The sequence below is a fragment of the Candidatus Rokuibacteriota bacterium genome (assembly GCA_016188005.1).
Classification (GTDB): domain Bacteria; phylum Methylomirabilota; class Methylomirabilia; order Rokubacteriales; family CSP1-6; genus UBA12499.
Genome location: JACPIQ010000042.1, coordinates 1 through 43,128 on the forward strand (window position 1 = coordinate 1; position 43,128 = coordinate 43,128).

Sequence of the window (43,128 nt, forward strand, 5' to 3'; positions counted from 1 at the left end):
GAGAACGAGCGGAGCGTCGTCAATGCCCAGATCGTGGCGACGCAGGCCGGCGTGCGCACGAGCTTCGCGACGAACTCGGAGGGGCTCGTCTTCGCGTACCAGCCGCTCTTCTGGGCCGCGTACGGGCGCGTGCCGATCGTGGTCCACGTCGCCCACCGGGCCATGGAGCCGCCGACGGTGATCGTCACGGACGACCATGACACCATCATCTTCCGGGACGCGCACTGGCTGCAGTTCTACTGCGAGAACGCGCAGGACGTGTTCGACACCACGCTGCAGGCGTACCGCGTCGCGGAGGACCACGAGGTGCTCTTGCCCGCGTTTGTCACCTACGCCGGCTGGGAGGTGTCCCACGCGAGCTTCCCGCTCACGGTGCCGACCCAGGCCCAGGTGGATGCCTTCCTGCCGCGCTACACGCTGCCGCCGGGCCTCGACGTGCTCGAGACCAATCTGCGCGAGCTCTACGGCCGCCGGCGGACGACCTCGGCCGGGTGGTCGGCCGAATACATGGAGCTTCGCGCCAACGTCGACCGGGCCCTCAACGTGACGGCCAGGGAGAAGATCCGCGCCGCGCACCGGGAGTTCGTCCAGGTGTTCGGGCGCGGGTATGGCGGCCTGGCCGAGGGCTACCAGACCGAGGATGCCGAGGTGGTGCTGGCGGTCATGGGCAACGTGGCCACGGTGGCGCGGGACACGATCGACGCGCTGCGCGCCGACGGCCGGCGGGTCGGGATGCTCAAGCTCCGCACGCTCCGCCCGTTCCCCCTGGAAGAGGTACGCGCGGCGTGCGTCGGCGCCAAGGTGGTGCTGGCGCTGGATCGCAACCCCGTCTACCTCATGTACCACGAGCTCCGGTCGGCGCTGTACGGGCAGCCCGGGGCCCCGCTCGTCCTGGGCCGGGTGATCGCGCTTGGGGGCAGGAACTTCACGAGTCACGACATGCGCGAGCTGGCCCTGGAGGGGCTCGAGGCGGCCCGGACGGGACGTGGCGAGGAGCTGGCCTGGCGCTTCCGTGTCGCCAAGGGCGAGAAGGAGTGAGGGCATGTCCATGAAAATGGTGCTCGAGACCGCTGACCAACGCGCGTACCGCAACATCGACGCCGGGCAGTGCCCCGGGTGCCCGTCGAACCTCGCCGCCAAGCTCGTGATGCAGATCGTGTTCCAGGTCGCTGACCGGGAGGGCACGGAGCCCATCATGTTCGGCCAGGGCTGCGGCATCGGTCGCGACATCCTCCAGCGGAGCGGCATCGGCACCCACGACAGCGCCTGCGTGGGGCTCCGGCTGGCCATGGAGATGCGGGGGATCGACCGGCCCGTGGTCGTCATCGATGGCGACGGGCAGCTCGACATGGGATTCGATGACTTCACGGGCGCCTTCCAGCTGGGCTATCCCTACCTGCACATCATCTGCGACAACCAGGCCTATGCCTCCAGCGGCAGCCACGCGACGGGCATGACCGACCTGCTCGCCCGGGTCAGCACCCGGCCGAGCGGGCGTGTGAGCAAGCCCGACGGCCGCAGCGTGGTGCGCAAGCAGCCCGCGATGATGATCAAATTCAGCGGGGCCCGCTACACCGCCACCGCGTCGACGTCGCACCTGCCCGATTTCATCAAGAAGATCGAGCGCGGGCTGCGCGAGATGCCCGCCTTCATCCAGCTCTTCACTCCGTGCAACGTGAACTGGGGGTACGACGACGACCAGTCGGCCCACATCACGCGACTCGGCGTCACCTCCGGCATCTGGCCGCTCTGGGAATGGGGCGACGACGGCTTTCGCCGCACGATTCCCTTTGCCCGCGACGGCTTCGGAGACAACCTGGGTGAATACCTGCGTGGCCAGCGCCGCTACGGGCACCTCAAGGACGGCGGCACGGGCGAGGTCGAGCAGTACGTCCTCGAGCTCAACGACCTGGTGGACAGGCTCGAGCGAGGCTTCGGCGGCCCGAAGTAGTCTGGCCGTGGGCCCGCCCCGAACGGCCCGTGCGCTCTACCTCATGAGTGGCGGCTGGTGTTCCGTTGAGCGGAGTGTCCTGAACGCAGGCGTCGGCATCGCGGGAGAGCGCGTTCTCACCCCGATTCCCATGGCCGTGGTGGACACCCGTGACGGGTGGCTCCTGTTCGACACGGGGATGAACTGCGAAGGCCTCCATGATCCCGAGGGCACGTGGGGCGAGCGGGCGAAGACGATCCAGCCCAGGCTGGTGCCCGAGGACGACGTCCGTCATCGGCTCGGCGAGGTGGGCGTGAACCCCGAGGAGATCCGTGTGGTCGTGAACTCGCACCTCCACTGGGATCACTGCGGGGGCAACCGCCTGTTCCGCCACTGCCCGATCGTGGCGCAGCGCGCCGAGATGGCCTTCGCGCGCGAACCGTCGGGGTGCGTCGGCGGCGGGTACATGGCGAACCATTTCGACCTGCCGCTCACGTACGACTTGATCGAGGGGAACCAGGAGATCGCGCCCGGCGTGCGCACCATGACGACTCGCGGCCACACGCCCGGGCACCAGTCACTGCTGGTCGACCTCGAGAGCGGCCGCCGCGTGGCCTTGTGTGCCGACGCCGCCTACACGTACGCCACCCTCGAGCACCGCCTGCTGTCGGACAACGTCTGGAACGGCGACGAGACTGCCAGCAGTCTCGAGCGCCTCCGGCGCCTCGATGCCGAGGGCGTGATGCTCGTCCCGGGACACGAGCCCGCGCTGTGGGCGCGGCTGGGTGCACCCCCGGTGCGGCTGACCTGATGAGCCGCGACGTGCCCGACGAAGAGGTCGGGCGGCCAGGAGCTGACACATGAAGGTTACGACCATCGCAGCCGGCATCGTCGAGATTCCCCTCCGCAACACGTTCACCACGGCCCATGGCTCGCTGGCCGTCCAACGGAGCGTGATCGCGCGCGTGGACACCGACGAGGGCCTGGTGGGATGGGGGAACGTCGACCCCGCCCCGGGCTATTCGGAGATGACCGTCGACCAGGTGCTCACCAGCGTGGACGATGCCCTCGCGCCGGCGATCGTCGGCCTCGACCCGCTGAACGTGACTGCGGCGCTCGAGCGGCTCGAGGGCCAGCGGCCCCACGACAAGGAGGCCCACGCGCTCCTGGAGATGGCGCTCCTGGACATCAAGGGGAAGGCGCTCGGGGTGCCGGTCTGGTCGCTGCTGGGCGGGCAGGTGCGGGAGCGCGTGGCGCTGAACGCGTGGATCGGGGCCGTGCCGGCGGCTCAGGCGGCCAGCGAAGCGGCCGGATGGTGCGCCCAGGGGTTCCGGTCGGCGAAGATCAAGGTCGGGGGACGGTTCGAGGACGACGTGGCCCGTGTGGCGGCCGTGCGAGAGGCGGTGGGCGGGCGAATGAGCCTGCGGGTGGATGCCAACGAGGGGCTGGACGTGGACGGGGCCATCCGGCTGGCGCAGGGACTGGCCCCGTATGACCTGGTGCTGTTCGAGCAGCCCGTGCCCCGGCGAGATCTGCCGGGTCTCGCCCGGGTGCGGCGTGCGAGCCCGATCCCCATCATGGCGGACGAGAGCGTGCGGGACGGGCGCAGCGTGATCGAGATCATCCGACACGAGGCGGCAGACCTCATCAAGGTCAAGGTGATGAAGCAGGGGGGCCTCCTGCGCACGCTCCAGCTGGTGGCGGTCGCGGAGGCCGCCGGACTCCGGGTCGTCCTGGGACACGGCTTCGGCCTGTGGGTGAGTACGCTGGCCGAGGTGCACGTCGCCGCCGCGGCCCCGGCCATCATCGAGGGGTGCGAGGCCGTCGGGCCCCTCAAGATGGCGGGCGAGGTCGTCGTGAATCCACCGGAGATCGTCGGCGGGAGCGTGCGGGTCCCCGATCTCCCAGGCCTGGGCGTCGACATGGACGAAGACCGGCTCGCCGGCTACGGGTGGCGGACTCAGGCGGGGCATGGATCTCGGGCTTGAGGGCCAGTGCTGCCTGATCACCGGCGGCAGCCGCGGGATCGGGCGTGCCGCGGCGCTGGCACTCTGTCGCGAGGGAGCGCGCGTCGCGGTGGCAGCCCGGGAGCCGGCAGTCCTGGATGAGACGGCGGCTGCGATCGAGGCTGAGACCGGGCGGCGGCCCGTGACCGTCACGGCCGACTGTACGCGCCCGGCCGACGTGACGGCGATGGTGAGCGCGGTGACCGGGCGGCTGGGCCGGATCGACATCCTGGTCAACTCCGTCGGGGCGGCCAAGGGCGGTGACTTTCTCCGGCTCACGGAGGAGGACTGGGAGGACAGCCTTGCGCTCAAGCTCATGGGCCAGATCCGCTGCTGCCGTGAAGTCCTGGCGGGGATGCGTGCCCAGGGCGGGGGGACGATCGTCAACGTCATCGGGCACCGGGGCAAGCAGCCGGACGGGCACGCCCTGCCGGCGGGCGTGGCCAACGCGGGGCTGATGAACTTCACGCTCGGGCTCGCCCAGGAAGAGGCCCGCCACGGCATCCGCGTCGTCGGCATCAACCCGGCCCCGGTCGAGACGCGTCGGCTGCAGTCGGTGTTCGAGACGGAGGCGCGGCTGCAGGGCGTTTCGACAGAGGAGGTCCGCCGCCGCTGGCTCGCTCACGTCCCGCTCGGGCGGGCGGCAAGTCCCGCGGAGATCGCCGCCGTGATCGCGTTCCTCGCCTCGCCGCGGGCGAGCTTCGTCACCGGGGCGATTCTCCACGTGGACGGTGGGGCGACGCGATGTCTATGAGCGGTTTCCAGGATCTGTAGCGCCGGCCCCGGCGGCATGCGCCGGGGCCGGCGCGGAACGATTTCGACGAAAGGAGCCCGCGAATGGACAAGTACTACGTGATCGACGCAGACGGACACGTGGTCGAGCCGCTCTCGCTCTACCGCGAGTACACCGACCCCAAGTGGCGGGATCTCGTCCCCAAGGGGCGGCCATACAAGATGCTGAATGTCGGCAAGCCGCTGGGGGTGCCGGAGGCGACCGACGAGGTGCCGCGGCCGAGCGAGAACTCCAGGATGCTGCCGGGCGGTGACCGGGATCCCCACGTCCGGGTCAAGGACATGGACACGGACCTGATCGACGTTGCGGTCTGCTTCCCGTCGCTCGCCACCAGCCTGTGCGCCCTGGAAAACATCGAGCTCGAGGCGGCGATGCTCACGGCCTACAACCGCTGGATGGCTGACCACTGTGCCCCGTATCCCAAGCGGCTCAAGGGCGTGATGATGGTGGCGATGCGGGACATGGATCTCGCCGTGAAGGAGATCCGCCGGTGCGCCAAGGAGCCGTGGGTTGTGGGGATCTGCGTCTCGGGCCACATGGACGACAAGAACCTCGACCACCCGTTCTTCTCCCCCCTCTGGACGGAGGCCCAGGAGCAGGACCTGCCCATCTGCGTCCACGCGGGGACCGCGCGGCCCCCGTACCCGCTGGGGACCCTCGAGCTGGGCAACAACTTCTTTCTGCTCCACAGCATGCAGCACCCCATGGAGCAGCAGCGGGCCGTGGGCGCGCTCATCGGAGGCGGCGTGCTGGACCGGTTCTCAAGAGTCCGCTTTGCGTTCCTCGAGTCCGGGTGCGGATGGGTGCCGTGGTTCATGGAGCGGCTGGACGAGCGCTTCGAGAAGCTTCGCCAGCACGTACCGTTGTGCATGAAGTCGCCGCGGGAGCACATGACCGGACCGCAGTGCTTCTTCGCCTGCGACCCTGACGAATCGAGTGTCGAGCACTTTCTCGCAGTGATGGGAGAGGATCGTCTGATCTACGCGTCTGACTATCCGCACTGGGACGCGAAGTTCCCCGGCACGGTCGAGATGATCGCCGCTCGCACGACGCTGTCGGATCGACAGAAGGCGAAGGTCCTGGGCGGGAATGCCATGCGGCTCTTCGCGCGGCTCAGCGCCTAGAAGCCAAGGCACGCCGGTCGGGGATACCCCGACGGTCGGCGTCCGGGGCGCCCATGAGCGAGACACCGCTGAACGAGTTCGGACGAGTCGTGTGCGAGGTGGATCTCGAACCTCAGCAGCTCGAGTACGTGCGGCGCATGATGACGCGGTACGAGCTCCCCGACATCGCCAAGGCGATCAGGGTCCTCGTGAACCACGCGCAGGCGGCTCCTCAGCTGGAGGAGCAGATCTTCAAGAAGGTGCGCTGCCGACACTGCATCTGATCTCGAACAGGTGAGAGAGGGGCCCTTGTGGCCCGAACAAGAGGAGGATGCCCATGGCTAAGCGGCTGGGTGGTCTTCGCTTCTCGGTGATGGTGGGCGTCGTGTTGCTCGGGGTCGCTGCCTCGGGCGTGGCCGTCGGCGCGGACCCCAAGTACGACGCCGCCAAGAAGGAAGGCAAGGTCGTGTGGTACGTGTCGATGTTCGACGTCGACACGGCCGAGCAGGTGCGCAAGGCGTTCGAAGCAAAGTATCCCGGGGTGCACGTGGACGTCGTCCGGGCGACGGCTGGCGTGATCTACCAGCGTGTTCTCCAGGAAAGCCAGGCCGGCGTGTATCCGAACGACGTCTTCAGCAGCACGGAGGAAGGGCACTACGTGGGGCTGAAGGGGAAGGGGCTCCTCGAGCAGTACGTACCGGTCGATGCAAACAAGGTCATCAAGCGGTTCCAGGGACTCGATCCCGAGAATTACTACCAGGTCGCGTCGGTGGGACTGATCCTCATCACGCACAACTCGGAGAAGGTGCCGCCGGGCACGGCGCCGAAGACGTGGAAGGAGTTCCTGGACCCGAAGTGGAAGGGCAAGATCAGCATCGGGCATCCTGCGTTCAGCGGCTACGTGGCGACGTGGGTACTCGCCGTGACGAAGCTCTACGGATGGCAGTACTTCGAGGCCCTGGCCAAGCAGAATCCGCAAATCGGGCGCTCCATCATCGATACCGTCACGATGCTCAACGCGGGAGAGCGGATGGTCGCGGCCGGGCCTGACTTCATCACGCTGAAGAGCAAGAACAAGGGAAACCCCGTGGACCTCGTCTACCCGGAGGACGGCTCCGTGTTGATGACGGCTCCATCGGCCATCATGAAACGGGGGCCGCACCCCAACGCGGCGAAGCTGTTCATGGACTTCGTGATGTCGGTCGAGTACTCGCAGGTGCTGGCCAAGAACGGCGGCGCGCCGCTCCGGCCGGAGGTCACCCCCCCGAAGGGGCTCCGCCCGCTCACGGATGTCAAGCTGCTGAGGCCGACCCTGGAGGAGATCAAGACAGGCATCCCGGCGATCATCGAGAAGTTCCGGTCGACGTTCGGGGTCTAGCGGGCCGGCCGTGGCGACGCTGGCGATCGGCGCACGGGCTCACCTGGCCGGACAGCGGTTGCGTGTCCTGACCGGCGGCAGGACGCTCGTCTGGGGCGGCGTCGCGTTGGTGCTGGTGGTGCTTGTCGTGTACCCCATGATCTGGCTGGTGCTCAAGTCGCTCTCGCGGCCCGGCGGCGAGGGCCTGACGCTCGGGAACTACGTCGTCGCGTTCGGCACGTGGCGCTACCTCGAGGCCATCTGGAACTCGCTGCAGGTGGCCTTCGCGGTGGCGGTGCTCGGCCTCCTGATGGGCGTGCCGAGCGCCTGGGCGGTGGCGCGCACCGACATGCCGCTGAAGCGGCTCGTGCAGACGTGCGTGCTGGGCTCCTTCATCACCCCGGCCTTCCTGGGAGCGATCGCCTGGATCCTCCTGGCCGGACCGAATGCGGGCTGGCTCAACCAGGTCTTCACGACCCTGACGGGCGCGGCCGCGGGGCCGTTCAACGTCTATTCCCTGACGGGGCTGATCGTCGTCATCGCGCTGTACACGTATCCCTACGCATTCCTCTTCACCACCACGGCGCTGGAGCTGATGTCCTCCGAGATGGAAGACGCCGCCGCGATCCTGGGCGCAAGCGTCTTCCGGACCATGGCGGCGGTGACGGTGCCGCTGGCCCTGCCGGCCCTCGCGGCCGCGTTCATCATGGCGTTCCTGGAATCGGTCGCCATCTTCGGCTCGCCGCTCCTCATCGCGGTGCCGGCGCGGATCCAGGTGATCACGACGCAGCTCTTCCAGTTCTTCCAGTTCCCCTCGAAGGTCGAGCTGGCGGCTGCCTACGCCTTGCCCCTGTTGCTCATGACGGCGGGGCTGCTCTGGGTCCAGCGGCGGCTCCTGGTGCGGAAGCACTTCGCCACCTTCGGCGGAAAGGGCGGCGCCCGGCGCATCGTGCGCCTCGGCCGCTGGCGCTACGTGTTCCTCGGGTACTGCCTCCTGGTCGCCACGCTGTCGCTGTTCCTCCCGTACCTCGTGCTGCTGAGCGCGTCCCTGTCGAAGGCCTGGGCGCGCGGATGGACGTGGGCGAATTTCACGCTGGAGCACTTCCGCTGGGTCCTGTTGACGCACGACACGACGCGGGGCGCGATCGTCAACAGCCTGATATTCAGCGCCGCGGCGGCCACCGCAGCGGTGGCGCTCGCGTTCCTGGTCGCGTACATGTCGAACCGGCGGCTCGGCCGCGGTGCCCACCTCCTCGGATATGTCGCGATGGCCCCGTACGTGATCCCCGGAATCGTGCTCGCGATCGGCTTCCTCGCTGCGTACGCGCGACCGCCGCTATTTCTCTACGGCACGGCCTGGATCATGATTCTCGCGTTCACCACGCGCTTCCTGCCGATCGCGTACGCCAACAGCGACGCGGCGTTGAAGAGCGTGCACTCGGAGCTGGAGGACGCCGCGCGCATCGCCGGCGCGGGCCCGTTCCTCACCTTGCGGGAGGTCACCGTGCCGCTCATCAAACGCGGCATCCTGGGGGGGTGGCTGCTGGTGCTGATCGCAGCCCTGCGGGAGCTGTCGTCCGCCATCTTCCTCTTCTCCGCCAACACGAAGGTGATGTCCATCGTGCTCATCGACTTGAGTGAGGAGGGCGACTTCGAGCGCCTGGCGACGCTCGGGGTCGTCATGCTGGTTGTGACGACCGGGCTCGTGCTGATCGGATACCGGATCGTGGGTCGCCAGTTCCTGGCGACACGGGAGTAAGACATGGCGCGCGTCGTGCTGGAAGGGCTGACGAAGCGATTCGGAGAGGTGGGGGCGGTGCGGGATGTGGACCTGACGATCGAGGACGGACAGTTCGTGTCCCTGCTCGGGCCATCAGGGTGCGGAAAGACCACCACGCTCCGGTTGCTCGCCGGGTTCCAGGAGCCGGACGCGGGCCGCATCGTGGTCGACGGCAAGGTGCTGTCCGAGCCCGGCAGGGTCGTGCCGCCGGAGCGCCGCAGCATGGCCATGATCTTTCAGAGCTATGCGATCTGGCCCCACAAGACGGTCTTCGAGAACGTGGCGTTCGGGCTGCGGCTGCGCAAGGTTCCGCGGCGCGAGATCGAGGACCGCGTGAGTCGTATCCTGGGTGTTGTCCGGCTCCAGGGATTGTCGGGCCGGTACCCCAACGAGCTCTCCGGCGGCCAGCAGCAGCGTGTCGCCCTTGCCCGTTCGCTGGTGGTCGAGCCGCAGATCTTGCTCCTGGACGAGCCGCTGTCCAATCTCGACGCGAACCTGCGGGAGGAGATGCGGTTCGAGATCCGACGGCTGCACGACGAGTTCCGGATCACCACCGTCTACGTGACTCACGACCAGGCCGAGGCGATGGTCACCTCGGACCGGATCGCCGTGATGCACGAAGGTCGCATGGAGCAGATCGGGCCTCCGGAGGACATCTACGAGCGGCCGCAGACGCAGTTCGTTGCCGGCTTCATCGGCCGGACGAACTGCCTCCAGGGACGGCTGACCCTTCCCGATCGAGTCGAGTGCAGTGGCGTGGTGCTGTCCGTGCGGTGCGAGGGGCGGCGGCTCGAGCCCGGAGCCCCCGTCGTGGTCTCCGTCCGACCACAGGCGATCGCCATCGGGGAGAAAGGGGGCGGAGAGGCGTGCGCCGGGCTCAACGTCTTCGAGGGGCGAATCGTGCGCCAGGTCTATCTGGGGGAGGCCCGGGACTATCTCGTGGGCCTCGCTGGCACCGACCTCACGCTCCGGGTTGCGACGGGCCCGCGACAGGCTTTCCAGCCCGGCGAGATGGTCCGGCTGACGATCGCGCCGGAGGCCTGCCGGGTCATCCCCGTGTGACCGCTTCGCCTGCGTTCGTGGGTCCGCGGCGCTACGAATCGTGCACGGTGGCGAGAGCCGAGGGCAGGGCGGCGAGCACCTCCCCGAGGCACTGGCGCACACGGGCGATGTTCTCTTCCGCCTTCTCGGGGATTCTCCCTCGTGACACCTGGGCGATGAACTCGTCGCGGCTGGTCGTCATCAGCAACGACGCGTTGATCTCCAACTGCATGGCGTGGACGCGACGGGTCCGGGGGTGACCGTACGTGGCGACGAGGTTGCCCCCGGTATAGCCGCTGACGTTCTCGTGCACCTCGAAGCCGTGGCGGGTGAACACCGCCGCCACGGTCGCCGCGAGCTGGGGAGCGCACGTGGCGTCGTGGCGCGTCCCGATGATCACCTGATGGTCCTTCATCCGGCGCGGGCTCCCGGTATGGCCATCGAGGAGCATCGCATACCCGTAGGCCCGCCGCAGCTGGGCGAGCCAGTGCTCCACAGCCGAGTAGTAGGGATCGTAGAGCGTCCGCAAGCGCTCTTCGAGGTCGCTGAGCCCGAGGGGGCGGGTGAAGATGGCCGCATCGCGCATGGTGTGGGTGCGCACCACCCCACGGCGGGAGCGCACCTCGCCGTCGTGGTGCTCGAAGTCGTCGCGGCGGCGATTGACGTCGACGAACATGCGGGAAAACGGCGTCACGAGGACCGTGGCCCCGTGCTCATGCAGGTCGCTGTAGAGATCGCCCACGAAGGTATCGGCAAACCCGTAGGCGAGGGTCTCGAACCAGGGCTCGCGGTAATCGGCGCGGGTGATGTGCGGCAACGGCTGCGTGCCGTAGTGGGGCACGCTCACCAGGACCGGGCTGCGCTTCCCCGGTGCGGGGTGTCTGACGATCGGGAAGGCTTGCTCCATCGCTCGGTGGTGGCGCCATTGTACCGCCTGCGGAGGCGCGCGGCGAGCCCGCCCGAGCGCCCCGGGCCGTGCAGGCGAGCGCGTCATCGTCTGGCGACGGCGTCACCGCTCGAATTCAGCCGCTGCGTGCGCGGCCCGGCAGGGTCGGCCTGTCGTATACTCGAGCCGGCTGCGAGCCGCTCGAGCGGCTCGCCGGCCCGGCGTCTTCGCCCCGGAGAGCATGCGCGGGAGATCGCGGGAGCGCGGAGGAGGTCAGGATGAAGGTCGAGACGCAGCTTCCGCTGGGCAAGGTGGACCCGGGCCTGCGCAGCGCCCCGAAGCTGGACCTGGCGGCGGTGCCGGACGGGGCGCGCGAGATCGAGCAGCTCGGCTTCGACGGCATGGTCACGGGCGAGATCAAGACTGACCCCTTCATCCCGCTGGCGCTGGCGGCGGGCACGACGGAGCGGATCAGCCTGACCACGGCGGTTGCCATCGCCTTCCCCCGGAGCCCGACGGTCACCGCGATGATGGCGTGGGACCTCCAGACCCTGTCCAGGGGCCGGTTCATCCTCGGGCTGGGGACGCAGGTGAAGGGCCACATCCAGCGCCGCTACGGCCTGTCCTGGGCCCCGCCCGTGCCCCGGCTCCGCGAGTACATCCAGGCGCTCCGGGCGGTCTGGGAGTGCTGGCAGCACGGCAAGCCGCTCGACGTCCGTGGGGAGCACTACAACCTCTCCGTCATGGTCCCGCTCTTCAACCCGGGCCCCATCGCGCACCCGCATATCCCGGTCCATATCGCCGCCATCAACAAGCACATGTGCCAGCTGGCCGGGGAGGCGTGCGACGGGATCCGGCCGCACCCGATCACGACGCGGAGGTTCATCACGGAGGTCATGCTGCCCAACGTGAAGATCGGGGCCGCGAGGACGGGCCGCCGGCTCGAGGGGTTCGAGGTTGCCCTGAGCCCGCTCGTGGCCGTGGGGGAGGACGACGCGGAGCTGGCCGCGCGGCTGCAGGACGTCCGCGCGCGCATCGCCTTCTACGCTTCCACGCGGACGTACCGGCCCGTGTTCGAGACGCATGGCTGGGGCGGGCTGGTGGACCGGCTGCACGGGCTGTCGACACAGCAGCGCTGGGAGGAGATGCCCGGGCACATCTCCGACGAGGTGGTCGAGACCATCGCCGTCGTGGGGACGTACCGGGACCTGGGACGGAAGATCCTGGAGCGCTACGGCGACTTCGCGACGCGGATCGAGTTCAGTCTCCCGGTGCGCAAGCCCGGAGACGCCGAGCGGCTGCGGGGGGTGATCCGGGAGCTTCAGGGCAGCGGCGCCTGATCGCCGCCGCCACGCCCCCGGCCGCTCAGCCGGTCTTCCGGTACTGCTCCTGCAGGACGCGCTTGAGGGTCTTGCCCGCCACGTTCCGCGGGAAATCGTCCACGATCATCACGTCGCTCACCCGCTGGAACTTCGCGCCCACGCGGGCGTTGATCCAGTCAGCGAGGGCGCCCGCCGACACCGCGCCCGCGGAGCGGAGCACCACCGCGGCCACCGGCGTCTCTCCCCACCTGGAATCAGGCACGCCGAACACCGCCGTCTCCCGCACCGCCGGGTGCTGGACCGCCACCTCCTCGATGTCGCGTGGGTAGACGTTCACGCCGCCCGAGATGATCATGTCCTTCTTGCGGTCCACGAGGTAGAGGTAGCCGTCCTCGTCCACATAGCCGAGATCGCCGGAGTGCAGCCAGCCGCCGACGATGGCCTGGGCGGTGAGATCGGGGCGCTTGTAGTAGCCGGCCATCATCATCGGACCACGGCCGCAGATCTCGCCCACCTGACCGGCGGGCACTTCCCGGCCGGCGTCGTCCAGGATGCGCATCTCGTAGAAGGCCAGCGGGACGCCCACGGAGGCCATCTTGCGTACGGCGTCGGTCCTGTCGAGGACGGTGACGAAGCCCTCGGTGAGGCCGTACAGCTCGTAGAAGCGGCCGGGCAGCGCCTCGTTCAGCCGCTGCTTGTGCTCCACGTGCAGCGGCGCGCCCACGGTGAGCAGCATCTCGAGGGACTCCAGGCGCTGCGGGGCGAAGCCGGGGCTGTGGAGCACCGCGACGATCTGCGAGGGCACCATGACGATGTGCGTGACGCGGCTCCGCTCGATCTCGGCGATGACCGCGTCGGCGTCGAAGGCCCGGTGCAGGACGTAGGTGGCGCCCAGCATGAGCCACGGCATCATGTCGATGAAGGCGCCGTTGAAGACGAGCGAGCCCGCGTGCAGCACCACGCTCTCCGGCGTCATGCGGCACGCCGCGCCGAGGAGCGTGCAGTAGCCCGCCCGCACGTCGTGGGTGTGGACGATACCCTTGGGCTCGCCCGTGGTGCCGCTCGAGTAGATGATGTTGTACGGGTCGCTGCCAGTGATCCCGGCCTCCGGCGGCTCGCTCTCGAGGGCGCCCGCCACCAGCGCCGCGTACGAGCGGAATCCCGGGTGCGCACCGTCCACCAGGACGTAGCGATCGTCGCGGATGGCTGGGAGCCCCGCGCGCAGCCGTTCGAGCGTGCCGGCGAAGGCCGCGGTGGTGACGACCATGACCGCGTCGGAGTTCCGGAGCAGCGAGGCGAGCCCGCTCTCCTGGAGCATGGGGCTCAGCGGGACGACGACGGTGCCCGTCTTGGTCGCCGCCAGGTAGATCTCGAGCTGCTCGATGCAGTTGGGCAGCACCGTGGCGAGCTTGTCCCCCTTCCGCAGCCCCGCGGCGACGAGGCCGTTGGCCAGGCGGTTCACGCGGGCGTTGAGCTCGCGGAAGGTCAGGCGGTCGTCGCCGCACACCAGCGCGAGGTGGTCGGGGCGGCAACGGGCGTGCTTCGGCAGCAGGGTCCCGAGGTTCATGGCCCGAGCCCGGGGCGGCACCTGATCACGCACTGCGCTTCCAGGTCGCGGATCGTGTCGGGCGAGTAGCCGAGCTCCCGCAGGACCTCCTCGGTGTGCTCGCCCAGAAGGGGCGCCGGGCGGACGGCGGCGGGGGCGGCACCGTGGAGGCGCACCGGCTGGCTCACCATGACCGTCCGTCCCGCGGCGGGATGCGTCGTGACGGCCAGCATGTCGTTGGCCTGGGCCTGGGGATAGTCGAGCGCCTCGTCGGGCTCGAGGATCGGGGCGGAGGGGACGTCGGCCTCGGCCAGCGCGGCGAGCCACGCCTCGCGATCTCGCGTCCCGAAGGCGCCGTCCAGCACGCGGGCGAGCTCGGCGCTCTCGCGCGCGCGCCCCAGTGGGGTGGCGTAGCGGCCATCGTCGGCCAGATCGGGGCGGCCGATGGCCCCGCACAGGCGGCGCCACTGCTCGTCCTGGACCACTACGAGGATGAGAAACCGGCCATCCCGGCACCGGTACGGGGCATACATCGCCTGCGCCGAGTAATCGCTCCCCGCCTCGGCGGGCTCATCGCGCTCGACCCGCACGAGATCGGGCAGCTGCATCGCGAGCGCCGCGTGCAGCAGCGATGTCGTCACGAGCTGCCCCTGGCCCGTCCGCTCGCGCGCCAGGAGCGCCAGCGCGATCCCGTAGGCCAGCTCCATCGGCGCCGAGCAATCCGCCACCCAGACGCCCGAGCCCAGCGGGGTCCCGTCGGGCCGGCGGCGGCGGGCGAGGATGCCCGACAGCCCCTGGAAGAGCATGTCATAGCCGGGGCGCAGGGCGAATGGTCCCTCGGCGCCGTAGGCCGTGATCCAGGCGTAGACGAGCCGCCCGTTGAGGTCCCGCAGCGTCGGGTAGTCGTACCCGAGCCGCTCGGCGACGCCCGGCCTGAAGTTGTGGATGAGGACATCCACCCGGGGGACGAGGGCCCGGACGACCTCGCGCCCGCGGGGATGCCGGATGTCGAGCGCGATGCCGCGCTTGTTGCGGTTCAGCGCCAGGAAGGCCCGGCTCTCGCCGCCCGCGACGGGCGGCCGCGTGAGCGTCCGTCGGCCCTCATCCCCGGCGAGCGGCTCGACCTTGATCACGTCGGCGCCGTGATCGGCCAGGTACATGGCTGCGCCCGGCGCCGCCCACATCTGGGACAGATCGAGAACCCGGATTCCCGCCAGCGTCTGCATGTCCGGAGGGCTGTCTCCCCAGGGAACGCTCGTGTCGAGCGACGCCGAGTCTAGCACATCGTAGTAGAATCCGCTCCAGCCCCCCGGCCCAGGACGACAAGCGCCGGCGCGCCGGCACGGTCGGCGCAGGCTGACCCATGAACCCGCTCGCGGAGGAGGACACCGATGCTCGCCGTCGTCGCGACGATCAAGATCAAGCCCGGGATGGACAAGGAGTTCGAGGCCGTGGCCAGGGAGCTCGTGGCCAAGGTCAACGCCAACGAGCCGGGGTGCGCGCTCTACGCGCTTCACCACGGCGAGGCGGCCGGCACCTACGTCTTCCTCGAGCGCTACGTGGACCAGGCCGCCGTCGAGGCCCATCGGGCCGCCGACCACTTCAAGACCCTCGGCCGCAAGCTGCGGGAGTACATGGACGGACGGCCCGAGCTGCTCCGTCTGCGCGAGGTCGAGTAGCCTCCCCGCGCCGCAGTACACCACTCACCAGGAGGATCGCCGTGATTGCCGACCGCTACACGAAGGCCGTGTTGACCGTCATCGCGCTGGCGCTGGCCGTGATCGCCGTGCGCCCGTGGCTCCCGGAGGCCGGGCTCGGCGCCGCGCTGCGCCCCGAGCCGGCGCAGGCCCAGACCGCCGCGGCCAAGTACGAGGTCACCGTGCCCCGGGCCTGGGGCAAGTACATCGCCTACAGCAACAACAACCTCCTCCTGGAGGGGCCGGAGGGGATGCGGATCGTAGACGTCGAGGGCAAGCCCCCCGAGTACCCGAAGGTGAAGGTCTTCATCCGCTGGCAGTGACCGGCATCGCGCTCCCGGGAAGGGTTCACAGCGGAGTGTCGCGGCGCCGGAGGCCCCTGTCGACTACCCGGGAGGTAAGAGGCGCCCCGCCGACCCCGAGGATTCGTGCGTTCGGCGCCGAGGTGGTGCACCAGGGAGGCGCTCGTGATCAGCCAGCGGTTACCCCTTGCCCGAGGAGGCGCCAATGCTCTACATGGTCGGCAGCTTCGACTTCAACTCCGAGCACTTCACCCTGGATGAGGCCGAGCGGCATTACCGGGACTACCACGTGCCGCTGGCCCGGCAGCTGCCGGGACTGCGCCGGTACGTGATCGGCCGCCTGGTCCAGACGCGAACCGTGCCGGCCGAGCGTTACCGCGCCGCCATCCTGGGCTTCGACGGCCTGGAAGGCCTCCGTGCCGCCTACGCCTCACCCGTCGGCCAGGAGCTCAGGGCCGACGAAGACCGCCTCATCGCCAGGCCGCGGGCCCTGCTCCTCGGGGGGGAAGAAGTGCTATAGCGTACTAGTGCAATTGGCCTATTGTGAGGGCTCCCCATGCTCCTCTATCGTCGAAAACTAGTTGTCCCATCAGCGTGTTCGACGAGGGGATGGAATGAGCGCATCCAAGCCAACGGCATCACCGGACCCCGCCGCGGTGAGCCCGCCGGCCCCCAGCCGGCCGATTCTGCTCTCGGGCAACGAGGCGATCGCGCGGGGTGCCCGGGAGGCGGGCGTGCGGGTGGCGGCCGGCTACCCGGGGACGCCCAGCACCGAGATCCTGGAGAGTCTCGTGCGCATGGATCCGGGGCGGCAGGTGTACATGGAATGGTCCACCAACGAGAAGGTGGGCCTGGACGTGGCGCTGGGAGCGGCCATGGGGGGAGCCAGGGCGCTCTGCGCCATGAAGCACGTGGGCCTCAACGTCGCGGCCGACACCTTCATGACGGCGGCCTACACGGGCGTCCGCGCCGGGCTCGTCGTGGTCAGCGCCGACGATCCCGGCATCCACTCCTCGCAGAACGAGCAGGACAACCGCCTCTTCGCCCGCTTCGCCGGGGTGCCGATGCTCGAGCCCGCGGACAGCCAGGAGGCGCGCGACTTCACGGTGGAGGCCTTTGCGCTCTCCGAGCGCTTCGATGTGCCCGTGCTGATCCGCACCACCACGCGGGTCTCCCATGCCCGCGGTGTCGTGGCGCCCGGGCAGATCCAGGTCGCTCCCGTGCTGGGCTTCGAGCGCGCTCCCGCCAAGTTCGTGATGCTCCCGGCGCATGCCCGCCCGCGCCATCGGGACCTGCTCCAGCGGCTCGAGGCGATGGAGCACGAGGTGGAGCGGAGCCCGTTGAACCGCGTCGAGTGGCGCGGGCGCGCCGTGGGCGTGGTGACGAGCGGCATCGCCTACCACTACGTGCGCGAGGTCTTCCCCGAGGCCAGCGTCCTCAAGCTCGGCTGGAGCCACCCGCTGCCGCGGGGGCTGGTGCGCGAGCTGGCGGCGGGCGTCGGCCGCCTCCTCGTGGTCGAGGAGCTGGAGCCCTTCCTCGAGGAGCAGGTGCGCGCCCTGGGCCTGGCCGTCGAGGGCAAGACCCACTTCTCGCGCGTGGGTGAGCTGGCGCCCGAGTCCGTCCGGCGTGGCTTCGAGCTCGCGGGGTGCCTGCCGCCCACCGAGGCAGCCTCGCGATCCCTGGGGCCGACCCTGACGCGCCCCCCGGTGATGTGCCCCGGGTGCCCTCACGTGGCGCCGTTCCTGGCCCTCCGCGCGCTGGGAGCGGTGGTGGCCGGTGACATCGGCTGCTACACCCTGGCGGCCACCGAGCCGCTCACGGCCATGGACTCCACGGTGGCCATGGGCTCGAGCATCGGCATGGCCATCGGGCTGGCGCGCTCGGGAGGCGCTCCCGGGCCCGTCGTGGCCGCCATCGGCGACTCCACGTTCCTGCACGCCGGGATTCCCGCGCTGGCCGACGCCGCCTACAACGGCACGCGGATGACGGTGCTCATCCTGGACAACGCCACCACCGCCATGACGGGGGGCCAGGCCCACCCCGCCGCGGGGGTGACGATCCGCGGCGATGCGGCCTCCGTGGTGGACCTGCCGGAGCTCTGCCGCGTCCTCGGCGCCTCGTCGGTGCGCGTCGTGGACCCCTATGACATCGCCGCGACGCACGTGGCCCTCGAGCAGGCCGCCGCGGCGCCTGGCCTCTCCGTGGTGATCACCAACCGCCCCTGCGTGGAGGCGCCCGCGAAGGTGCGGGACCATCCCTTCCACGTGCTCGACGAGCGCTGCACCGCCTGCCAGGCCTGCATGAACCTCGGCTGTCCCTCCATCACCTGGAGCGAGGCCTGGCACGACGGGCGGCGGAAGGTCCAGATCGACGTCCCGACGTGCACCGGGTGCACGCTCTGCGCCCAGGTGTGCCCCACCGAGGCCATGGTGCCCGTGCCGGGGTGGAGCCGGAAGCGATGATGCAGGACGGCGGCAGCATCCTCCTCATCGGTGTCGGCGGGCAGGGAGTGGTGCTGGCCAGCGCCATCGTGGCCGATGCCGCGCTCCGGGCAGGCTGGGACGTCAAGCAGAGCGAGGTGCACGGCATGTCACAGCGCGGGGGGGTCGTCTCCTCCCACCTGCGCTTCGGCCGGGGCGTCCACTCGCCGCTCATCGAGGCGGGCCGGGCCGACGCCGTGGTCGCCATGGAGTGGAACGAGGGGCTGCGGGCGCTGCCGTATCTGCGCCGGGGCGGCCCGCTCGTCATCAATCTCCAGCGCACCGTGCCACCCGGCGCCTGCCGCGACAGGCTCGGGGGAGGGACGGCCTACCCCGCGCTGGCGCTGGACGCCCTGATCAGCGAGGTGGGCGACGTGCGGGCCTGCGACGCCATGGAGATGGCGGGCCTGGTCGGCAGCCCCAAGGCCCAGAACAGCGTCCTGCTCGGTGTGCTGGCGCCCTTGCTGCCGTTCCCGGACGAGGCCTGGCGCGGCTCCCTGGACGACCACGTGCCGCGCGCCACCGTGGCCGCCAACGAGAAGGCCTTCGCGGCCGGCCGGGCGCTCGGCTTCCCCGCGGAAACGCTGGCCCATGCCGCGCGTGCCGCCGCCGCCACCAACGGGCATGCGCGTGGACGCGGCCGGGCGGCGCGTCTCGAGATCACGGAGGCATGGTGCAAGGGCCGAGCCTGCGAGATCTGCGTGCGCGTCTGCCCCGAGCGCATCCTGGCCATCGGTTCGGCTCGCGGGGGCCGGGGCGCGGACACGGTGCGCGTCCTCCGGGAGGAGGCCTGCACCGGCTGCCGGCTCTGTGAATTGCTCTGCCCCGACTTCGCCATCGCTGTCCACGAGGGGACCTGAGGTGGCGGGAGGCGGCGAGCTGGTCCAGGGCAACCAGGCCTGCGCGCGCGCGGCGCTGGACGCCGGCTGCCGCTTCTACGCGGGCTATCCCATCACCCCCTCCTCGGAGATCGCCGAGGCCATGGCCATCGCGTTGCCGCCGCGCGGTGGCGTCTTCCTCCAGATGGAAGACGAGATCGCCTCCATGGGCGCGGTGCTCGGAGCCTCGCTGGCGGGGCGCAAGGCCATGACTGCCTCCAGCGGGCCCGGCTTCTCCCTCATGCAGGAGCATCTCGGCTACGCCGCCTTCACCGAGATCCCCTGCGTCGTCGTCGATGTGATGCGCGCCGGGCCGAGCACGGGGCTCCCCACCAGCCCCGCCCAGGGCGACGTCATGCAAGCGCGCTGGGGGACGCACGGCGACCACCCGATCATCGTGCTGGCGCCGGCGTCCGTGGCGGAGGTGTACGCCCTCACGGTGGAGGCCTTCAACCTGTCCGAGCGCTACCGAACCCCCGTGATCCTCCTCTACGACGAGGTGGTGGGGCATGTGCGCGAGCGGGTGTGGCTGCCCGACCCGGCGACGCTGGTGCTCGGGGAGCGGCCGCGCCCCGGGGGCCCCGCCGCCGGCTACCGCCCGTATGCCGCCACCGAGAGCGGCGTGCCTCCCTTGGCGGATTTCGGCTCGGGCTACCGCTTCCACGTCACCGGGCTCACCCACGACGAGCGCGGCTACCCGACGCAGGAGGCTGCCGAGGTGGCCCGCCTGCAGGAGCGGCTCTGCGCCAAGCTCGAGCGCGGGCGCCAGGAGATCGTTTCCTGGGAGGCCACGGGAGTGGAGGACGCCGAGACCGTCGTCGTGGCCATCGGCATCGCCGCTCGCGCCGCGCGTCGGGCGATGACCCTGGCGCGGGCCCGCGGCGAGCGGGTCGGTCTCTTCCGTCCGCGGACGCTCTGGCCCTTCCCCGACCGGGAGCTGGCGGGGATCGCGGGCCGGGCGCGGCGAGTCGTCGTCGCCGAGATGAACATGGGGCAGATGCTGGGCGAGGTGGAGCGCGCCCTGGGCGGGCGGGTGCCCGTGCTGCCGTGCCTGCGCGCGGACGGGCTGCCGCTGATGCCGGAGGATGTGCTCGCAAGCCTCGAGCGGCAGGCGCCGGCCGGAGCCTCCCGATGAGCATGGTGGCCCCGGAGCAGATCGACTACCGGCAGTACCTGCGCCTGGACATGATGCCGCATATCCTCTGCCCGGGCTGCGGCCACGGCATCGTGCTGAAGGCCATCCTGCGCGCCATTCACCGGCTCGGGCTCAGGCAGGACGAGGTGGTCTTCGTCTCCGGCATCGGCTGCTCGAGCCGCATCGTCGGCTACGTGGACTTCTGCACGCTGCACACCACGCACGGCCGCCCGCTCACCTTCGCCACGGGCCTCAAGCTCGCGCGGCCGGAGCTCACCGTGATCGTCATCACCGGCGATGGCGACGGGCTGGCCATCGGCGGCAATCACCTCATCCACGCGGCCCGGCGCAACGTGGACCTCACCTGCCTGCTCCTCAACAATGCCGTCTACGGCATGACGGGAGGCCAGGGCGCGCCCACGACGCCCGAGGGCATGCGCAGCAGCATCACACCCGGCGGCGCCATCGAGCCCGCCTTCGACGCCTGCCGGCTCGCGCTGGGCGCGGGCGCCTCCTTCGTCGCGCGAGGGCTCACGGCCCAGCCGCTCCAGCTCGACGACCTGATCGTCCAGGCCATGCAGCACCGGGGCTTCTCCTTCCTCGAGGTGGCGAGCGACTGCCCGGAGTTCTTCGGCCGCTACAACGATCTCGGGCGCGGCCCGGAGATGCTCCAGGCGCAGCGGAGCCATGTGCAGTGGCTCGGCGCCAAGCTCACCGACAAGAGCTTCGTTCCGGGGCTGGGGCTCGACGTGCCCCATGGCGGGGCCGCGCCCGCCTTTGACGCCGGCGTCCTCCACCGCGAGGAGAGGCCCGACCTCGGCGCGCTGCTGGCCAGGCGCGCGGCAGCCTCGCCGCCACGAGCGAGGCGCCCCGAGATCGTTCCCCCTGCGGCCGGGACCGCGGGCGCCACGGCGGGGAACGGATCCTCCTTCGCCGGCCCCGTCCGGATCAGGCTCGCGGGCGCCGGCGGGCAGGGCATCGTGCTGGCGGGGCTCCTCCTGGCCGAGGCCGCCGTGGCTGCGGGACGCAATGCCACCCATGCCCAGGCCTATGGACCCGAGTCCCGCGGCGGCGCCAGCAAGGCGGAGGTCATCATCAGCGACGGCGAGATCGAGTTCCCCTGCGCCGACCGCGTGGACGCCCTGGTGGCGCTGACGCGGGTGGCCTGCGATCGCTACCTCTCCCTGCTCGAGCCCGGCGGGACACTCGTGGTGGACGGGGACGAGGTGCCCCTGGCGGAGGGCATGGATTTCGCCTGCCACGCCCTGCCCATCACCGCCACGGCCCAGCGCGTGCTCGGCACCGCCATGGGGGCGAACCTCGTGGCGCTGGGCGCCATCGTCGCGCTCACCGGGGCCGTGCCGCTGGAGGCCGCCGAGCGCGCCATCGCCGTCCGCCGCCCCGGCGGCAGCATCGAACGGGCGCTCCGCGCCTTCCGCGCGGGGTCAGGTCTTGCATTACGACATCGGTAGGGCCGACGTGTTGGATTGCAAGGCCTGACCCTAGAGCCAGTCGGCGATGAAGATGTCGAGGTCGCGCGGGGCGCGGGCGCCGCGATTGCTGCAGAAGACGAGCTGGCGACCGTCGCGGGAGAACATGGGGAACGAGGCGAACGACTCGGCCCAGGTGAGCCGCTCGAGCCCCCCGCCGTCAGCGTCCACCCGGTAGAGCGAGAAGCTCCGCCCCGAGGGGTCGTGGAGATTCGACGAGAAGACGATCTGCCGGGAGTCCGGATGCATGAAGGGGGCGAAGTTGGCGGCGCCGTTCCGCGTGACCTGGGTGAGACCGCTGCCGTCCGTCCGCATGTAGAAGATCTCTAGGCGCCGCGGCCGCACCAGCGACTGGCCCAGCAGCGACCGGTACTCGTCGAGATCGACCCCCGGGGCCGGACGGGCAGCGCGGAAGACGATGTGCCGTCCGTCCCAGGAGAAGAAGGGCCCGCCGTCGTAACCGATGCCCTCGGTGAGCCGCCGCACGTGGCCCCCATCCGCGTCCATCGTGTAGAGGTCGAGGTCCCCCTCCCGCAGCGAGGTGAACACGATGCGCCGGCCGTCCGGCGCGACGGCCCCCTCGGCGTCGTACCCGTCGTTGTGGGTGAGCCGTGTCAGGGCGCCCGTGTCGAGGTCGGCAGCGAAGATCTCGTAGGAGCGGTAGATGGGCCAGACATACCCCTGCGACCGGTCTGGCGCCACGGGGCACTCGGGCGCGCCGAGATGTGTCGAGGCGTAGATGATGCGCCGGCCGTCGGGGAAGAAGAAGGCGCAGGTGGTGCGTCCCTTGCCGGTGGAGACCAGGCGCACGTCGCCGCCGTCGGCGCGCATGGTGAAGATCTGGTCACAGCCGAAGGGCGGGCGCGTGGACTGGAAGACGAGGCGGGTGCCGGTCCAGTCGAAGTAGGCCTCGGCGTTCTGGCCGCCGAAGGTGAGCTGCCGCAGATTCGCGAGCCGGCGCTCCCGGGCGTCGGCGGGGACCGCTGCGGCCTGGGCCCTGCGTCGGCGGGCCTGGATGGACTCCACCAGCGCCCAGGCGGAGCCGGTGAGCCCGAGTTGCAGCATCGTCCGGCGATCGAGCCGCCACCGGATCACTGCCGCCGCTCCTGGAGCACGGCCTCGACGCGCTCCTCCGCCCCGTCGCGCAGGAGCCGCAGCTCAACGCGGTCGCCCGGGCGCTGGGCACGCAGCGCGAAGGTGAGGTCGTTGAGCGTCTTTACCGTGACGGGACCGAATCTCACGATGAGGTCTCCCGCGCGGACGCCGGCCTTCTCGGCCGGGCTGCCGGCGCGCACGGAGCTGACCTTGACGCCGGGGCGCGGGGACTCGCCGAACTCTGGAATGACGCCGAGATACGGCCCGTACCCGCCGGCCCTCGGCCCGCGCGCCGGCGGGGCCTCGATCTTCACATAGGTCGGCGCCGCCGGGGCCGCTGCCACGGCCCCCACGAGCCGCGTGGCGAAGGCGGTCACTGTCTCAAGCCCCTGCGCCGAGATCTTCTCCCAGGTGTCCGACGGCCGGTGGTACTCCTCGTGGGCGCCGGTGGTGAGGAACACGACGGGCCGCCCGCGCGCGTAGAAGGAGGTGTGATCCGAGGGCGCGTGGGGATCCCCACGGAGCTGGAGATCCAGGGGCAGTCCCCGGGCGGCCTCGGTGACGAGGGCGCGCAGCCCGGTGCCGCTGTCCACTCCGGAGGCATAGAGCTTCCCCTCACGCAGCCGCCCCACCATGTCCAGGTTCAGCATGAGGGCGATGCGGTCCAGCGGCAGCGGCGGGTGCGCGACCTGGTGGGCCGAGCCGAGCAGCCCCATCTCCTCCCCCGCGAAGGCCACGAAGACCAGGGTGCGCGGCGCCCCCCCGGCTGCGGCGAAGGCACGGGCCATTCCGAGCACGGCCGCCGTGCCCGAGGCATTGTCGTCGGCGCCGGGATGGATGGTGCCGAGCAGATCCGGGGCCAGGGAGCCCTCGCCGCCGCGGCCGAGGTGATCGTAGTGGGCGCCGATCAGGACGGCCTGGTCGGCCAGGGCCGGGTCGGTGCCGGGGAGGATGCCGACCACGTTGACCGCCGTCCCACGCTCGCGGGTGAGGCTCACCTCGAGGCGGACCCGCATCCCGGCCACAGACAGCGAGCGCGGGGCCATCGCCTGGTCGATGGCCGCGGCCAGGGCGCCGAGCTTCTTGCCGGCTGGCGCCAGGAGCGAGTCGGCGACCGCCCGCGTCACGAACGCCGCCAGCACGCCCCAGGGCTGGCTGATGCCGGCCAGCCGCGGCAGGCGCTCCGCCTCGGCCTCCGGATGCTCCACGAGCAGGATGGCGCGCGCGCCGTGTTGCCTGGCGTTGATGACCTTGTGGCTGCGCTCGGAGTAGTGGTAGGCCTCGGGCCGTCTGAACGGGCTCGACGGGTCCCGCCCCCGCGGCTCGCGGCTCAGGACCAGCACGACCCGGTCTCGCACCTCGAGCCCCGCGTAGTCGTCGTAGCCGAGCTCCGGCGCCGTGATGCCGTAGCCGGCGAAGACGAGGTCGCTCTCGACGGTGCCGTCTGCCGAGACTGCCAGGGGCGTGTAGTCCCGTCCGAGCGTGAGGCCGAGCGGCGCGGGCGCGAGGATCCGCAGCGCATTGGCCGGGCCCAGCCGGATCCCCGTCGTCACCTGGAAGGGCTGGAGATAGCCTCCGGCATCCCCGCCAGGCCGGAGACCTGCCTGGCGGAAGACGGAGACGGCATGCGCGGCGGCGCGGTCGGCGCCCTCGGTGCCCGAGGCGCGGCCCTCGGTGTCCGGGGCGGAGAGCCTCTTGACCTGCTCCAGCAGCCACGTCGGGGACTGGGGTGAGGGCGCGGTGGCGCAGGCCTGAGTTGCCGTCAGGGCCAGGACGAGGACCAGCGCACGGAGGCTCACGCCGACATTCTACACGCACGCCCGGGGGCCGTCGCTTCACCCCGACTTCAAGACGTGCGCCGTGCGCCTCGAGGAGGCCTGGTCTCCGGGGGGAGCCAGGCCGGCGCGGGGAGAGCCGTCCGGGCGCCGGATGGGTTAGACTGGGCCCCGTGCGCCAGGTGACGGCGCACCCGGGAGGGACCAGGACATGCCGAGGGGATGGGCAGGCGGGCTCCTGTTGATGGCGCTGCTCTGGGCCCCCGCCGCCGCCCCGGCCGAGATGCTCCTGCCGCCGGGCTTCAGCGCCGAGGTCTACGTGACGGGCCAGGGCTTCGACCCGGACGCGGGGCGCGCGGGCCGCGGCATCCCGGCCACCTCGACCATCGCCTTCGATCACGCGGGCGTCCTCTTCCTCGCACGGACGGCGCGCCGCTACACCGGCGGCGAGGTCGAGGATCTCTACCCCGTGTACCGCGTGCCCGCCGGCGGCACGCGGCTGACCCCCGGGAGCGAGGCGCGCTACTTCCACGGCCCGCCGCTCAGGAACCCGCAGATCGCCGCCGTCCGGAACAGCCGGGAGCTGTTCGTGAGCACCTTCGATCGCGAGCGGCGCATCGGCGTCCTCTACCGGTTGAGCGACGGACGTGCCACGCTCTTCGCGGGCGGCACCCCGCCCGAGGGGCAGGCGCCGCTGCTGCGACAGCCCGAGGCCGCGGCGTTCGACGACGGCGGCCACGTCTACGTCGCGGACCGGCAGCAGGACATCGTGGCCCGGCTCGATGCCTCCGGGCACGTGCTGGACGCGCGCTGGCTGAGCGTGAAGCGGCCCCGTCTACTCGCCTCCGGACCCGGAGGTCAGCTCTGGGTCGGCGCCGATGGGCAGGCCGAGGCTCCGTGGCAGCGCGGACCGGGGGAGATCTGGAAGGTCGCGCCCGACGGCGCCGCGAGCCTGGTCCTCCGCGGGCCGGTGGCCGCCGGGATGGCGGTGAGCCCCGGCGGCCGGCTCTTCGTGGCTGACCGTCACGGCTCGCAGCTCTTCATCCTGGGCCCCGGCGGCGAGCAGATCGAGTTCGCCCGCTTCACCAACGGGGACTTCCCCCGGGCACTGGCCTTCGCGCCGATCACCGCGGAGACGCAGCGGGCGGGCATCGCCGGCAGCCTGTTCGTCGTGGTCATCCACCGCAGCGCGTGGCCCGTCAACGAGGTGATCCGGGTCTCGGGGCCCTTCGAGGGCTTCGTCCGGAGCAGGTGAGGGGCGGGCGTCAGGCTCCCGCGGACCGGGCGAGCGCCTCGTCCAGGCCCAGTTCGGCGAGCTTGGCCGCGGTGGGCCGGCCCGTGTCGGGGTCCCAGCCCGCCATCTCGTAATAGAGCCTGCGCGCCGCCAGGAACTCGGCCGGGTCGATCTTTTCGCCCTTGAGCGGGCCGTTGCCGATGCCCTCGTGGAGCCGCTTCGGCAGGAGGTCGTCCTCCGGGGTGAACCCCTCGCGGCAGTTGAAGAGGCGCATCAGGGTGTTGGCGCGCTCGCCCACCTTCATCATCTCGTAGAGGCTCAGGTTCCAGCCGGTGACCCCGTTGACGTAGTCGACCAGCGGCTCGAGCCCGAGGGCGTTGAGCGGTGTGCCGACGAAGTCGCACATCCCGACGCAGTTGTAGAAGCTCCACACCTGCTGGGTGACGAAGAAGGCACGGACCTTCTTGGCGTCCAGCGTCAGCGGGTCCAGCGGCTCGATGAGCCCCAGCGAGCCAAGCGGGTGCCCCTGGGGGTGGAAGCCCGCGTAGAACGGATCGTGGGGCGCCTCCATGTGGTCGGCCCCCGTGGGCGACACCGCGTAGGCCAGCGAGAGGCCCTTCTTGCCGCGCGGGTCGTGCATGGGCAGCTCCTGCCCCTTGACGTGCAGCGCGAAGCGCTCGGCGCCCTTGCCGATCCGCCGCGCCGCCAGGCGCGCCCCCTCGGCCAGGAGGTCGCCGAGGCCCTCGCGCCGGCCGATCATGCCCACCAGCGTCTCGACGGCCCGGGCATTGCCCCAGGTCAGCTCGAGGCCGCCGGTGTCCTGCGTCGTCAGGATGCCGTGCTCGAAGCACTCCATGGCGAAGGCGATGACGGCGCCCGTGGAGATCGAGTCCATCACGTACTGCCCCATGAGCTGGTTGATCCTGGCCACGGCGTGGAGATCGCCCACGCCGCAGAGGGACCCCGTGGCGGCCACGGTCTCGTACTCGGGCCCGCCGTACCTGGGCTCCACCCCCTCGTCCTTGATCTCGACCTCGCGCTTGCAGGCCACGGCGCAGGCGTAGCAGGTGCCGCGGTTGACCAGGATGGTCTCGGCCATCGTCTGGCCGCTGATGGCCCGGGCGTGCTCGAAGGAGCCGTCGCGGAAGTTGCGGGTGGGCAGGATGCCGCTGGCCTCCAGCGCCAGCACCCCGCCGGCCGTGCCCACCTGATGGAAGCGGTCGTGGGCGCGGTCGTAGTGCTCGCGGAACCAGCTGAGCGCCGTCTTGGCCGCGGCCTTGTCCTGCGCCACGGGGGGCTTGCTGCCCCGCACGGCGATGGCCTTGAGGCGCTTCGACCCCATGACGGCGCCGAGCCCCGAGCGGCCGTGGAAGTGCTTGAGCTGGTTCACGATGGCCGCGAAGCGCACGAGCTTCTCGCCGGCCACCCCGGTCTGCAGCACGCGGATGCGCCTGTCGCCCAGCTCCTGCTCGAGCCCGTCCTGCACCTCGCCCGACAGCCGCCCCCAGTGGGCGCTCGCGTCCCGGAACTCGACCTCGCCGTCCTTGATCCACAGATACACCGGGCTCTCGGAGCGCCCGCGGATGGCCAGCCCGTCGAAGCCGGCCGCACGCAGCTCGGGCGCCCACCAGCCGCCCGCCTCCGACTCGCCGTAACCGCCGGTGAGGGGTGACTTGGCCGCGGCGGTGTAGCGGTTGGTGCCCGACAGCGACATCCCGTTGATCACGCTCGTGGTGAAGACGAGCACGTTGTCGGGACCCAGGGGATCCACCCGCGGGGGCAGCTCGCGGAGGAGGAGATGGCAGGCGAGCGCCCCTCCGCCCATGTACGTGCGGAGGATGGCTTCGGGGATCTCCTCGACACGCGTCCGGCGGGACGACAGATCCACGTGGAGGACCTTCTGGGTGAGGCCCGATGCCATTGTGGGCTCTCCTCTCAGTACCCGGTGCCGAGCTTGCGGTGGTCCCAGGTGACGATGCGGGTCGGGTGGAAGCGCAGGCCGATGCGCTTGGGCGCCTGCCTGGCGACCAGCTGTCGCCGCTCCTCCGTCGGCACAGTGCCTCCCGTGGCCGCGGCGTAGCGGACGCCGAGGCGCAGCCCGATCTCGGTGACGGCGGGGAGGTCGCGGATCAGCTCCACGTCGCATTCGAGCATGGCGCCGCGCAGCTCGACGTAGCGGTCGCCCGCCTCCACCTGCAGCGTCGCCCGCGGAAGCCGCTCGAGGTTCCGCACCTTCTGCGACTTGCCGAAGGTCCAGGTGGTGATGATCGTGCCGTCGGCGACGTACCAGAGCGGCATGAGGTGCGGGCGCCCGTTGGGGCCCATGGTGGCGCAGGTGACGACGCGCTCCTGCGCGAGGAAGGCCTCCAGCTCGGCGCCGGACATGGTGATCTGCGATCGCTTCAGCATGCCTCTCCTCTGCGGGGCTAGAGGACGACCTTCCGGTCGCGAAGGGCCTGGATGCGCTCCGGCGCGTAGCCGCACTCGGCCAGGATCTCGTCGGTGTGCTCGCCGCGCAGCGGAGCGGCCTGTCGCACGCCGGGCGCCATCCGCGAGAACCTGAGCGGCGTTCCCACCACGGGGATCTCCCCCAGCCGCGGGTGCCGCGCCCGCTGGACGATGCCGCTCTGGACGGTCTGGGGATCGCGCATGACCTGGTCCACGGTGTTCACCGGCGTCGCGGGCACGTCCGCCCGCTCGAGGAGCGCCAGCAGCGGCTCGCGCTCGTGACCGGCGATGGTGTCCTCGAGGATCGCCTCCAGCTCGGCGCGGTGCTCGACGCGCTGCTCGTTCCGGGCGAAGCGCGGGTCGGCGGCCAGGTCCTCGCGGCCCAGCGCGTGGGCGAGCTTCTGCCAGAAGCGGTCGTTAGCCGCGGCGATGAAGATCCACTGGCCATCCTTGCAGCGGAAGTTCCGGTAGGGCGAGAGCGACGGGTGGCCGGACCCGAGCGCGCGCGGCAGCGCCCCGGTCAGCAGGTACCCCTCCGCGTGGAAGGCCAGCAGGCTCACGGCCGTCTCGAGGAGGGAGGCGTCCACGCGCTGCCCGAGGCCGGTGCGCTGGCGCTGGAGCAGCGCCGCCGAGATGCCCAGCGCGCAGAGGATCCCCGTGGAGAGGTCCAGGAAGGAGACGCCGGCTCGCACCGGCTGGCCGCCGGGCTCGCCGGTGATGGACATGATGCCGCTGAAGGCCTGCATCAGCGCCTCATAGCCGGGGCTGTCCTTGCGGGGGCCGGTCCGGCCGAAGGCCGAGACGGAGCAGTAGATGAGCCGCGGGTTGATATCGGCGAGCCCCTCGTAGCCGAGGCCGAAGGACTCCATGGTGCCGGTGCGGAAGTTCTCGACGAGGGCATCGGCCCCGCGGGCGAGGTCCCTGACGACCTGCGCCCCCTCGGGAGCCTTGAGGTCCAGCGCCATCCCGCGCTTGTTGCGGTTGAAGAGGAGGTAGGCCGCGGCCTCCCCGTCCCGGTACGGCGGCCAGGTGCGCGACTCGTCGCCCTGGCCCGTGTCCTCGATCTTGATCACGTCCGCGCCGAGATCGGCGAGCAGCGCCCCGCACCAGGGGCCCGCGATGACGCGCGAGAGATCGATGACGCGGACCCCCGCGAGCGCCAGCGGAAAGGAGCTCATGGACGCTACTATGGACGAAAGCTGGGGAGGTGGCAACGGCCAAGATCCCGCCCGGCCGGTTGCGCGGGGCGCGCTGCGCGCAGCCGGCCGAGCGCAGGCTCAGCCCTTGAGCGCCTCGTGGACCCTGCCGACCATCTTGGCGCCGGGGTTGACCAGCGTCTTGTCCCCCTCGTCCTTCCACTTGGACGGACAGGCCTCGTTGGTCTTCTTGGCCATGTAGATGTTGGCCTTGAACTTCCGCAGCAGCTCGTCGATGTTGCGGCCCATGTTGTAGAAGTTCACCTCGGAGTTGAGCAGCGTACCCTCGGGGTTGATGATGAACGTCCCCCGGAGCGCCAGCCCCGTGCCCTCGTCGTAGACGCCGAACATCCGCGAGACCTTCCCCGTGGGGTCGGCGCCCATCGGGTACTTGACCTGGGCCAGCTCCTTCTCGTCCCGCTGCCACGCCAGGTGCACGAACTGGGTGTCCGTGCTCACCGTGACGATATCACACCCCATCCTGACGAACCGCTCGTGCTGCTCTGCCAGAGCAGCGAACTCGGTCGCTCAGACGAACGTGAAGTCGGCCGGATAGAAGAAGAGGATGGTCCAGCGCTTCTTGGCGAGCTGCTCCGACAGGCTGAGCTTGCCGAAGTCGCCCCTGGCCGGTTCGTACGTGGTGAGCGAGAAGTCCGGCACCTTCTGGCCGAGCTTGAGTCCCCCATCCATCTCGGACATGCCTTGGCGCCTCCTGTGCGCGTGGTCGGTTGAGGGGAGCTTCCGGCTCCTGCGACGCCCCATATGCTACTCATCTCCGGCAAGCTCTGCCCGGCGATCTGCGCCGGGAGCCCCCGGGGCCGGAGGGCTGGGCTATGATGGGTCAGCCCACACGGAGGGGGCGCACCCATGCTCACCGCCGCCGAGTTCATCAAGGCCGGGATCACGCAGCTTCACCGTTCGCTGGACAAGGCCACCGCCGACCTCACCCCGGAGCAGCTGCACGCGGTGCCGGGCGGCCACCCCGGGGCCAACACCATCGCCTTCGAGATCTGGCATCTCGTCCGCACGGAGGACAACGTGGTGCGCTTCGTGATCCAGAACCGGCGGCCCACTGTCTGGACCGAGGGCGGCTACGCCGAGCGGCTTGGCCTGCCGCCCGTGGCCCAGGGGACGGGCATGCCCGTGGCGGAGGCACAGGCCCTCCGCATCAAGGACGTCCCGCTGTTCAGGGAGTACGTGCGGCAGGTGTGGGCGAGCACTGACGAGCTGTTCGCCGGGGCCGATCCCGCGACGCTCGAGAAGACCGTGGTCGTCAAGCCGCTGGGGGAGATGCCCGCCATCCGCGCGCTGGGCCAGGTCGTGCTCACCCACGGGTTGACTCATCTGGGCGAGATCGAGCTGATCCGCACCCTCGTCGGCACGGGCCCCGTCGTCTCCGTCTAGGCCACCCGGAGTACGTTGACAGCGTGCGGCGGCGGGAGCACGCTGGACCCGAGAGGCCGCGCGATGAAGGAAGCTTGGTTCATCACCATTGTGTCCGGGGGGCAGACGGGAGCGGATCGCGCCGCGCTCGACTGGGCCACCGCCCACGGCGTGCCTCACGGCGGCTGGTGCCCCCGCGGGCGGCTGGCCGAGGACGGCACGATCGACTCGCGCTACCACCTCACCGAGACGCCCGACGAGCACTACTCGCAGCGGACCGAGTGGAACGTCAGGGACTCGGACGGCACGGTCATCTTCTCCGTCGCCGATGAGCTGGCGGGCGGGTCCAGGAGCACCGCCGAGTTCGCCCGCCAGTGGAGCAAGCCCTGCCTGCATCTCTCCCGCGCCGCGACTCCGAACGGGGCCGGTGAGCGACTCCGGCGCTTCCTGAGAGAGCATGGCATCCGCGTCCTCAACATCGCCGGGCCGCGTGGCTCCGACGAGCCGGAGGTGGGCGACTTCGTCAAGGAGATCCTCTCGGAGGCGTTCTTCTCGCCCGAGGACCCCTGAGCCCGGCTGGGAATGCCGCGCCGTGGGCGGCGCCCCGCGCGAGCGCCGGCTCCAGCCGCAGCAGGGAGGCCCCTCAGCCTTCCTGCTTGTGCCCGGGGGTATAGTGACCACAGGGGGGCATGACCCTTCCCCCTTGGAGGTGACAGCAATGGGATCGACACGGTCGACTCTCGCTCGATCCATTCGTGCTGTCTCGATACAGATCGCCAGCCCGCTCCTGCCGCTGGGGCTCGTGACGCTCGCCCTGGCCCGGGAACGCACCGCGTTGCCGGCTCCCACTGCGCTGCCGGTTCCCACCGCGCCGCCGCTCCCCCAGGTCCCGGACGACGCCATCGCCGGCGGGGCGGTGGCGATCCCCCTGGTCCTGCTGATCCTTGCAGTGGTTCTCGCAGTGAGGCTCGTGGACCTGCGGCGCCAGCGCGCCCACGAGGCGGGTCAGCTGGAGGCGAGGATCGCGGAGGCGCTGGCGACAGAGGGCGCACTGGCAGGACTTCCCGTCACGCCCAGGGTGCGCGTGCCGCTGTGGAGCGATGAGCCGGTGGTGGAGGTGACGGGCCAGGTTCCCGCCCCCGAGATCGAGGCGGCGGCCCTGCGGGTGGTGGAGCGCGAGGCGTCGGCGGTGGCCTCGGGCGTCCGCGTCGAGGACCACCTCCGCGTGGTCCGCGCGCCCCGCGCCGCGTAACGAGTCGGGGTCAGGTCTTGCATTACGACATCGGGCAGGGTGCGGCCTTGCCTGGCCATATGGTGTTGGATTGCAAGACCTGACCCCCCTGGCCGCCTGCCCCTTGACAGGGCCGCGGCGGCCCCGCTAACATGCCGCGTCGATCGAACGCTCGATCAAGACGACCCGCGCCCCGCGCCGAGGCCCATGCGATACTCGCTTGCCGACCAGACTGTGAGGGACGCCGCCTCCTGGGAGGAGGCCTGCGCCCGCCATGTCTGGAAGATCCCGGCCCGCTACAACATCGCGTGGGACTGCTGCGACAGGCACGCCGACGGTAGCGGCCGGCCTGCCCTCCTCTGGGAGGACGGGCACGGCGGGGGCGCGGCCTTCTCCTTCGACGATCTCAAGCGTCTCTCCGACCGCGTCGGCGGCGGGCTGCGCGCGCTGGGCGTCGAGCGGGGGGCGCGCGTGGCGCTCATGCTGCCGCAGACCCCCGAGCATGCCGCCGCGCAGCTCGGCATCTTCAAGGCGGGGGCGGTGGCCGTGCCGCTCTCTCGCCTCTTCGGCCCCGACGCCCTCCGCTATCGCCTCGACGATTCCGGCGCCCGCGCGATCTTCACGGACGCCGAGAACCTCCCGAAGATCCTGGCGCTGCGCGAGACGCTGCCGGGCCTGGCCCACGTGGTGCTCTGCGATGGCGGGCCCCGGCCTGCGCCGGCGCCCGGGCTCCTCACCTTCGACGAGGTGCTCGCCGCCTCGGCCGGGGACTTCGCGGCCGAGGACATGGAGGCCGAGGCGCCGGCGCTGCTCATCTACACCTCCGGGACCAGCGGTCCGCCCAAGGGGGCACTCCACGCCCACCGCTACCTCCTCGGCTACAACGGCGTGGACTACGCCAACAACCTGTTCCGCCCGGGCGACCTCTACTGGAGCCCCGCGGACTGGGCCTGGGTGGGCGGGCTCCTGGTCGGGCTCTTCGGCCCGCTGGCCTACGGCATCCCCGTGCTGGCCTCGGCGGCGCGCTTCGATCCCGTGGGCGCGCTGGAGCTGATGGAGCGCCGGGGCGTCACCAACACGCTCCTCTCCGCGACGGCGCTCAGGAAGATGGCCATCCAGGTCGAGGACCCGCGCCGCTTCAAGCTCAGCCTCCGCTGCATTCTCAGCGGCGGCGAGCGCGTGACCCCGGAGATCGCGCAGTGGACGGAGGAGCGCCTCGGCATCCCGATCAACGAGGTCTACGGCCAGACCGAGGCCAATCTCCTCATCGGCGAGAACGACCCCCACACTCCGCCGCGGCGCGAGCCCCTGGGCCGGCCATACCCGGGGCACGAGGTGGCCATCGTGGACGAGGACGGGCGCGTGGTCCCGCCGGGTGAGCTGGGTGTCATCGCCGTGCGCCGCGGAGATCCCGTCATCATGCTCGGCTACTGGAACCGCCCCGAGGCCACCGCGGCCGCCTACCGCGGCGACTGGTTCTCCACCGGTGACCTCGGCGTCATGGACCGGGAGGGGTATGTCCACTTCAAGGGGCGGGCCGACGACGTGATCGGCAGCGCGGGCTTCAGGATCGGCCCCGCGGAGGTGGAGGGCTGCCTCCTCGAGCACCCGGCGGTGGAGCAATGCGCGGTCATCGGCGTTCCGGACGACACGCGCGGCGAGGCCGTGAAGGCCTTCGTGATCCTGGTGCCGGGGCAGGCGCCGTCCCCGGCCCTGGCGGAGGAGCTGATGGGGCACGTCAAGACGCAGCTCGGCGCCTTCCAGCGCCCGCGCGAGATCGAGTGGGTGGATGAATTGCCCATGACGGTGTCGGGGAAGATCAAGCGCGCCGAGCTGCGCCAGCGGTCGCAGGCCGCGGCAACGGCGCGCCGAGAGGAGGGACGCTGATGGCGCCCGTGCCCGTGAGCGAGTGGGGACGCCGGCTGTCGGACGCGATCCGCGAGGCCGTCGACCGGGGCGACCTCGCCGCGGCGCGCCGCCTCGTCGTCGAGGGCGACGGCCAGGCCAGGAGCCTCGAGAAGGAGTACTCCCTCATGTACAAGGGGCTCGGCATCACGCTGCGCGTGCTGCTGGGCCAGCTCCGCGAGCTGCCGCCGCGCGGCGACCTGCCCGCCCTCCTCGCGCGCTTCACGGGGGAGATGGCGGCGCGGATGACGCAGGCCTACGGGAGGCCGGAGGCGCAGCCGGCCGTCGAGGCGGCCCGTGCCCTCGCCGCGCCCTCGGCGGGCGAGAGTCTCGCGGCCGCGGTGGAGCGGACGGGGCGCTTCCTCTCGGCGGCCGAGGAGGTCTTCACGCGCGAGCAGTCCCGCCTCGCCGCGGAGGTCGTGCGCGCGCTGGACGATGGGGACGCCGCCCGGGCCCGGGCGCTGGTGGACGAGAAGGAGCAGCGCCAGTACGTCCCGCTCCACGACCGGATCATCCTCTTCATGGCGCAGGTGTTCGGCCACGTGCTGACGCACCATGGCCCCGACGAGCTCCAGCGCTTCCACCTGGGCTCGGCCGAGGGACAGCGGCAGGGCTTCGAGGGCTGGGAGCGCATGAGCGCGGCCGACTTCGCCCGCGCCAGCGCCTTCCTGCTCAAGCAGCACATGGGGCGCGTCGAGGTGCGGGAGGACGCGGAGAAGTTCACCTGCGCCCAGTCGCTGTGCGGGAGCGGCGGCCGGCTGCGGATCACGGGCGCCTACGAGGGGCCCGGCGCGCTCCCCTTCGTGCCGGGGCCCAGCGCGGCGACGGCGGGCGAGGCGCGCCTGCCCGTCTACTGCTCGCACTGCCCCATCTGGAACGGCGTGGCGCCCATCCAGTGGTTCGGCCGCCCGCACTGGGTCTTCGACGGTCCCGCCCGGCCCGACGGCTCCTGCACGCTGCACATCTACAAGCGGCGCGACGGCGCTCCGGCGGAGTACTTCCGCCGGCTCGGGCTCGCGCCGCCGGCGCGCTGATGCCGCCGCGCGCCCTGTCGGGGCCCGGACGCCGCACGCGGCGTCCCATCGAGACCGTGGTCCAGGACAAGGATCTCGTGGCGGAGCGCCACGAGCAGATCTTCCGTGCGGCGAGCTGCAGCTCTCCGCCGATGCCATCGCCTACCTCTGCTCCATCCTCGCGCTGAGGCGCTGGAACCTCCGCGCGCGGTTCTCGAGCGCGGAGGTGCAGGAGGCGCTGGTCGAGTTCATCCTGCGCGCTCTCGGCGCGGGCAAGGAGGCCGAGCGATGAAGGCGGTGCGCTGGCACGGGCCGAAGGACGTGCGCGTGGAGGAGGTGCCGGAGCCCGCGGCGGCGCCGGGCGAGGTGGTGGTGTCGGTGGCGGCCTGCGGGCTCTGCGGCTCCGACCTGCACGAGTATCTCCACGGGCCCGTGTACATCCCCAAGCGGCCCCACCCGCTGACCGGCGTGATGCCGCCGGTGACGCTCGGCCACGAGTTCTCGGGCCGGGTCGCGGACGTGGGCCGGGGCGTGACGCGCGTCCGGGCCGGCGACAGGGTGACGGTGAACCCGTGTGTCGTCTGCGGAGAGTGCCGCTGGTGCCGGCGCGGCCAGCCCAATCACTGCGCGAAGCTCGCCTCGATCGGCCTCTCGCGCGACGGGGCGCTGGCGCCCTATGTCCTGGTCCCTGAGTACGGCTGCCACTTGCTCCCGGCCGAGGTGAGCGACGAGGCCGGGGCCACGGTGGAGCCGCTGGCGGTGGCGGTGCACGCGGTGCGTCGGGCGCGGCTGGCGGGCGGCGAGCGCGTCGTCGTCATGGGCGCCGGCCCCATCGGGCTCCTCGTGCTCCAGGTGCTCCGGGCGAAGGGCGCCTCGTGGGTGGCCGTGGTGGAGCCCCGCGCCGACCGGAGGCGGCATGCCCAGGCCCTCGGCGCCGATGTCGTCCTGGACCCCGGCGCGGGCGATCCCTCGCAGGCCATCGCCGAGGCGACCGACGGCGATCGGGCGGGGGTCGTCTTCGAGTGCGTGGGCAGCGCCGCCGCCTTCGCGGGCGCCTTCCGCGCCGCGGGGAAGATGGGGCGCATCGTGCTCGTGGGGCTCACGCCGGAGTCGGTGCCGCTCAACGCGCTGCTGCTCCTGGCCCACGAGAAGGAGCTCGTGGGCTCCTCGGCCTACACCGACGAGTTCCCCGAGGCCATCTCGCTGCTCGCGCGGGGGCTGGTGCGGACGGCCCCGCTCATCACGGCCCGCGTGCCGCTCGAGCGGAGCCGGGAGGACGGGCTCGAGGCCCTGCTCAGGAAGGACGACGGCCACATCAAGATCCTCGTCATGTCCGGGACGGGAGGGCGGTCATGAACTTCGAGCTCACCGACGACCAGCGTTCGCTCCAGGCCCTCTGCCGGGATTTCGCCCGGAAGGAGATCATCCCCAACAGGGACGAATGGAACACCGCGGGGCGCTTCCCCATCGAGGTGTTCCGGAAGATGGCCGACCTGGGCCTGATGGGGCTGCTCGTGCCCGAGGAGTATGGCGGCACGGGCGTGGGTGCCGTGGCCTACGCGGCCGCCATGGAGGAGATCGGGAAGGCCGACCAGTCGGTGGCCTCCACCTGGAACGCGCATCTCACCATCGGCTCGCTGCCGCTGCTCTACTTCGGCACCGAGGCGCAGAAGCAGCGCTGGCTCGTGCCGCTGGCCCGCGGCGAGAAGCTCGGCGCCTTCGGCCTCACCGAGCCCGGGGCGGGATCGGATGCGCGCGGCATCCGCACCACGGCCACCCGAGACGGCGACGGCTGGGTCATCAACGGCACCAAGATGTTCATCACCAACGCCGGCACCGAGATGAGCCTGGGCGTGACGCTGCTCGCCGTGAGCGGCACCCGCCCCAACGGCGAGCGCGAGTACTCGGCCTTCCTGGTCGAGCGGGGGACGCCGGGCTTCAACGTGGGCAGGAGGATCCCCAAGATCGGCTGGCACTCCGTGGACACGCGCGAGCTGATCTTCGAGGGTTGCCGCATCCCGGCCGACAACCTCGTAGGGAAGCAGGGGGTGGGGCTGCGGCAGTTCATGAAGGCGCTGGCCATCGGCCGGATCAGCGTGGCCGCGCTGTCGCTGGGCTGCGCGGCGGCCTGCCTGGAGCTGGCGCTGGACTACGCCAAGCAACGCCGGCAGTTCGACCAGCCCATCAGCCAGTTCCAGGGCATCCAGTTCAAGCTGGCCGACATGGCGGTGGCCGTGGAGAACTCGCGGCTCCTCATCTACAAGGCGGCGTGGCTCTACGACCAGGGGCGGGAGTTCGCCAAGGAGGCGGCCATGGCGAAGCTCTACGCCTCGGACACCGCCATGGCGGCGGCCTCCGAGGCCGTGCAGATCCACGGCGGCTACGGCTACACCGACGAGTACGTGGTCTCCCGCTTCTTCCGCGACGCCAAGATCCTGCAGATCGGCGAGGGGACCAACGAGATCCAGCGCATGGTCATCGCGCGGCTGCTCGGCTGCTGAGCCGCCGCGCAGGGGAGAGGGCATGAGGGAGCCGACGCGGGAGCAGGGCCTCGCGATCTACCGGATGATGCAGCTCATCCGGCGCTTCGAGGAGCGCGTGGCCGAGTGCTTCGCCGGGGGCGAGATCCCCGGCTTCATCCACCTGTCGGTGGGCCAGGAGGCGCCGCCGGCGGCGGTGTGCGCGCTGCTCGGGCCCGACGACCTCGTGGGCGCCACCCACCGCGGCCACGGGCAGTGTCTCGCCAAGGGCGCCCCGCCCGACCGCATGATGGCCGAGCTGTTCGGGCGCGCCACGGGCACCTGCCGCGGCAAGGGCGGCTCCATGCACCTCTGCGACATGGCCCATGGAGTGCTGGGCACCAACGGGGTCGTGGGGGCGAGCCTGCCCATCGCCGTGGGCACAGCGCTCGCCTCCCGCGTCCGCGGCTCGGGGCAGGTGACGGCCGCCTTCTTCGGGGACGGGGCGGCCAACACGGGGGCGGCGCACGAGGCGCTGAACCTGGCCAGTGTCTGGGAGCTGCCCGTGGTCTTCGTCTGCGAGAACAACCTCTACGCCGAGTTCACGCCGCAGTCGGTCCACACCAAGGCCGGCTCGATCGCCCAGCGCGCGGGAGCCTACGGCATGCGCGGCGTGCGCGTGGACGGCAACGACGTGCCGGCCGTCTTCGCCGCCGCCGCCGAGGCCGTGGAGCTGGCGCGGGGCGGTCGGGGCCCGACCCTCATCGAGGCCATGACCTACCGCTTCCGCGGCCATCACGAGGGCGATCCCATGGCCTATCGCCAGAAGGCGGAGCTGGAGGAGTGGCGCGCGAAGGACCCGCTCCCGCGCTTCCGCGGCTGGCTCGGCGAGCGCGGCTGGCTGACCGACGCCGAGCGCGCGCGGCTCGAGGCCGAGGTCCAGGCCGAGGTGAACGCGGCCACCGAGTTCGCCAGGCAGAGCCCGTGGCCCGCGCCCGAGGCGGCCCTCGAGGGCGTGTATGCCTGAGATCAGGTACGTGAAGGCCATCGCGGATGCCATCACCGAGGAGATGGCCCGCGACGAGCGCGTCATCCTCCTCGGCGAGGATGTGGGGGCGCCGGGCGGCACGTTCGGGGCGACCAAGGGGCTGCTCCAGCAGTTCGGCGGCGAGCGCGTGCGCGACACGCCGATCAGCGAGACGGCCATCGTCGGCGCGGCGATCGGCGCGGCCGCCAACGGACTGCGCCCCATCGTCGAGATCATGTTCATGGACTTCATCGGCACCTGCTGGGACCAGGTCGTGAACCAGATGGCGAAGATGCACTACATGTTCGGCGGGCAGGTGCGGCTGCCCGTGGTGCTGCGCACGCACACGGGCGCCGGGCTCAATGCCGGCCCCCAGCACTCGGGGAGCCTCGAGGCGTGGGCTGTGCACGTGCCCGGGCTCAAGGTCGTCATGCCCAGCACGCCCGCCGACGTCAAGGGGCTCCTCAAGTCGGCGATCCGCGACGACAACCCCGTCATCGTCGTCGAGAACAAGACCCTCTACGCCACGAAGGGCGAGGTGCCGGCGGGAGAGCACCTGGTGCCCATCGGCCGGGCCGAGGTGAGGCGCGAGGGGAAGGACGTCACCGTGGTCGCCCTGTCGCGCATGGTCCACGAGGCCCTCAAGGCGGCCGACCTGCTCTCGAAGGACGGCATCAGCGCGGAGGTGCTGGATCCCCGGACGCTGTCGCCGCTCGATCGCGATGCGCTCCTCGGCTCCGTGGCCAAGACGGGCCGGCTGGTGATCGCCCACGAGGCCTGGGGGCCGTGCGGGTTCGGCGCCGAGATCGCGGCCATCGCGGCGGAGGGGGCTTTCCGCTCGCTCAAGGCGCCGGTCAGGCGGGTCACGCCGCCCTTCACGCCCGTGCCCTTCAGCCCGCCCATGGAGAAGCGCTGGCTGCCCGACGCGGGGAAGATCGCCGCGGCGGTACGGGAGGTGTGCGCCTGATGCGGGTGAAGGTGAAGATGCCCAAGCTGGGGCTCACGATGACCGAGGCCACCATCGTCGAGTGGCGGAAGGCGGTGGGCGAGGCCGTCGCGGCGGGGGAGCCCCTGCTCGTCATCGAGACAGAGAAGGCCGAGGTCGAGGTGGAGGCCCCGGCCAGCGGCACGCTGGTGGAGATCGTGGGACAGGTGCGCGCGGTGTACCCCATCGGCGAGGTGCTCGCCGTCATCGACATGCCCGGAGGCGCATAGTGCCGGGATACCTGGCGCGCGAGGCGCCCGGGTCCGGAGGGCGGGCCCACCAGACACACGCCGGGTGGCTCGCCTGGACGCCGCACCTCGCTCGGGCGGGCCGAGCGCGACCCCCCATCCCCCACAGGGGGCGGCGCGAGGCGAAGCGACCCGCGATCGCGCGCTCGCCCCGCCCTGCGCATCGGGCGGCGCCACGGCTCGCCACAGGGTGCGCCCGGCGGGCCCGCCCCCCGGACCCCGGCGTCAGCCGCTTCCGCGGCACTTTTCTTGGGAGGTACCTGGAGGAGCCATGGCGACGAGTAACGATCTGAAGGGGACGGTGGCGCTGGTGACGGGAGCCAGCCGCGGGCTGGGCCGCGCCATGGCGCTGGCGCTGGGGGAGGCGGGCGCTGATCTCGCGCTGGCAGCCCGCAGCCAGCCGGACCTCGAACGCACGGCGGAGGAGGCGCGGCGCCACGGCGTGCGCGCGGAGATCTTCAGGGCCGATATGCGCGAGCCCCGGGCCATCGAGGCGATGGTGGCGGCGGCGGAGACGGCCTTCGGCAGGATCGACGTCCTCGTGAACAATGCCGGGATCTCGGGCGCGGAGAAGCGGTTCGTGGACCTGACGGCCGAGGAGTGGGACGAGGTGCTCGCCGTGGACCTGCGCGCGCCCGCGCTCTGCGCCCGCGCGGCGGCGCGCGGGATGATCGAGCGCAAGCGCGGGCGCATCGTCAACATCGCCTCCATCGGCGGGCTCGGGGCCATGGCGCGGCTGGGCCCGTACTGCGCCAGCAAGGCGGGGCTCATCCAGCTGACCAAGGTGATGGCGCTGGAGCTGGCCCGCTACAACGTGCAGGTCAATGCGCTCTGTCCCGGCTACTTCGCCACACCGATGAACGAGACCTTCTTCGCCTCGCCCACCGGCCAGGAGGTCATCAAGCGCTCGATCCCGCTGCGCCGGCTCGGCGATCCGGTGGAGCTGGGCCCGACCATCGTCTACCTGGCCTCCGAGGCCTCGCGCTTCATGACGGGATCGGTGCTGGTGATCGACGGCGGCCAGCTCCTGACATGAGCGCCTACAACCTCGCGGGCATCCTCGCCCATCACGCCGACCGCTTCCCCGAGCGCCCCTGCCTCGTCTGGGGCGACGAGACGATCAGCTACGCCGAGCTCGACCGGCGCGCCGGCCTGGCCGCGGCGGGGCTCGCCTCGCTGGGCATCAAGCGCGGGGACGTGGTCGCCCTCCTCCTCTACAACTGCCCCGAGTTCATCGAGGCGATGTTCGCGGTGGCCCGTCTCGGCGCCGTCGTCATGCCGGTCAACTGGCGGCTCGCGGGGGCGGAGGTCGCCTACATCGCGAGCCACGCCGGCGCCGCCGCGCTGATCTCGGAGCCCGAGCTCCTGCCGCTGGCCGAGGCCGCGCGGACGCGGCTCGGCGGCGCGCGCTTCATCTCGGTGGGCGAGGCCCCCGCGGGGTGGACGCGCTTCGACGCCCTCCGCGAGGCCGGCCCCCCGCCCCCGCCGGCGGCCGTGGACGGGGACGACCTCCATCGGCTGATGTACACCTCGGGCACGACGGCGCGCCCCAAGGGCGTGATGATCACGCATGCGAACCTGTACTGGAAGAACATCGGCCACGTGGTGGAGTTCGGCCTCACGGGCGCCGACAAGGGGCTGGCCTGCGGGCCGCTCTACCACGTGGGGGCGCTGGACCTCACGAGCACTACGATCCTCTACGTCGGCGGCACCATCCTCATCCACAGGAAGTTCGAGGCCGACGCCGTGCTGGACGCCCTCGAGAGGCGCCGCATCTCCAATGTCTGGCTCGCCCCGTCCATGGTCAACGCCCTCCTGGCGCACCCGACGCTCGAGCGCCGCGACCTCTCGGGCGTCAGGCTCATCATCGACGGCGGCGAGAAGATGCCTTTGCCCCTCATCGAGCGGCTGGTGCGCGCCTTCCCCAGCGCCTGGTTCGCGGATGCCTATGGCCTCACCGAGACCGTGTCCGGCGACACCTTCCTCGACAAGAAGAAGACGGTGGAGCGACTCGGGTCGGTGGGCAAGCCCTGCATCCACCTGGAGGTCGAGATCTGGGACGAGCAGGACAGGCCGGTGCCGGCCGAGGCGCTGGGCGAGATCGTGCTGCGCGGCCCCAAGGTCTTCAAGGGCTACTGGAAGGATCCCGACGCGACGGCGGCAGCGTTCCGGGGGGGCTGGTTCCACACGGGGGATATCGGGCGGCTGGACAGCGACGGCTTCCTCTACATCGCCGACAGGAAGAAGGACCTCATCATCAGTGGCGGGGAGAACATCGCCTCGCCCGAGGTGGAGCGCGTCCTCTACGAGCACCCGGCGGTGCTGGAGGCCTCGGTGGTGGGCCGGCCCGATCCGAAGTGGGGCGAGGTGCCGGTGGCCTTCGTCGTCTTCCGCGAGGGGCAGCAGGCCTCAGCCGAGGAGCTGATGGAGTTCTGCCGCGCCCGCCTGGCCCGCTTCAAGGTCCCGCGCGCCGTGCGCGTCATCGAGGCGCTACCGCGCAACCCCTCCGGCAAGGTGCTCAAGCGCGTGCTGCGCGAGCAGGCCGCCGCGCCCGGGGCTGCGGCATGACAGCCACCGTGAGGCTCGACCTCGACTGGGCGCCCTCCGCGGCGCTCCTCACCTTCGACAGGCCGGAGGCGCTGAACGCGGTGAACGCCGCGGTGCTCGACGACCTCGAGCGCGCGGTGGACAGGCTGGCCGGGACCGACGCCGTGCGGGTGGTGGTGCTCACGGGAGCGGGGCGCGCCTTCGTGGGCGGCGGGGACATCGCCCACATGGGCGCGCTCACCCCCGACGAGGGCGAGCGCTTCGTCTATCGCGGCCAGGCGCTGCTCCGGCGCCTCGAGCGGCTGCGCCAGGTGTCCCTCGCCGCCGTCAATGGGTGGGCGCTGGGCGGCGGGCTCGAGATCGCGCTGGCCTGCGACCTGCGCCTCGCCGCCGAGACGGCGGAGCTGGGGGTGCCCGAGGTCTCCGTTGGGCTCATCCCCGGCTGGGGCGGCACCCAGCGGCTGGTGAGGCTCCTGGGCCGCGGCATCGCCAAGGACCTGGTCTTCACCGGCCGCCGCGTTCCCGCGGCCGAGGCGCTCGCCCTCGGTCTGGTCAACCGCGTCGTGCCGGCGGACGGGCTCCTCGAGGCCTGCCGCGCGATGGCGGCCGCCATCGTCCGCAACAGCCCCATCGCCGTGCGCCAGGCCAAGAAGGCCATCGACGAGGGCGCCGATCTCTCGCTCGACCAGGGCCTTGTCGTCGAGGCCGAGGCCTGGCTCGTCAACTTCTGCTCGGCCGACCGCGTGGAGGGGCTGCGCGCTTTCGTGGAGAAGCGACGCCCCGCGTGGCGCGGCCACCACGGGGCGGCGGGGTAGCCCGGGTTGCCATGGACTTCC

At 71.4% G+C, this 43,128-nt stretch carries 40 protein-coding genes; 31 read left to right on the forward strand and 9 right to left on the reverse strand.

The features are described from left to right. From HYV93_08500 to HYV93_08545, 10 genes are all read left to right on the forward strand, one after another. The coding region (locus HYV93_08500) for a hypothetical protein (GenBank protein ID MBI2526005.1) at positions 1 to 1,038 on the forward strand (1,038 nt) is incomplete at its 5' end. A 4-nt stretch (positions 1,039 to 1,042) separates the two neighbouring features. Further along, positions 1,043 to 1,951, forward strand: a complete 909-nt coding sequence (locus HYV93_08505) for a hypothetical protein (GenBank protein ID MBI2526006.1) — start codon at positions 1,043 to 1,045, stop codon at positions 1,949 to 1,951. 7 nt (positions 1,952 to 1,958) lie between these two features. Continuing rightward, the gene (locus HYV93_08510) at positions 1,959 to 2,741 is read left to right on the forward strand and encodes an N-acyl homoserine lactonase family protein (GenBank protein MBI2526007.1); all 783 of its coding nucleotides are present in this window, start codon (positions 1,959 to 1,961) and stop codon (positions 2,739 to 2,741) included. 49 nt (positions 2,742 to 2,790) lie between these two features. After that, complete coding sequence (locus HYV93_08515) at positions 2,791 to 3,918, forward strand: hypothetical protein (GenBank protein ID MBI2526008.1); 1,128 nt, start codon at positions 2,791 to 2,793, stop codon at positions 3,916 to 3,918. Further along, positions 3,902 to 4,690, forward strand: coding sequence for an SDR family oxidoreductase (locus HYV93_08520; protein ID MBI2526009.1), 789 nt, complete (start codon positions 3,902 to 3,904; stop codon positions 4,688 to 4,690). Before HYV93_08515 ends, HYV93_08520 begins: the two co-directional genes overlap by 17 nt. Positions 4,691 to 4,773: 83 nt before the next feature. Further along, positions 4,774 to 5,853: an amidohydrolase gene (locus HYV93_08525; GenBank protein ID MBI2526010.1), complete on the forward strand. Its 1,080-nt coding sequence runs from the start codon at positions 4,774 to 4,776 to the stop codon at positions 5,851 to 5,853. Positions 5,854 to 5,906: 53 nt separating this feature from the next. Further along, entirely contained in the window at positions 5,907 to 6,116 is a 210-nt protein-coding gene (locus HYV93_08530; protein ID MBI2526011.1) for a hypothetical protein, read from the forward strand. Positions 6,117 to 6,169: 53 nt separating this feature from the next. Continuing rightward, positions 6,170 to 7,210 carry an extracellular solute-binding protein gene (locus HYV93_08535; GenBank protein MBI2526012.1) on the forward strand — a complete coding sequence of 347 codons (1,041 nt, stop codon included), beginning with the start codon at positions 6,170 to 6,172 and terminating at the stop codon, positions 7,208 to 7,210. Between the two features lie 136 nt (positions 7,211 to 7,346). Further along, positions 7,347 to 8,948, forward strand: coding sequence for an iron ABC transporter permease (locus HYV93_08540; GenBank protein ID MBI2526013.1), 1,602 nt, complete (start codon positions 7,347 to 7,349; stop codon positions 8,946 to 8,948). 3 nt (positions 8,949 to 8,951) lie between these two features. Then, positions 8,952 to 10,031 carry an ABC transporter ATP-binding protein gene (locus HYV93_08545; protein MBI2526014.1) on the forward strand — a complete coding sequence of 360 codons (1,080 nt, stop codon included), beginning with the start codon at positions 8,952 to 8,954 and terminating at the stop codon, positions 10,029 to 10,031. Between the two features lie 31 nt (positions 10,032 to 10,062). On the opposite strand, the gene HYV93_08550 is transcribed toward HYV93_08545, so the two are convergent. Continuing rightward, positions 10,063 to 10,857 carry an N-formylglutamate amidohydrolase gene (locus HYV93_08550; protein MBI2526015.1) on the reverse strand — a complete coding sequence of 265 codons (795 nt, stop codon included), beginning with the start codon at positions 10,855 to 10,857 and terminating at the stop codon, positions 10,063 to 10,065. A gap of 317 nt (positions 10,858 to 11,174) precedes the next feature. On the opposite strand from HYV93_08550, the gene HYV93_08555 reads away from it, so the two are divergent. After that, positions 11,175 to 12,236 (forward strand): TIGR03617 family F420-dependent LLM class oxidoreductase, encoded by a 1,062-nt coding sequence (locus HYV93_08555; protein ID MBI2526016.1) that lies wholly within the window; start codon positions 11,175 to 11,177, stop codon positions 12,234 to 12,236. A 25-nt stretch (positions 12,237 to 12,261) separates the two neighbouring features. Here HYV93_08555 and HYV93_08560 read toward each other — a convergent pair whose 3' ends face one another. Together HYV93_08560 and HYV93_08565 are read right to left on the reverse strand one after the other, a co-directional pair. Beyond that, entirely contained in the window at positions 12,262 to 13,785 is a 1,524-nt protein-coding gene (locus tag HYV93_08560; protein MBI2526017.1) for an acyl--CoA ligase, read from the reverse strand. After that, positions 13,782 to 14,990, reverse strand: coding sequence for a CoA transferase (locus HYV93_08565; GenBank protein MBI2526018.1), 1,209 nt, complete (start codon positions 14,988 to 14,990; stop codon positions 13,782 to 13,784). Before HYV93_08565 ends, HYV93_08560 begins: the two co-directional genes overlap by 4 nt. Positions 14,991 to 15,155: 165 nt before the next feature. Here HYV93_08565 and HYV93_08570 point away from each other — a divergent pair, with 165 nt between their 5' ends. The 6 genes from HYV93_08570 (at position 15,156) to HYV93_08595 (ending at position 21,728) form a co-directional block, all read left to right on the forward strand. Beyond that, complete coding sequence (locus tag HYV93_08570) at positions 15,156 to 15,443, forward strand: antibiotic biosynthesis monooxygenase (protein ID MBI2526019.1); 288 nt, start codon at positions 15,156 to 15,158, stop codon at positions 15,441 to 15,443. Positions 15,444 to 15,484: 41 nt separating this feature from the next. After that, positions 15,485 to 15,784, forward strand: coding sequence for a hypothetical protein (locus tag HYV93_08575; GenBank protein ID MBI2526020.1), 300 nt, complete (start codon positions 15,485 to 15,487; stop codon positions 15,782 to 15,784). A 184-nt stretch (positions 15,785 to 15,968) separates the two neighbouring features. Further along, positions 15,969 to 16,283: an EthD family reductase gene (locus tag HYV93_08580; GenBank protein ID MBI2526021.1), complete on the forward strand. Its 315-nt coding sequence runs from the start codon at positions 15,969 to 15,971 to the stop codon at positions 16,281 to 16,283. Between the two features lie 94 nt (positions 16,284 to 16,377). Further along, complete coding sequence (iorA, locus tag HYV93_08585; GenBank protein ID MBI2526022.1) at positions 16,378 to 18,225, forward strand: indolepyruvate ferredoxin oxidoreductase subunit alpha; 1,848 nt, start codon at positions 16,378 to 16,380, stop codon at positions 18,223 to 18,225. 642 nt (positions 18,226 to 18,867) lie between these two features. Further along, positions 18,868 to 20,256, forward strand: coding sequence for a 2-oxoacid:acceptor oxidoreductase subunit alpha (locus HYV93_08590; protein ID MBI2526023.1), 1,389 nt, complete (start codon positions 18,868 to 18,870; stop codon positions 20,254 to 20,256). After that, entirely contained in the window at positions 20,253 to 21,728 is a 1,476-nt protein-coding gene (locus HYV93_08595; protein MBI2526024.1) for a 2-oxoacid:acceptor oxidoreductase family protein, read from the forward strand. Before HYV93_08590 ends, HYV93_08595 begins: the two co-directional genes overlap by 4 nt. 30 nt (positions 21,729 to 21,758) lie before the next feature. Here the strand turns inward: HYV93_08595 and HYV93_08600 are convergent, their stop codons facing one another. Together HYV93_08600 and HYV93_08605 are read right to left on the reverse strand one after the other, a co-directional pair. Continuing rightward, a complete protein-coding gene (locus tag HYV93_08600; protein MBI2526025.1) occupies positions 21,759 to 22,811 on the reverse strand; it encodes a PD40 domain-containing protein in 1,053 nt (350 codons plus the stop codon). 26 nt (positions 22,812 to 22,837) lie between these two features. Next, complete coding sequence (locus HYV93_08605) at positions 22,838 to 24,640, reverse strand: M28 family peptidase (GenBank protein ID MBI2526026.1); 1,803 nt, start codon at positions 24,638 to 24,640, stop codon at positions 22,838 to 22,840. 187 nt (positions 24,641 to 24,827) lie between these two features. Between HYV93_08605 and HYV93_08610 the strand changes: the two genes are divergently transcribed. Further along, the gene (locus HYV93_08610) at positions 24,828 to 25,871 is read left to right on the forward strand and encodes a hypothetical protein (protein MBI2526027.1); all 1,044 of its coding nucleotides are present in this window, start codon (positions 24,828 to 24,830) and stop codon (positions 25,869 to 25,871) included. 10 nt (positions 25,872 to 25,881) lie between these two features. Here the strand turns inward: HYV93_08610 and HYV93_08615 are convergent, their stop codons facing one another. The 4 genes from HYV93_08615 to HYV93_08630 form a co-directional block, all read right to left on the reverse strand. Then, positions 25,882 to 27,771: an aldehyde ferredoxin oxidoreductase family protein gene (locus HYV93_08615; GenBank protein ID MBI2526028.1), complete on the reverse strand. Its 1,890-nt coding sequence runs from the start codon at positions 27,769 to 27,771 to the stop codon at positions 25,882 to 25,884. A gap of 14 nt (positions 27,772 to 27,785) precedes the next feature. Next, positions 27,786 to 28,259, reverse strand: coding sequence for a pyridoxamine 5'-phosphate oxidase family protein (locus HYV93_08620; protein ID MBI2526029.1), 474 nt, complete (start codon positions 28,257 to 28,259; stop codon positions 27,786 to 27,788). A gap of 17 nt (positions 28,260 to 28,276) precedes the next feature. Further along, positions 28,277 to 29,476, reverse strand: a complete 1,200-nt coding sequence (locus HYV93_08625) for a CoA transferase (protein ID MBI2526030.1) — start codon at positions 29,474 to 29,476, stop codon at positions 28,277 to 28,279. Positions 29,477 to 29,575: 99 nt separating this feature from the next. Continuing rightward, positions 29,576 to 30,184 (reverse strand): peroxiredoxin, encoded by a 609-nt coding sequence (locus HYV93_08630; GenBank protein ID MBI2526031.1) that lies wholly within the window; start codon positions 30,182 to 30,184, stop codon positions 29,576 to 29,578. A 177-nt stretch (positions 30,185 to 30,361) separates the two neighbouring features. Between HYV93_08630 and HYV93_08635 the strand changes: the two genes are divergently transcribed. From HYV93_08635 to HYV93_08695, 13 genes are all read left to right on the forward strand, one after another. Beyond that, positions 30,362 to 30,898: a DinB family protein gene (locus HYV93_08635; GenBank protein MBI2526032.1), complete on the forward strand. Its 537-nt coding sequence runs from the start codon at positions 30,362 to 30,364 to the stop codon at positions 30,896 to 30,898. A gap of 63 nt (positions 30,899 to 30,961) precedes the next feature. Beyond that, entirely contained in the window at positions 30,962 to 31,447 is a 486-nt protein-coding gene (locus HYV93_08640; protein MBI2526033.1) for a putative molybdenum carrier protein, read from the forward strand. A 148-nt stretch (positions 31,448 to 31,595) separates the two neighbouring features. After that, entirely contained in the window at positions 31,596 to 32,129 is a 534-nt protein-coding gene (locus HYV93_08645; protein ID MBI2526034.1) for a hypothetical protein, read from the forward strand. 186 nt (positions 32,130 to 32,315) lie between these two features. Further along, complete coding sequence (locus HYV93_08650; protein ID MBI2526035.1) at positions 32,316 to 33,995, forward strand: AMP-binding protein; 1,680 nt, start codon at positions 32,316 to 32,318, stop codon at positions 33,993 to 33,995. Next, the gene (locus HYV93_08655) at positions 33,995 to 35,047 is read left to right on the forward strand and encodes a hypothetical protein (protein ID MBI2526036.1); all 1,053 of its coding nucleotides are present in this window, start codon (positions 33,995 to 33,997) and stop codon (positions 35,045 to 35,047) included. Before HYV93_08650 ends, HYV93_08655 begins: the two co-directional genes overlap by 1 nt. Positions 35,048 to 35,314: 267 nt before the next feature. Then, positions 35,315 to 36,382, forward strand: coding sequence for a 2,3-butanediol dehydrogenase (locus HYV93_08660; protein MBI2526037.1), 1,068 nt, complete (start codon positions 35,315 to 35,317; stop codon positions 36,380 to 36,382). Further along, positions 36,379 to 37,527 (forward strand): acyl-CoA dehydrogenase family protein, encoded by a 1,149-nt coding sequence (locus HYV93_08665; GenBank protein ID MBI2526038.1) that lies wholly within the window; start codon positions 36,379 to 36,381, stop codon positions 37,525 to 37,527. Before HYV93_08660 ends, HYV93_08665 begins: the two co-directional genes overlap by 4 nt. A 22-nt stretch (positions 37,528 to 37,549) precedes the next feature. Further along, the gene (locus HYV93_08670; protein ID MBI2526039.1) at positions 37,550 to 38,512 is read left to right on the forward strand and encodes a thiamine pyrophosphate-dependent dehydrogenase E1 component subunit alpha; all 963 of its coding nucleotides are present in this window, start codon (positions 37,550 to 37,552) and stop codon (positions 38,510 to 38,512) included. Position 38,513: 1 nt separating this feature from the next. After that, positions 38,514 to 39,479: an alpha-ketoacid dehydrogenase subunit beta gene (locus tag HYV93_08675; protein ID MBI2526040.1), complete on the forward strand. Its 966-nt coding sequence runs from the start codon at positions 38,514 to 38,516 to the stop codon at positions 39,477 to 39,479. After that, positions 39,476 to 39,727 carry a biotin attachment protein gene (locus HYV93_08680; GenBank protein ID MBI2526041.1) on the forward strand — a complete coding sequence of 84 codons (252 nt, stop codon included), beginning with the start codon at positions 39,476 to 39,478 and terminating at the stop codon, positions 39,725 to 39,727. The genes HYV93_08675 and HYV93_08680 overlap by 4 nt, the downstream gene beginning before the upstream one ends. Before the next feature lie 289 nt (positions 39,728 to 40,016). After that, complete coding sequence (locus tag HYV93_08685; protein MBI2526042.1) at positions 40,017 to 40,781, forward strand: glucose 1-dehydrogenase; 765 nt, start codon at positions 40,017 to 40,019, stop codon at positions 40,779 to 40,781. After that, complete coding sequence (locus HYV93_08690) at positions 40,778 to 42,313, forward strand: long-chain fatty acid--CoA ligase (protein MBI2526043.1); 1,536 nt, start codon at positions 40,778 to 40,780, stop codon at positions 42,311 to 42,313. The genes HYV93_08685 and HYV93_08690 overlap by 4 nt, the downstream gene beginning before the upstream one ends. After that, positions 42,310 to 43,107, forward strand: coding sequence for an enoyl-CoA hydratase/isomerase family protein (locus HYV93_08695; protein MBI2526044.1), 798 nt, complete (start codon positions 42,310 to 42,312; stop codon positions 43,105 to 43,107). Before HYV93_08690 ends, HYV93_08695 begins: the two co-directional genes overlap by 4 nt. Positions 43,108 to 43,128: the final 21 nt, after the last annotated feature.

Coding starts and splice junctions, on each gene's coding strand:
- HYV93_08505 (MBI2526006.1), top strand. CDS start 1,043: ATGTCCATGAAAATGGTGCTCGAGACCGCTGACCAACGCGCGTACCGC.
- HYV93_08515 (MBI2526008.1), top strand. CDS start 2,791: ATGAAGGTTACGACCATCGCAGCCGGCATCGTCGAGATTCCCCTCCGC.
- HYV93_08520 (MBI2526009.1), top strand. CDS start 3,902: ATGGATCTCGGGCTTGAGGGCCAGTGCTGCCTGATCACCGGCGGCAGC.
- HYV93_08525 (MBI2526010.1), top strand. CDS start 4,774: ATGGACAAGTACTACGTGATCGACGCAGACGGACACGTGGTCGAGCCG.
- HYV93_08530 (MBI2526011.1), top strand. CDS start 5,907: ATGAGCGAGACACCGCTGAACGAGTTCGGACGAGTCGTGTGCGAGGTG.
- HYV93_08535 (MBI2526012.1), top strand. CDS start 6,170: ATGGCTAAGCGGCTGGGTGGTCTTCGCTTCTCGGTGATGGTGGGCGTC.
- HYV93_08540 (MBI2526013.1), top strand. CDS start 7,347: ATGATCTGGCTGGTGCTCAAGTCGCTCTCGCGGCCCGGCGGCGAGGGC.
- HYV93_08545 (MBI2526014.1), top strand. CDS start 8,952: ATGGCGCGCGTCGTGCTGGAAGGGCTGACGAAGCGATTCGGAGAGGTG.
- HYV93_08555 (MBI2526016.1), top strand. CDS start 11,175: ATGAAGGTCGAGACGCAGCTTCCGCTGGGCAAGGTGGACCCGGGCCTG.
- HYV93_08560 (MBI2526017.1), bottom strand. CDS start 13,785: ATGAACCTCGGGACCCTGCTGCCGAAGCACGCCCGTTGCCGCCCCGAC.
- HYV93_08565 (MBI2526018.1), bottom strand. CDS start 14,990: ATGCAGACGCTGGCGGGAATCCGGGTTCTCGATCTGTCCCAGATGTGG.
- HYV93_08570 (MBI2526019.1), top strand. CDS start 15,156: ATGCTCGCCGTCGTCGCGACGATCAAGATCAAGCCCGGGATGGACAAG.
- HYV93_08580 (MBI2526021.1), top strand. CDS start 15,969: ATGCTCTACATGGTCGGCAGCTTCGACTTCAACTCCGAGCACTTCACC.
- iorA (MBI2526022.1), top strand. CDS start 16,378: ATGAGCGCATCCAAGCCAACGGCATCACCGGACCCCGCCGCGGTGAGC.
- HYV93_08590 (MBI2526023.1), top strand. CDS start 18,868: ATGCGCGTGGACGCGGCCGGGCGGCGCGTCTCGAGATCACGGAGGCAT.
- HYV93_08595 (MBI2526024.1), top strand. CDS start 20,253: ATGAGCATGGTGGCCCCGGAGCAGATCGACTACCGGCAGTACCTGCGC.
- HYV93_08600 (MBI2526025.1), bottom strand. CDS start 22,811: ATGCTGCAACTCGGGCTCACCGGCTCCGCCTGGGCGCTGGTGGAGTCC.
- HYV93_08610 (MBI2526027.1), top strand. CDS start 24,828: ATGCCGAGGGGATGGGCAGGCGGGCTCCTGTTGATGGCGCTGCTCTGG.
- HYV93_08615 (MBI2526028.1), bottom strand. CDS start 27,771: ATGGCATCGGGCCTCACCCAGAAGGTCCTCCACGTGGATCTGTCGTCC.
- HYV93_08620 (MBI2526029.1), bottom strand. CDS start 28,259: ATGCTGAAGCGATCGCAGATCACCATGTCCGGCGCCGAGCTGGAGGCC.
- HYV93_08625 (MBI2526030.1), bottom strand. CDS start 29,476: ATGAGCTCCTTTCCGCTGGCGCTCGCGGGGGTCCGCGTCATCGATCTC.
- HYV93_08635 (MBI2526032.1), top strand. CDS start 30,362: ATGCTCACCGCCGCCGAGTTCATCAAGGCCGGGATCACGCAGCTTCAC.
- HYV93_08640 (MBI2526033.1), top strand. CDS start 30,962: ATGAAGGAAGCTTGGTTCATCACCATTGTGTCCGGGGGGCAGACGGGA.
- HYV93_08645 (MBI2526034.1), top strand. CDS start 31,596: ATGGGATCGACACGGTCGACTCTCGCTCGATCCATTCGTGCTGTCTCG.
- HYV93_08650 (MBI2526035.1), top strand. CDS start 32,316: ATGCGATACTCGCTTGCCGACCAGACTGTGAGGGACGCCGCCTCCTGG.
- HYV93_08655 (MBI2526036.1), top strand. CDS start 33,995: ATGGCGCCCGTGCCCGTGAGCGAGTGGGGACGCCGGCTGTCGGACGCG.
- HYV93_08660 (MBI2526037.1), top strand. CDS start 35,315: ATGAAGGCGGTGCGCTGGCACGGGCCGAAGGACGTGCGCGTGGAGGAG.
- HYV93_08665 (MBI2526038.1), top strand. CDS start 36,379: ATGAACTTCGAGCTCACCGACGACCAGCGTTCGCTCCAGGCCCTCTGC.
- HYV93_08670 (MBI2526039.1), top strand. CDS start 37,550: ATGAGGGAGCCGACGCGGGAGCAGGGCCTCGCGATCTACCGGATGATG.
- HYV93_08685 (MBI2526042.1), top strand. CDS start 40,017: ATGGCGACGAGTAACGATCTGAAGGGGACGGTGGCGCTGGTGACGGGA.
- HYV93_08690 (MBI2526043.1), top strand. CDS start 40,778: ATGAGCGCCTACAACCTCGCGGGCATCCTCGCCCATCACGCCGACCGC.
- HYV93_08695 (MBI2526044.1), top strand. CDS start 42,310: ATGACAGCCACCGTGAGGCTCGACCTCGACTGGGCGCCCTCCGCGGCG.